Source organism: Geodermatophilus pulveris (assembly GCF_900188375.1).
Lineage (GTDB): Bacteria > Actinomycetota > Actinomycetes > Mycobacteriales > Geodermatophilaceae > Geodermatophilus > Geodermatophilus pulveris.
The window spans coordinates 113,812-163,307 of sequence record NZ_FZOO01000011.1 but is presented as its reverse complement, the minus strand read 5'-3'; the positions used below and the strand labels follow the sequence as shown (position 1 = coordinate 163,307).

Annotated in this window: 41 protein-coding genes and 1 pseudogene (1 of these 42 running past the window's edge); 16 read left to right on the top strand and 26 right to left on the bottom strand. The window is 74.8% G+C overall.

From position 1 onward, the window contains the following. Positions 1 to 101 precede the first annotated feature (101 nt). Together CHB98_RS19125 and CHB98_RS19120 are read left to right on the top strand one after the other, a co-directional pair. Positions 102 to 848 carry an IclR family transcriptional regulator gene (locus tag CHB98_RS19125; protein ID WP_089307173.1) on the top strand — a complete coding sequence of 249 codons (747 nt, stop codon included), beginning with the start codon at positions 102 to 104 and terminating at the stop codon, positions 846 to 848. Between the two features lie 56 nt (positions 849 to 904). Beyond that, the gene (locus CHB98_RS19120; RefSeq protein WP_089307172.1) at positions 905 to 1,474 is read left to right on the top strand and encodes a hypothetical protein; all 570 of its coding nucleotides are present in this window, start codon (positions 905 to 907) and stop codon (positions 1,472 to 1,474) included. A gap of 31 nt (positions 1,475 to 1,505) precedes the next feature. Here the strand turns inward: CHB98_RS19120 and CHB98_RS19115 are convergent, their stop codons facing one another. Further along, positions 1,506 to 2,942: a hypothetical protein gene (locus CHB98_RS19115; RefSeq protein ID WP_089307171.1), complete on the bottom strand. Its 1,437-nt coding sequence runs from the start codon at positions 2,940 to 2,942 to the stop codon at positions 1,506 to 1,508. A 427-nt stretch (positions 2,943 to 3,369) separates the two neighbouring features. Here CHB98_RS19115 and CHB98_RS19105 point away from each other — a divergent pair, with 427 nt between their 5' ends. From CHB98_RS19105 to CHB98_RS19095, 3 genes are all read left to right on the top strand, one after another. Then, entirely contained in the window at positions 3,370 to 4,143 is a 774-nt protein-coding gene (locus CHB98_RS19105) for a (Fe-S)-binding protein (protein ID WP_089307169.1), read from the top strand. Then, positions 4,140 to 5,663, top strand: a complete 1,524-nt coding sequence (locus tag CHB98_RS19100; RefSeq protein WP_218822430.1) for a LutB/LldF family L-lactate oxidation iron-sulfur protein — start codon at positions 4,140 to 4,142, stop codon at positions 5,661 to 5,663. Before CHB98_RS19105 ends, CHB98_RS19100 begins: the two co-directional genes overlap by 4 nt. Positions 5,664 to 5,754: 91 nt before the next feature. Further along, a complete protein-coding gene (locus tag CHB98_RS19095) occupies positions 5,755 to 6,378 on the top strand; it encodes a LutC/YkgG family protein (RefSeq protein WP_089307168.1) in 624 nt (207 codons plus the stop codon). An 87-nt stretch (positions 6,379 to 6,465) separates the two neighbouring features. Here CHB98_RS19095 and CHB98_RS19090 read toward each other — a convergent pair whose 3' ends face one another. From CHB98_RS19090 to CHB98_RS19080, 3 genes are all read right to left on the bottom strand, one after another. Then, positions 6,466 to 8,319, bottom strand: coding sequence for a serine/threonine protein kinase (locus tag CHB98_RS19090; protein ID WP_245821420.1), 1,854 nt, complete (start codon positions 8,317 to 8,319; stop codon positions 6,466 to 6,468). Positions 8,320 to 8,484: 165 nt separating this feature from the next. Continuing rightward, positions 8,485 to 11,859: a pyruvate carboxylase gene (locus tag CHB98_RS19085; protein WP_089307166.1), complete on the bottom strand. Its 3,375-nt coding sequence runs from the start codon at positions 11,857 to 11,859 to the stop codon at positions 8,485 to 8,487. 106 nt (positions 11,860 to 11,965) lie between these two features. After that, positions 11,966 to 13,030, bottom strand: coding sequence for a tartrate dehydrogenase (locus tag CHB98_RS19080; protein WP_089307165.1), 1,065 nt, complete (start codon positions 13,028 to 13,030; stop codon positions 11,966 to 11,968). 112 nt (positions 13,031 to 13,142) lie between these two features. Here CHB98_RS19080 and CHB98_RS19075 point away from each other — a divergent pair, with 112 nt between their 5' ends. Next, complete coding sequence (locus CHB98_RS19075) at positions 13,143 to 13,727, top strand: TetR/AcrR family transcriptional regulator (protein ID WP_089307164.1); 585 nt, start codon at positions 13,143 to 13,145, stop codon at positions 13,725 to 13,727. 3 nt (positions 13,728 to 13,730) lie between these two features. After that, positions 13,731 to 15,908 (top strand): MMPL family transporter, encoded by a 2,178-nt coding sequence (locus CHB98_RS19070; protein WP_089307163.1) that lies wholly within the window; start codon positions 13,731 to 13,733, stop codon positions 15,906 to 15,908. A 9-nt stretch (positions 15,909 to 15,917) separates the two neighbouring features. Here CHB98_RS19070 and CHB98_RS19065 read toward each other — a convergent pair whose 3' ends face one another. Continuing rightward, the gene (locus CHB98_RS19065) at positions 15,918 to 17,423 is read right to left on the bottom strand and encodes an APC family permease (RefSeq protein WP_089307162.1); all 1,506 of its coding nucleotides are present in this window, start codon (positions 17,421 to 17,423) and stop codon (positions 15,918 to 15,920) included. 155 nt (positions 17,424 to 17,578) lie between these two features. On the opposite strand from CHB98_RS19065, the gene CHB98_RS19060 reads away from it, so the two are divergent. After that, a complete protein-coding gene (locus tag CHB98_RS19060; RefSeq protein ID WP_089307161.1) occupies positions 17,579 to 18,301 on the top strand; it encodes an SDR family oxidoreductase in 723 nt (240 codons plus the stop codon). 53 nt (positions 18,302 to 18,354) lie between these two features. Here CHB98_RS19060 and CHB98_RS19055 read toward each other — a convergent pair whose 3' ends face one another. The 9 genes from CHB98_RS19055 to CHB98_RS19015 all read right to left on the bottom strand — a co-directional run bounded on the left by CHB98_RS19055 (position 18,355) and on the right by CHB98_RS19015 (position 27,774). Beyond that, positions 18,355 to 19,116, bottom strand: a complete 762-nt coding sequence (locus CHB98_RS19055) for an SDR family NAD(P)-dependent oxidoreductase (RefSeq protein WP_089307160.1) — start codon at positions 19,114 to 19,116, stop codon at positions 18,355 to 18,357. A 17-nt stretch (positions 19,117 to 19,133) separates the two neighbouring features. Beyond that, positions 19,134 to 20,204, bottom strand: a complete 1,071-nt coding sequence (locus CHB98_RS19050; protein ID WP_089307159.1) for a transketolase family protein — start codon at positions 20,202 to 20,204, stop codon at positions 19,134 to 19,136. Further along, on the bottom strand, positions 20,201 to 21,076 hold the full coding sequence (locus tag CHB98_RS19045) for a transketolase (RefSeq protein WP_089307158.1): 876 nt from the start codon (positions 21,074 to 21,076) through the stop codon (positions 20,201 to 20,203). The genes CHB98_RS19050 and CHB98_RS19045 overlap by 4 nt, the downstream gene beginning before the upstream one ends. Positions 21,077 to 21,102: 26 nt before the next feature. Continuing rightward, positions 21,103 to 22,569 (bottom strand): GntP family permease, encoded by a 1,467-nt coding sequence (locus CHB98_RS19040; protein WP_089307157.1) that lies wholly within the window; start codon positions 22,567 to 22,569, stop codon positions 21,103 to 21,105. A gap of 350 nt (positions 22,570 to 22,919) precedes the next feature. Continuing rightward, positions 22,920 to 23,579, bottom strand: a complete 660-nt coding sequence (locus CHB98_RS19035) for a GntR family transcriptional regulator (protein ID WP_179224686.1) — start codon at positions 23,577 to 23,579, stop codon at positions 22,920 to 22,922. Positions 23,580 to 23,664: 85 nt separating this feature from the next. Continuing rightward, positions 23,665 to 24,606, bottom strand: a complete 942-nt coding sequence (locus CHB98_RS19030) for an NAD(P)-dependent oxidoreductase (RefSeq protein WP_089307156.1) — start codon at positions 24,604 to 24,606, stop codon at positions 23,665 to 23,667. Between the two features lie 83 nt (positions 24,607 to 24,689). Beyond that, positions 24,690 to 25,607, bottom strand: a complete 918-nt coding sequence (locus CHB98_RS19025; RefSeq protein ID WP_089307201.1) for an ABC transporter permease — start codon at positions 25,605 to 25,607, stop codon at positions 24,690 to 24,692. Between the two features lie 2 nt (positions 25,608 to 25,609). Continuing rightward, the gene (locus CHB98_RS19020) at positions 25,610 to 26,803 is read right to left on the bottom strand and encodes a quaternary amine ABC transporter ATP-binding protein (protein ID WP_245821418.1); all 1,194 of its coding nucleotides are present in this window, start codon (positions 26,801 to 26,803) and stop codon (positions 25,610 to 25,612) included. Between the two features lie 11 nt (positions 26,804 to 26,814). Then, complete coding sequence (locus CHB98_RS19015) at positions 26,815 to 27,774, bottom strand: glycine betaine ABC transporter substrate-binding protein (RefSeq protein WP_089307155.1); 960 nt, start codon at positions 27,772 to 27,774, stop codon at positions 26,815 to 26,817. Between the two features lie 402 nt (positions 27,775 to 28,176). Between CHB98_RS19015 and CHB98_RS19010 the strand changes: the two genes are divergently transcribed. Next, positions 28,177 to 29,361 (top strand): acyl-CoA dehydrogenase family protein, encoded by a 1,185-nt coding sequence (locus CHB98_RS19010; protein ID WP_089307154.1) that lies wholly within the window; start codon positions 28,177 to 28,179, stop codon positions 29,359 to 29,361. Between the two features lie 15 nt (positions 29,362 to 29,376). Here the strand turns inward: CHB98_RS19010 and CHB98_RS19005 are convergent, their stop codons facing one another. The 4 genes from CHB98_RS19005 to CHB98_RS18990 form a co-directional block, all read right to left on the bottom strand. Beyond that, positions 29,377 to 29,763 (bottom strand): VOC family protein, encoded by a 387-nt coding sequence (locus tag CHB98_RS19005; RefSeq protein ID WP_089307153.1) that lies wholly within the window; start codon positions 29,761 to 29,763, stop codon positions 29,377 to 29,379. Positions 29,764 to 29,899: 136 nt separating this feature from the next. Then, complete coding sequence (locus CHB98_RS19000; protein ID WP_089307152.1) at positions 29,900 to 30,925, bottom strand: NAD(P)-dependent alcohol dehydrogenase; 1,026 nt, start codon at positions 30,923 to 30,925, stop codon at positions 29,900 to 29,902. Further along, complete coding sequence (locus CHB98_RS18995) at positions 30,922 to 31,707, bottom strand: metal-sulfur cluster assembly factor (RefSeq protein ID WP_089307151.1); 786 nt, start codon at positions 31,705 to 31,707, stop codon at positions 30,922 to 30,924. The genes CHB98_RS19000 and CHB98_RS18995 overlap by 4 nt, the downstream gene beginning before the upstream one ends. Positions 31,708 to 31,731: 24 nt before the next feature. Continuing rightward, the gene (locus CHB98_RS18990; protein ID WP_245821416.1) at positions 31,732 to 32,823 is read right to left on the bottom strand and encodes an amidohydrolase family protein; all 1,092 of its coding nucleotides are present in this window, start codon (positions 32,821 to 32,823) and stop codon (positions 31,732 to 31,734) included. Positions 32,824 to 32,963: 140 nt separating this feature from the next. On the opposite strand from CHB98_RS18990, the gene CHB98_RS18985 reads away from it, so the two are divergent. Both CHB98_RS18985 and CHB98_RS18980 read left to right on the top strand, forming a co-directional pair. Further along, the gene (locus CHB98_RS18985; protein WP_179224684.1) at positions 32,964 to 34,445 is read left to right on the top strand and encodes an AAA-type ATPase lid domain-containing protein; all 1,482 of its coding nucleotides are present in this window, start codon (positions 32,964 to 32,966) and stop codon (positions 34,443 to 34,445) included. A 115-nt stretch (positions 34,446 to 34,560) separates the two neighbouring features. Continuing rightward, a complete protein-coding gene (locus CHB98_RS18980) occupies positions 34,561 to 36,951 on the top strand; it encodes an ATP-binding cassette domain-containing protein (RefSeq protein WP_089307149.1) in 2,391 nt (796 codons plus the stop codon). Positions 36,952 to 37,016: 65 nt separating this feature from the next. On the opposite strand, the gene CHB98_RS21240 is transcribed toward CHB98_RS18980, so the two are convergent. After that, positions 37,017 to 37,229: a hypothetical protein gene (locus tag CHB98_RS21240; RefSeq protein WP_143425134.1), complete on the bottom strand. Its 213-nt coding sequence runs from the start codon at positions 37,227 to 37,229 to the stop codon at positions 37,017 to 37,019. Between the two features lie 234 nt (positions 37,230 to 37,463). Beyond that, positions 37,464 to 37,526 (bottom strand): annotated as a pseudogene (locus CHB98_RS23125) (hypothetical protein); the annotation flags it as partial. A 773-nt stretch (positions 37,527 to 38,299) separates the two neighbouring features. Between CHB98_RS23125 and CHB98_RS18970 the strand changes: the two are divergent. The 3 genes from CHB98_RS18970 (at position 38,300) to CHB98_RS18960 (ending at position 41,704) form a co-directional block, all read left to right on the top strand. Continuing rightward, complete coding sequence (locus CHB98_RS18970) at positions 38,300 to 40,300, top strand: ABC transporter ATP-binding protein (RefSeq protein WP_089307148.1); 2,001 nt, start codon at positions 38,300 to 38,302, stop codon at positions 40,298 to 40,300. Between the two features lie 71 nt (positions 40,301 to 40,371). Next, complete coding sequence (locus CHB98_RS18965; protein ID WP_089307147.1) at positions 40,372 to 41,004, top strand: NADPH-dependent F420 reductase; 633 nt, start codon at positions 40,372 to 40,374, stop codon at positions 41,002 to 41,004. 58 nt (positions 41,005 to 41,062) lie between these two features. Further along, complete coding sequence (locus CHB98_RS18960; RefSeq protein WP_089307146.1) at positions 41,063 to 41,704, top strand: dihydrofolate reductase family protein; 642 nt, start codon at positions 41,063 to 41,065, stop codon at positions 41,702 to 41,704. Positions 41,705 to 41,968: 264 nt separating this feature from the next. Here CHB98_RS18960 and CHB98_RS22830 read toward each other — a convergent pair whose 3' ends face one another. Beyond that, a complete protein-coding gene (locus CHB98_RS22830; RefSeq protein ID WP_089307145.1) occupies positions 41,969 to 42,424 on the bottom strand; it encodes an STAS domain-containing protein in 456 nt (151 codons plus the stop codon). A gap of 395 nt (positions 42,425 to 42,819) precedes the next feature. Here CHB98_RS22830 and CHB98_RS18950 point away from each other — a divergent pair, with 395 nt between their 5' ends. Both CHB98_RS18950 and CHB98_RS21845 read left to right on the top strand, forming a co-directional pair. Beyond that, a complete protein-coding gene (locus CHB98_RS18950) occupies positions 42,820 to 44,310 on the top strand; it encodes a dihydrolipoyl dehydrogenase family protein (RefSeq protein ID WP_089307144.1) in 1,491 nt (496 codons plus the stop codon). Between the two features lie 104 nt (positions 44,311 to 44,414). After that, entirely contained in the window at positions 44,415 to 44,999 is a 585-nt protein-coding gene (locus tag CHB98_RS21845; protein WP_089307143.1) for a hypothetical protein, read from the top strand. Between the two features lie 263 nt (positions 45,000 to 45,262). On the opposite strand, the gene CHB98_RS18940 is transcribed toward CHB98_RS21845, so the two are convergent. The 5 genes from CHB98_RS18940 to CHB98_RS18920 all read right to left on the bottom strand — a co-directional run. Next, a complete protein-coding gene (locus CHB98_RS18940; RefSeq protein WP_089307142.1) occupies positions 45,263 to 46,090 on the bottom strand; it encodes an MOSC domain-containing protein in 828 nt (275 codons plus the stop codon). Positions 46,091 to 46,156: 66 nt separating this feature from the next. Beyond that, the gene (locus tag CHB98_RS18935) at positions 46,157 to 46,429 is read right to left on the bottom strand and encodes an FmdB family zinc ribbon protein (RefSeq protein ID WP_089307141.1); all 273 of its coding nucleotides are present in this window, start codon (positions 46,427 to 46,429) and stop codon (positions 46,157 to 46,159) included. A gap of 76 nt (positions 46,430 to 46,505) precedes the next feature. Beyond that, the gene (fmdA, locus tag CHB98_RS18930; protein WP_089307140.1) at positions 46,506 to 47,768 is read right to left on the bottom strand and encodes a formamidase; all 1,263 of its coding nucleotides are present in this window, start codon (positions 47,766 to 47,768) and stop codon (positions 46,506 to 46,508) included. A 46-nt stretch (positions 47,769 to 47,814) separates the two neighbouring features. Continuing rightward, positions 47,815 to 49,068, bottom strand: coding sequence for a formamidase (gene fmdA / locus CHB98_RS18925; RefSeq protein ID WP_089307139.1), 1,254 nt, complete (start codon positions 49,066 to 49,068; stop codon positions 47,815 to 47,817). Positions 49,069 to 49,124: 56 nt separating this feature from the next. After that, positions 49,125 to 49,496 carry the 3' portion of an AmiS/UreI family transporter gene (locus CHB98_RS18920; protein WP_089307198.1) on the bottom strand. The gene runs 312 nt beyond the window's last position, so only the last 372 of its 684 coding nucleotides appear in the window; its start codon lies off the right edge, out of view; it ends in the stop codon at positions 49,125 to 49,127.

Below are 49,496 nucleotides of genomic sequence, written 5' to 3'. Positions count from 1 at the left end.
GTCATGGTCGACACCTTCCGCCCCCTCGACCTCGGCGAGGCCGGCCTCGCCGCCGACGACGGCAGGTACGCCTGGACCTGGTCCGGCCGGGGACCCTCCGCGTGACCCGGGCCGGGAGCGGCGCGCCACGGGGAGGGACGGCGACGGCCGGGGACGACGACGGGGGCCAGGGCGGGGGCACCCCCCAGTCCCAGACGCTGGACCGCGGCCTGCGGGTCCTCGAGCACCTGGCCGCCGTGGGCCGGCCGCAGCCGATCGCGGAGATCGGCCAGGCGCTGGGGCTGCACCGGTCGATCACCTACCGGCTGCTGCGGACCCTCGAGGACCACCGGCTCGTCGAGCGCGACCCCGCCGGGCACTACTGGCTGGGCCTCGGGATCGCCGGCCTGGCGCGGGGCGTGCGGGCCGACCTGCAGAGCGCCGCGCTCCCCTGGCTCACCGCCCTCGTCGCCGACCTGGGGATGACCGCGTTCCTCGTCGTCCGGGCCGGCGACGACGCGGTCACCGTGACCAGCGTCGAGCCGCAGGACTCCGCCGCGCACGTCGTCTACCGGCCGGGCACCCGGCACCCGGTCGGCCGGGGCGCCCCGGGCCTGGCGCTGCTCGTCCCCGAGCCGCCCGCCCCCGGTGACCGCCCGGAGCTGGTGCGCGCCCGGGAGGTCGGCTGGGCCGCCTCGCACGGCGAGGTGGTCCCCGGCCTGCGGTCCATCGCCGCGCCGGTCCTGGGCCCCGACGGCGGGGCCCGCGCCGCGGTCGCCGTCGTCTTCGTGGACGAGGCGGCGGACACCGGCCGGATCGGCCGCGCGGTGGCCGACGCCGCCCGGGGGGTCGGCGCCGGGCTGCGGTGACGTGCCGGCTCCCGGCGCGTGCGTGGAGCGGTCACACCGCGGGTACCCCGCCGCCCATGAGCGGGAAGTCGGCGGAGGACTACGCGGCGGACTACACGGACCCGGAGCTGCGGGAGCGGCTCAAGGAGGAGATCAAGGCCGGCGACCGCGGCGGCCGGCCGGGCCAGTGGAGCGCGCGCAAGAGCCAGCTGCTCACCCGGGAGTACGAGGCGCAGGGCGGCGGCTATCGGCACGAGGGCGAGCGCACCGAGTCCCAGCGCCACCTCCAGGAGTGGGGCGACCAGGACTGGCACACCGCGGACGGCGGCGACCGGGCGCGCGGCTCCGGCGGCACGAGCCGCTACCTGCCCGACGCCGCGTGGGAGCTCCTGTCGGACGACGAGAAGCGGGCCACCGACGCGAAGAAGAAGGGCTCCGACCAGCAGCACGTGGCCAACACCGACGCGGCCAAGGAGGCCCGCAAGGCCGCCGAGCTGGTCGACGTCGGCGCGCCCGAGGCGCGCGAGCGGGTCGGCTCGATGTCCGGGGACGCCCAGCTCGACCGCGCCGAGCGGGCCGAGCGCGAGCTGGGCAAGGGCCGCAAGACGGTGCTGGAGGCGATCGAGCGGCAGCGCGACCGGGACTGACCCGGGGGGCCGGCCTGGCCGCGGCCTGGCGTCAGGCCTGCTGCTGCGGGTCCCCGACCTGCTGCGCGGCGGCCTGCGTCTCCGGCTGTGGGCCGCCCGTGCCCGGGTGGTGGTCGCCCATCTCCGGCTGCGGGTCCTCGACCTGCGGGTGCGGGTCCCCGCCCCGGTCGCGGGCCCGCACCGCACCGGGGACACCGGACGCCACCCGGTGCAGGTCGTCGATCAGCTCGAGCATCGCGTGCAGGTCCGTCGGCACCCGGCCCAGGTCTGCGGTGCTCGGCAGGTGCCCGGAGTCCAGTCCGCGGAGCAGTCGCGGCACCTGGTCGGCGAGCGCCGCGAGGGCCGCGGTCCGCTCCTCGGTCAGCAGCGCAGGCACGCGGTCGAGCAGCCTGCCCAGGGCGCGGGACGTGTCGTCGGTGAGCTCGCGGTCGAGCCGGGCGAGCAGGTCCAGGGCAGCAGCCGCCTGCCCGCGGCCGAGCAGCTCCTCGGTGCTGTCGAGGTGATCGTCGGACAACAGCCGGTCGAGCCGTCCGCCGATCCGGGCGAGGCGCTCGTCGTGCAGCACCTCGTCGGCGCGGCCGACCACGCGGGGGACGCGGTCGCCGGCGAGCAGCCCGTCCAGCCGGCCGAGCAGCCGGACCGCCCGCTCGTCGGCCGCCAGGTCGAGCAGCGCACGGACCCGCTGGTCGGCGGCCAGGTCGAGCGCCTGCCGCACCCGCTCGTCGGTGAGGATGCGCAGGGTGGTGTCGACCCGGTCGTCGGTCACGACGTCGAGCGCCTGCCCGATCCGCTCGTCCGTGACCAGGTCGAGCGCCCGCCGGACCCGGTCGTCCGCGACGAGGTCGAGCAGCCGGTGGACCCGCTCGTCGGCGGCCAGGTGGAGGGCCACCCCGACCCGGTCGTCGGCGGCCAGGTCGAGCGCCCGCTGCGCGCGCCCGTCGGCCAGGAGGTCCAGCGCCCGGTCCAGGCGCTCGTCGGCCACCAGGTCCAGCGCCCGGTCCAGCCGTGCCACGCGGTCATCGGCCAGCAGCCGGTCCAGACCTCCGGCGAGCCGGTCGAGCCGGCCCGAGGACAGCAGGCCGTCGACGGCGTCCAGGGCCCGCGGCACGACGTCGGCCCGCGAGCGCAGCGAGTCCGCGGTGCGGCTCAGCGCCTCGACGCGGTCGGCCGACAGGGCGGCACCGAGCCGGTCGGCGACCGCACCGAGGGTCGCGAGCCGCTCGGGCGTCGCGATCGCGGCGACCCGCTGGACCACCCCCGCCGCCACCTCGACCGCCTCGGGACCGACTGCCGCCGCCCGGGCCACGGCGGGACCGGCGCCGTCGAGCAGGGCGCGGGTGCGGCGGAGGACGTCGTCGGCCAGCGGCAGCAGGGTCTGCACGCGCGGCAGCGCGGCGCTGAGGCTGCGGACGGAGTCGGCGAGCGTCCAGGGGAGGTCGAGGAGGTCCGAGGGACCGGGCAGGCGCACCGGCGTCGTCTACCCGTGTGCCGGCACCTGACCCACTCCCGGCCGCGATCGCAGTGCAGGGCGCAACCCCGCAGCCGTCTTCGCCTCCGCACCGCCTCCGGCTCGTGGCGCACCGGTCGGCGCGGGATGCGGTCGACGACCGCCGGGCCGGCCCCTGGACGCAGCCGGTGGCCGCAGGACGGGAGGCCGGGCTGCGCATCGTCGGGGTGCCCAGCGGTGCGGCCGACGGCGGCCGTGTGCGCCGGACGGCGGCGGTGCCGCTGACCTCGGTGTGCGAGCCACGGCCGGAACTCGCCAGGCGCGGGGCGCGGCCGTTGCTGGCAGAGTCACACGCGGGCGATCAGCACCAGCAGCTCGCCTCCGAGCCCACACTGGGGGTCTGGGAGTCGAGCTCGGTCCGCCGGTCGGCCGGCCGGGAGGGAGCCGCATGAGAGTCGCACTCTTCGCCACCTGTCTGGTCGACACGGTGGTGCCGCAGGTCGCGATGGCGACGGCCAGGCTGCTGGAGCGGCTGGGCCACGAGGTCGTCGTCCCGCCGGGCCAGGCGTGCTGCGGGCAGATGCACGTCAACACCGGCTACCGGCGCGAGGCGGTGCCGATCGTGGCCAACCACGTGCGCGCCTTCGCCGGCGCGGAGGCCGTCGTGTCGCCGTCCGGGTCCTGCGTGGCCTCGATCCACCACCAGCAGGCGCTGGTGCTGCGCCGCGCCGGCGAGGACGGGCTGGCCGCCGAGGCCGAGGCGCTGGCGGGGCGCACCTACGAGCTGTCCCAGTTCCTGGTCGACGTGCTCGGCGTGACCGATGTCGGCGCCTACTACCCGCACCGGGTCACCTACCACCCGACCTGCCACTCGCTGCGGCTGCTGCGGGTGGGCGACCGGCCGCTGCAGCTGCTGCGCGCCGTCCGCGGCCTCACGCTGGTCGAGCTGCCGGCCGCCGAGCAGTGCTGCGGCTTCGGCGGCACCTTCTCGGTGAAGAACGCCGACACCTCGACGGCGATGCTGACCGACAAGATGGCCAACGTGCTGTCCACGCACGCGGAGGTGTGCACCGCCGGTGACGCCTCCTGCCTCATGCACATCGGCGGTGGGCTGTCCCGGCTGCGGTCGGGGACGCGCACCGTGCACCTGGCCGAGATCCTGGCCTCGACGGAGGACGCCGTGACCCCCCGACAGACGACCGAACCGGCGGTGCCCGCGTGACCACCACCCCCGTCCGCCCCGGCGAGACCCCGCTGGCCCCCGGCGCGCCGCGCTCCGGCACGACGTTCCTCGGGCTGCCCACCGCACCCCGCGGCGTCGGCCACCTGCGCGGCGACCGGCCCTTCCCCGAGGCCGCCCGCGACGCGCTCCGGGACGGCCAGCTGCGCGCCAACCTCGGCCACGCCACCTCCACCATCCGCGCCAAGCGGGCGAAGGTGGTGGGCGAGGTGCCCGACTGGGAGCAGCTGCGCCAGGCCGGCAAGGCGCTCAAGGCCTCGACCATGGCCCGCCTCGACGAGCACCTCGTCGAGCTGGAACGGCAGGTGGCCGCCCGCGGCGGCACGGTGCACTGGGCCCGTGACGCCGACGAGGCCAACGCGATCGTCACCCGGCTGGTGCAGGCCACCGGCGCCGACGAGGTGGTCAAGGTGAAGTCGATGGCCACCCAGGAGATCGGCCTCAACGAGGCCCTGGAGTCCGCCGGCATCACCGCGCACGAGACCGACCTGGCCGAGCTGATCGTGCAGCTCGGCGACGACGCGCCCAGCCACATCCTGGTGCCGGCGATCCACAAGAACCGCGCGGAGATCCGGGAGATCTTCCTGCGCACCATGCCGGGGGTCGACCCCGAGCTCACCGACGAGCCGCGCCGGCTGGCGATGGCCGCGCGCAAGCACCTGCGCGAGCGGTTCCTGCGCGCCCGGGTGGCCATCAGCGGCGCCAACTTCGCCGTCGCCGAGACCGGCACGCTGGCCGTCGTCGAGAGCGAGGGCAACGGCCGGATGTGCCTGACCCTGCCGCAGACGCTGATCACCGTCATGGGCATCGAGAAGCTGGTGCCCACCTGGCGCGACCTCGAGGTGTTCCTGCAGCTGCTGCCCCGCTCCTCCACCGGGGAGCGGATGAACCCGTACACCTCGATGTGGAGCGGGGTCACCCCGGGCGACGGCCCGCAGGAGTTCCACCTGGTCCTGCTGGACAACGGGCGGACGGCGGTCCTCGCCGACGAGGTGGGCCGCGAGGCGCTGCACTGCATCCGGTGCTCGGCCTGCCTCAACGTCTGCCCGGTCTACGAGCGCACCGGCGGGCACTCCTACGGCTCGGTGTACCCCGGCCCGATCGGCGCGGTGCTCTCCCCGCAGCTGACCGGGGTGGAGGACAACGCCTCGCTGCCCTACGCCAGCTCGCTGTGCGGCGCCTGCTACGACGCCTGCCCGGTCGCCATCGACATCCCGTCGATCCTGGTGCACCTGCGCGCGGAGCACGTCGAGGCGCAGCAGAGGACCACCCCCGAGGCGGCGGCGTTCCGGCTGCTGTCCCGGGCGATGTCGAACCCGCGGCTGTGGCACCTCACGCAGCGGGCGGCGTCGCTGGGCCGGTTCCTCGCCAGGGGGAAGCCGACGATGCCGGCCGCGCTGCCCCCGCCGGCCTCGGCCTGGACCCGCAGCCGCGACCTGCCGGCCCCGCCGCGCGAGACGTTCGTGCAGCAGTGGACCCGCGAGCGCGGGGGGCGGTCGTGATGCCACTCCTGCGGTCCTCCTCGCGCTCCTGCGGTACTGCACGACCGCAAGAGCACGGGCGGCACCGCAAGACCCGCGCGGAGGTGGCCCGGTGAGCGCCCGCGAGGACGTGCTCGGCCGAATCCGCACCGCGCTGGGCGAGCGGCGTCCCGACGTGGTGGTGCCACGCGACTACCGGGCCACCGACGACCGCCCGGCCGCGCAGCGGCTCGACGTCCTCGTCGACCGGCTGGAGGACTACAAGGCCTCCGTGCTGCGCTGCGGCCCGGACGAGGTCGCCGCCACCGTCGCCGCCGCCCTCGACACCGGCCTGGGCGCCGGCTGGCAGCCCGCGTCGGTCGTCGTCGCCCCCGGGGTGCCGGCCGGCTGGCGGCCGGAGGGCACGAGCGAGGACGACGGCCGGCCCGCCGTCGACCTGGCCGCGTTCGCCGCCACGCTGACCGGTGTCGCGGTGGCGATCGCCGAGACCGGCACGCTGGTGCTCGACGGCGGCCCGCTGTCCGGCCGGCGGGCGGTCTCGCTGCTGCCGGACTGCCTGGTCTGCGTGGTCGAGACCGGGCAGGTCGTCGGCAGCGTGCCCGAGGCGCTGCCGCGGCTGGACCCGAACGCCCCGCTCACCATGGTCAGCGGCCCCTCGGCGACCAGCGACATCGAGCTGCAGCGGGTGGAGGGCGTGCACGGCCCCCGCACGCTGGTGGTGGTCCTGGTCGGCTGACGCCGTCGGGAGCATCGCAGCGAGCGCCAGCGAGCGAGGAGCGGACCGGCGGCGGAAGACGACCCGGACACCTGGTCGGCCGACCGGTCAGCCGGTGGGCTCGGCCGTCCCCGGCGCCGTGGGGTCGGCGCTCCCGGTCTCCGACGGGGTGCTGCCGGCCGTCGCGGACTCCTCAGCGGCCGACTCCCCCGCCGACGACCCCACCGACGACCCCACCGACGACCCCGCCGACGAGTCTGCCGAGGACTCCGCCGACGAGGACTCGGCCTCGCCCGCCGAGGTGGTGGGCGCGGACGACCCGGACGGCTCGGTGGTCGGCTCGGTCGTCGCCTCGGTGGTCGCCTCGGCGGACGGGGACGTGGGCGCCGACGGCGGCTCCCCGGCCGAGCCCTCCGTCGGGGTGGCGTCCTCGGTGGCCGCCGACTCCTCGGCGGGGGCGGAGGTCCCGGCGGCGGACTCCTCGGCGGGCGCCGGCTCCGCGGTCGGGGCGGCGTCCTCGGCGGGAGCCGGCTCCCGCGCCGGCGCCGGGTCGGCCGGGCGCGAGTCGGCCGAACCGGGGTCGGCAGGGTCCGCCGGGCCGGGGTCGGCCGCGGGGGCCTCCTCGGGGGCGGGCTCCCCGGTGGCGGCCGGCGCCGTCGCGACGGAGACCTCCACGCGGTCGCCCGGCCGCACCTCGGTGCCCGCCGGGTCGAGCGCGGTGACGGTGCCGGGCGCCGCGTCCGGCGCGACCTCCGGCTGCCGGCCCACGGTCAGCCCGAGGCCGGTGAGCTCGGCGGCGACCTCCTCGACCGGGCGGCCCACGTAGTCGTCGGCGCTGAGCACCAGCCCCGGCTCGGGCGCGGCCTCCGCCGACGGCGGGGCGGCGGCCGTGCTGCCGCCGTCGTCCCCCTGCCCGCCGAGGAGCACGACGGCGCCGGCGCCGAGCAGCACGACCGCGAGCACGGCCAGCGCCACGAGCAGCGACCGGCGGCGGCCGCCCTCCCCGGCGGCCTGCTGCCGCGTCGGCGCGGCGGGCGGCGCCTCCTGGGCGGCGGAGGGCACCGCCGCGGCGACGGCGGCGGCGGGGGCGATCGGCCGGGTGTGCGGACCGGTGCCCGGGGTGCGGTGGACGGTCTCCTCGATCGCGTGCAGGAACGCGTCGCCGTCGGGCAGGCGCTCCTGGGGGTCCTTGGTGAGCGCGGCATCGATGAGGTGGCGGACGTCGGGCGGGACGTCGGCGGGCAGCGGGTCGGGGTCCTCCTGCACCCGCTTGAGCGCGACGGTCACCGGGTTGGTGCCGGCGAAGGCGGGGTGGCCGGTCAGGGTCTCGTAGCCGACCAGGCCCAGGGCGTAGACGTCGCTGGCCGGGCTGACCCGCTCGCCGGCGGCCTGCTCGGGCGACATGTACTGCGCGGTGCCGATGACCTGGCCGGTGCCGGTCAGGGGCACGCTCTCGGCGGAGCAGGCGATGCCGAAGTCGGTGAGCTTCACGCTGCCGTCGGTGCGCACCAGGATGTTGCCGGGCTTGACGTCGCGGTGCACCACGCCGGCGCGGTGCGCCTCGGCCAGCCCGGCGGCGGCCTGCGACAGCACGGACAGCGCCGCGTCGGGCGCCAGCGGCCCCTCCTCGGCCAGCAGCGCGGACAGCGGTGCGCCGTCCACGAGTTCCATCACCAGGTAGGCGAGGTTCTCGCCGGTGTCCTGCGCCGTGCCCTCGCCGTAGTCGAGGACGGTGGCGATGTTCGGGTGGCTCAGGCCCGCGGCGTGCCGCGCCTCGGCGCGGAAGCGGGCCAGGAAGGTCGGGTCGTCGGCGAACTCGCTGCGCAGCACCTTCACGGCGACCGGCCGGTCCAGCATGGTGTCCCGGCCGCGCCAGACCTGCCCCATGCCGCCGGTGGCGATCAGCTCCTCGAGGTCGTAGCGGTCACCCAGGGTCTGCCGACCCCTCTCGACCGTGGTCACACCGCGCTCCGTCCCGTGTCGCCTGCCGGGCGCCGTCCGTCCCGCGCTGCCCCGTGCGACCGCTGTGCCCGCTCCGGCCCCGGCTGATACGGCCGGGTGCGGGCCGATGCCGACACCCCGGGCCATCGGTCACGCAACGTCCCCGGACCGACACGGCGGCGTCCCTCAGCGGAGGACGACGAGCAGGTCACCGCCCTCCACCTGCTGCACGGAGTCGATCGCCAGCCGCTCGACCGTGCCCGCGACCGGGGCGGTGATCGAGGCCTCCATCTTCATCGCCTCGATGGTGGCGATCGCCTGCCCGGCGGTCACGCTGTCGCCCTCGCCCACCTGCAGGCTCACCACGCCGGCGAAGGGGGCCGCGACCTGGCGCTGGTCGCTGCGGTCGGCCTTCTCGGCGGCCTTCACCTGGGCCTCCACCGAGCGGTCGCGCACCGACACCGGCCGCAGCTGCCCGTTGAGCGTGCACATGACGGTGCGCATGCCGCGCTCGTCGGGGTCGGAGACCGCCTCGATGCCCATGAGCAGGGTGACCCCGGGCTCGATGTCCACGGCGTGCTCGTCCCCGGGGCGCAGGCCGTAGAGGAACTCCTTGGTGGGCAGCACGGAGACGTCGCCGTACTGCTCGACGTGGGTGTCGAACTCGCGGGTCGGCCCGGGGAACAGCAGCCGGTTGAGCGTCGCGCGCGGCGTCTCGGCCAGCCCGCGCTCGTCGTCGGCGGACAGCTCCGCCGGCGGCTCGGCGGGGCGGCGGCCCTCCAGCGCCCGGGTGCGGAACGGCTCGGGCCACCCGCCGGGGGGGTCGCCGAGCTCGCCGCGCAGGAAGCCGATGACGGAGTCGGGCAGGTCGTACTTCCCGGGCTCGGCGGCGAAGTCCTCGACGCTGACGCCGGAGCCGACCAGCTGCAGCGCCAGGTCACCGACCACCTTGGAGCTCGGGGTCACCTTGACCAGCCGGCCGAGCAGCCGGTCGGCGGCCGCGTAGGCGTCCTCGACCTCCTCGAAGCGCTGCCCGAGGCCCAGGGCGATCGCCTGCTGGCGCAGGTTGGACAGCTGCCCGCCGGGGATCTCGTGGGTGTAGACCCGCCCGGTCGGCGACGGCAGCCCGGACTCGAAGGGCGCGTAGACCCGGCGGACCGCCTCCCAGTAGGGCTCCAGGTCGTTGACCGCACGTAGGTCCAGGCCGGTGGCCCGGTCGGTCTGGTCGGTGGCGGCGACGATCGCCGACAGCGGCGGCTGGCTGGTCGTGCCGGCCATGGAGGCCACCGCGCCGTCGACGGCGTCCACCCCCGCCTGCCACGCGGCCAGCAGGGTGGCCAGCTGGCCGCCGGCGGTGTCGTGGGTGTGCAGGTGCACCGGCAGGTCGAACCGCTCCCGCAGCGCGGTCACCAGGGTCGCCGCCGCCGGGGGCCGCAGCAGGCCGGCCATGTCCTTGATCGCCAGCACGTGCGCGCCGGCCTGGACGATCTGCTCGGCCAGCCGCAGGTAGTAGTCCAGCGTGTACAGCCGCTCGCCCGGGTCGGACAGGTCGGCGGTGTAGCACAGCGCGACCTCCGCGACCGCCGCCCCCGTCTCGCGGACGGCGTCGATCGCCGGGCGCATCTGCGCGACGTCGTTGAGCGCGTCGAAGACCCTGAAGACGTCCAGGCCGCAGGACGCCGCCTCGCGGACGAACGCGTCGGTCACGGCCTCCGGGTACGGGGTGTAGCCGACGGTGTTGCGGCCGCGGAGCAGCATCTGCAGGCAGACGTTGGGGACCGCCTCGCGCAGCGCCGCCAGCCGCTCCCACGGGTCCTCGTGCAGGAAGCGCAGCGCCACGTCGTAGGTCGCCCCGCCCCAGCACTCCAGGCTGAGCAGCTGCGGGGCGGTGCGGGCGACGTGCCCGGCGACGGCGAGCAGGTCCCTGGTGCGCACCCGCGTGGCCAGCAGCGACTGGTGCGCGTCGCGGAAGGTGGTGTCGGTGACCGCGAGCGCGGTCTGCGCCCGCAGCTCCGCGGCGAAGCGCTCCGGTCCGAGGGCCAGCAGCCGCTGGCGGGAGCCGTCGGGCGGCGGCGCCCCCAGGTCGACGGCGGGCAGCTTGTCCGCCGGGTCCACCAGGCGGGGGCGCTCCCCGTGCGGCCGGTTGACCGTGACGTCGGCCAGGTAGGTGAGCAGCTTGGTGCCCCGGTCGGCGGAGCTGCGGGCGGTGAGCAGGTGGGGGCGCTGCTCGATGAACGACGTCGTGACCCGCCCGGCGGCGAAGTCGGGGTCGTCGAGCAGCGCCTGCAGGAACGGGATGTTGGTCGCCACGCCGCGGATGCGGAACTCGGCCACCGCGCGGCGGGCCCGGGCCACCGCGATGCCGAACTCCCGCCCGCGGCAGGTCAGCTTCACCAGCATCGAGTCGAAGTGCGCGCCGACCTCCGCGCCCAGCGACGAGCCGCCGTCCAGCCGCACCCCGGCGCCGCCCGGTGAGCGGTAGGCGGTGATCCGGCCGGTGTCCGGGCGGAAGCCGTTGGCGGGGTCCTCGGTGGTGATCCGGCACTGCAGCGCCGCGCCGCGCAGCACGATCGAGTCCTGCGCCAGGCCCAGGTCGGCCAGCGTCTCCCCGGAGGCGATCCGCAGCTGGGACTGCACCAGGTCGACGTCGGTGACCTCCTCGGTGACCGTGTGCTCGACCTGGATGCGCGGGTTCATCTCGATGAACACGTGCCGGCCCTCGCGGTCGAGCAGGAACTCCACGGTGCCGGCGTTGACGTAGCCGATGGCCCGGGCGAAGGCCACCGCGTCGGCGCAGATCCGCTCCCGCAGCGCGGGGTCCAGGTTCGGCGCGGGCGCCAGCTCGACGACCTTCTGGTGCCGGCGCTGCACCGAGCAGTCCCGCTCGAACAGGTGCACCACGTCGCCGGCGGCGTCGGCCAGGACCTGCACCTCGATGTGCCGGGGCTCGACGACGGCCTGCTCGAGGAACACCGTCGCGTCACCGAAGGCCGACTCCGCCTCCCGCATCGCCGCCTGCACCGCACCGGCCAGCTCGCCGGCGTCCTCGACGCGGCGCATGCCGCGCCCGCCGCCGCCGGCGACCGCCTTGACGAACACCGGGAACGGCAGCTGGTCGGCAGCGGCCAGCAGGGTGTCCAGGTCGTCGCTGGGCTCGGTGGAGGCCAGCACCGGCAGGCCGGCGTCCCGGGCCGCGGCGATCGCCCGCGCCTTGTTGCCGGTGAGCTCCAGCACCGCGGCGGGCGGGCCGACGAAGGAGATCCCCTCCCGCTCGCAGGCCGCGGCGAGCTCCGGGTTCTCCGACAGGAACCCGTAGCCGGGGTAGACGGCGTCCGCCCCGGCCCGGCGGGCGGCGCCGACGACCTCCTCGACCGACAGGTAGGCGCGGACCGGGTGGCCCTCCTCGCCGATCTGGTAGCTCTCGTCGGCCTTGAGCCGGTGCACCGAGTTGCGGTCCTCCCACGGGAAGACGGCGACGGTCTCGGCTCCGAGCTCGTAGGCCGCGCGGAAGGCCCGCACCGCGATCTCGCCGCGGTTGGCGACCAGCACCTTGGTGAACACGCTGCTCCTCGGGGTCGGGCTGCTCGGCGGTCGGGACGGTGCCCCGAGCCTGTCAGAACCGCCCCGCCGCGGTGCAGCCGAGCCGCCTCTCGCGCACGGGAGGCGGTCAGCGGGGCGGGCCGATGCGGTCGAGCACCGCGCGGGTGTAGCCGGCGGTGTCCGCGGTGCCGCCCAGGTCGGCGGTGCTGACCCCGTCGGCCAGCGCGCCGGTGGCCGCGGCGAGCAGCTCGGCGCCGGCCTCGGGGTGCCCGAGGTGGTCGAGCATCAGGACGGCCGACCAGATCGCGCCCAGCGGGTTGGCCCGCCCCTGCCCGGCGATGTCCGGGGCCGAGCCGTGCACCGGCTCGAACATGGACGGGAACTCCCGCTCGGGGTTGAGGTTGCCCGCCGGCGCGACGCCGATGCTGCCGGCCACCGCGGCGGCCAGGTCGCTGAGGATGTCGCCGAACAGGTTGGAGCCGACGATCACGTCGAAGCGCCCCGGGGCGAGCACCAGCTTGGCGGCCAGGGCGTCGATGTGCTCCTTGTCGCTGCGCACCCCCGGGTGCCGGGCGGCGACCTCGGCGACCACCTCGTCCCAGAACGGCATGGTGTGCACGATCCCGTTGCTCTTGGTCGCCGAGGTGACGTGCCGGCCGCGGTCCTCGGCCAGCGCGTAGGCGTACTCCGCGACCCGGGTGATGCCCCGGCGGGTGAACACCGACTCCTGCACGGCGAGCTCCTCGGCGGTGCCGCGGCCCATCCGGCCGCCGATCTCGGAGTACTCGCCCTCGACGTTCTCCCGGACGACGACGAGGTCGACGTCCCCGGCGCCCGCGCCGCGCAGCGGGCTGGGCACCCCCTCCAGGACGCGGACCGGGCGCAGGTTGACGTACTGCTGGAACTCGCGGCGGATGGGGATGAGCAGCCCCCACAGCGACACGTGGTCGGGCACGCCGGGCCAGCCGACCGCACCGAGCAGGACGGCGTCGTGGCCGCGGATCCGGTCCAGCCCGTCGGCCGGCATCATCGCGCCCTCGGCCAGGTACCGCTGGCAGGACCAGTCGAAGGCGTCGAAGGCGAACTCGATGCCGTGCCGGCGCCCCACGGCCTCCAGCGCCGCCTCCGCGGGTGGGAGCACCTCGGTGCCGATGCCGTCGCCGGGGACGAGCGCGATGCGGTAGCGGGTCATGGGCCCAGTCCACCGCCCGGCGCGTCCCCCGGCCACCGCGGGCCCGGCGACACCGACCGCAACGGTCCGTTATCCGACCGATCCGGTCGGGAGGCGGGTACCGTCCCCCGACGTGGCCCGTCCGTTCCGCCAGCAGGCCGACGAGGGCATCCTCGAGTCCGCCGCCGCCCTGTTCGCCCGGCGCGGGTTCGCGAAGACCTCCGTGCAGGACGTCGCCGACGCCGTGGGCCTGTCCAAGGCCGGCCTGCTGCACCACTTCCCGAGCAAGGGCGCGCTGCACGCGGCGGTGCTCGCGCAGGCCGCCTCCCTGGCCCGGCGGGTGCTCGACCAGGTCGGCGACGCCGACCCCGGCCCGGCCCGCGACCTGCGCGCGCTGGAGGTCCTCGTCGACGTCGCCCTGGCCCACCCCGGGCTCGTCGCGCTGATGCTCGCGCCGGTCACCGACCTGGGCGCCGAGCCCGAGCGCGCGGTCACCGACGTGGTGCTGCGGGTCTTCGGCGTCGACCCCGACACCACCGAGCCGCCCCGCTCGGTGCGGGTCGTCGGCGCGCTGGCCGCGCTCGCCGTCCTGACCCTGGCCGCGCACGCCGGGGACCGGACCACCGACTGGCGGCCGCACATCGTCGCCACCTGCTTCGACGCGCTCGGCCACGGCCGGGCCGGCGCCCCCTCCCGTCCCGACCCGCTGGAGACCTGACCCATGGCTGTCCTGCTGTCCCGGCTGGGTGCGTCCTCGCACCGGCACCGCGTGGCCGTCGTCCTCGTCTGGCTGGCCGTCCTCGCCGGCGGCGGCGCGGCGGCGGTGACCCTCGCCGGCGAGACGTCGGACAGCTTCGCCATCCCCGGCCAGGAGTCGACCACCGCCCTGGAGCGCATCGGCGCGCAGTTCGGGGCCGCCGGCGGCGCCACGGCGCAGGTGGCGCTGGCCGCGCCGGAGGGCGGGACCCTGGCCGAGCCGGCGACCGCCGCGGCCGTCGGCGAGCTGGTGGCCACCCTCGGCGGCCTGCCCGGCGTGGTGTCGGCGAGCAACCCGCTGGACCCGGCCGCGCCGACGGTGAACCGGGAGCTGACCACCGGCTACAGCACGGTCACCTTCGCCGCACCGGTCGGCGAGGTGCCGGCGGAGCAACGGGAGGCGCTGCTCGCCGCGGTCGCGGACGCCGGGGACGGGCCGCTCACCGTCGAGGTCACCGGCCAGGCGGTGCAGGCGCCGCCGCACGTGGGCGGCCCCGCCGAGGTGGTCGGCGTCGTCGTCGCGCTGGTGGTCCTCGCCGTCACCTACGGCTCGCTGGCCGTCGCCGGGATGAACCTGCTGACCGCGCTCGTCGGGGTGGGCATCGGCGTCCTCGGCATCACGATCGCCACCGGCTCCACCGACCTGTCCTCGACCACGCCGGTGCTGGCCGCGATGCTCGGCCTGGCCGTCGGCATCGACTACGCCCTGTTCATCGTCAGCCGGTTCCGCCAGGAGCTGCGGTCCGGCGCCGACGTCGGGACCGCGGTCGCCACGGCCGTGGGCACCGCCGGGTCCGCGGTGGTCACCGCCGGGCTGACCGTCGTCATCGCGCTGACCGGCCTGTCCGTCGCCGGCATCCCGTTCCTGACCCAGATGGGCCTGGCCGCGGCCGCGACCATCGTGGTCGCCGTCCTGGTCGCGCTCACCCTGGTCCCGGCGGTGCTGGGCTCCCTCGGGTTGCGCGCGCTGCCGAAGCGGCAGCGGGGCGCGGCGCCGACCTCCCCCGCGGCCGGCCGCGGCTTCCTCGCCGGCTGGGTCACCACCGTCACCCGCCACCGCGTGCCCGCGCTGCTGCTGAGCGTCGTGGCGCTCGGCGTGGTCGCCGTCCCGCTCGCGTCGATGCAGACCACGCTGGTGCAGGTCCCGCCGGAGGACAGCACCCAGGCCCGCGCCGAGCGGCTGCTCGCCGAGGGCTTCGGCGAGGGCGTCAACGGCCCGCTCACCGTGCTGTTCGAGGGCGAGGGGGCGGTGCCGGCCGCGACGGCGGCCGCCGGCGAGGTGACCGCCCTGGACGGCGTCGCCCTCGTGTCGCCGCCGGTGCCGAACGCCGACGGCTCGGCCGCGCTGCTGCCGGTCGTCCCGGCCTCCGGGCCGACCGACCCGGCGACCGAGCAGCTGGTGGTCGACCTGCGCGACCTGCTGGCCGGCGTGGACGGCGCGCAGGCCTCGGTCACCGGCGCCACCGCGGTCAGCGTCGACGTGGCCGCCAGCCTGGACGCCGCGCTGCCGGTGTACCTGGCGCTGGTCGTGGGCCTGGCGCTGGTACTGCTCGTGCTGGTCTTCCGCTCGCTGCTGGTGCCGCTGGTCGGCGTCCTCGGCTTCGTGCTCACCGTGGGCGCCGCCCTGGGCGCCACCGTCGCGGTGTTCCAGTGGGGCTGGCTGGGCGGCCTGGTCAACCTGCAGGGCACCGGACCGCTGATCAGCCTCACGCCGATCCTGGTCATCGGCATCCTGTTCGGCCTGGCGATGGACTACCAGGTCTTCCTGGTGTCCCGGATGCACGAGGCGCACGCCCACGGCACGGCCCCGCTGGAGGCGGTCCGCGCCGGCTTCCGGCAGGCCGCCCCGGTCGTCGTCGCGGCCGCGCTGATCATGTTCTCGGTGTTCGCCGGGTTCGTGCCCGCCGGCGACGCGACCATCAAGTCGATCGCCTTCGCGCTGGCCGCGGGCATCGCGGTCGACGCCTTCGTCGTCCGCATGGTGCTGGTGCCCGCGGCGCTGGCCCTGCTCGGCGGCCGGGCGTGGTGGCTGCCCCACTGGCTGCGGTGGCTGCCGGTCCTCGACGTGGAGGGCGTCGCGCTGCAGCGGCCCGCGGCGCCGGCGGCCCGCGAGCCGCAGACGGTGGGCGCCGGGGAGCGCTGAGCCCCGGCGTCAGCGCAGGTCGCCGGCGACCTGGACGGGGTCGCCGGCCGTCCCGGGCCGCTCCTGCCAGAAGCGGGCGTCCCGCGCCCGCCACACGACCATGAGCACCAGGCCGACGGCGAAGACGCCGACCCCGATGACCAGCGGCGGGCCCACCCCCAGCCAGGCCTGCCCGGTGTAGGAGTTGGCCGGGTCGGCGAGGTCGCGGACGGAGAGCACCAGCAGCCAGACCAGCAGCCCCGCGCCGGTCAGCGGGCCGACCCCGATGAGCAGGAACGCCGACACGCTGCGGGTCAGCAGCCGGCGGTGGTAGACCGCGCAGGCGACGCCGGTCAGCGCGTAGTAGAACGCGATGAGCAGCGACAACGCGCTGATCGAGTCGAACAGCGCGTCCTCGCTGACCAGGCTCACCGCGACGAACCAGACGCTGGCGATGCCGCCGACCCACCAGGTGGAGACGTCGGGGGTGCGGTACCGGGGCGAGACGTGGCCGAAGCGGCGGGGCAGGGCGTGCCGCCGGGCCATGGACAGGCCGGTCCGCGACGCCGGGAGGATCGTCGTCTGGGTCGAGGCGACGGCGGCCGTGGCCACCGCCAGGAGCACCACCCAGTCCCAGCCGCCGAGCACCTCGGTGGACAGCAGCGCGAACACCGCCTCCTCCTCGCCGGCGTTGGTGGCCAGGTAGTCGGTGCCGGCGAAGGCCAGCACGGCGACCGCGACGCCGACGTAGGTCACCAGCAGCACCACGGTGGAGGCGACCGCCGCCCGGCCGGACGCCGACGTGGAGTCGCGGGTCTCCTCGGTCAGGTTCACCGCCGACTCCCAGCCCCAGTAGGCGAACACCCCGAGCAGCAGGCCGCCGGTCAGCGCCGCACTGCCGGCGCCGAACGGGTCCAGCCAGCTCCAGGCGGGGGCCAGCCCGCCCAGCGGGCTGTTCCCCGTCACCCCGCGGGCCACGGCGACGACGGCGAAGACCAGCAGGGCCGCGGTCTGGGCGAGGATGAGCACGTTCTGCACCCGGGCGGACAGCTCGGTGCCGAGCACGCACAGCCCGGTCATCAGCAGCACCAGCCCGACGGTGAGCACCAGCACGGCCACGGTGCTGTCGGCCAGGGCGTCCAGGCCGAGGGTGCGCAGGGTGAAGACCACCCCGACGTTGGCCAGCGACCCGGTGATGAGGACGCCGGTCATCGCGATCGCCCAGCCGCCGATCCACCCCGCCCACGGCCCCATCGCCCGGGTCACCCAGGAGAACGTCGTGCCGCAGTCGGGGTCGACCCGGTTGAGCGCGGCGAACGCGGCGGCGATGAGCAGCATCGGCACGAAGGAGGCCAGCAGCACGCCGGGGGCGTGCACGCCGGTGAGCGCGACCAGGGCGCCGATGATCGCGGCCAGCGAGTACGCCGGCGAGGTCGAGGCCAGGCCGATGACGAGCGCGTCGAGGAACCCGATGGCGTCCGGGCGGAGGGTGGTCCCCTCCGGTCGGGCGGCGGAGTCCACGGGGTCCGGGTGCATGCGACGGTTCTCGCAGCCGCCGGGGCATCCGACAACTCGGCGGGCCGCTCGGCGCGGCGGGTCAGTCGGTGAAGACCGCGGCCAGTGCGCCGCCGCGGTCTGCAGGGCGGAGGTGACGTTGGTCAGCCCCTGCGCGGGCACGGGTGCCATGACGTGTGGTCCGGGTCACACGGACGCGTGACCGGAGGCGAGGAGGTCACCATGGGCACGCTCGAGGGCAGGGTCGCGCTGATCACCGGGCGCTGGACCGGCGGGCGCTCGCCGTCACGGCCGACGTCCGGTCCCAGGAGCAGCTCGACGAGGCGGTCCGCCGCGGGCCGGCGGAGTTCGGCCAGATCGACATCCTGACCGCCAACGCCGGCATCTGGACCATGGGCGCGTTCTGGGAGCTGTCCGAGCAGAGCTGGGACGAGATGATCGGCGTCGACCTGACCGGCGTCTGGGAGTCGGCCAAGGAGACGGGGTCGATCGTCATCACCTCGTCGATCAACGGCCTGCAGCCGGGGAAGGACTACGCGCACTACGTGGCCGCGAAGCACGCCGTCGTCGGGCTGATGCGCACCATCGCCCTGGAGCTGGCGCCGCACGGCATCCGCGGCAACTCCGTCCACCCGGACGCGATCCGGACGCCGATGACCGACCACCAGGGCGCCTACGACCTGTTCGCCGGGCACGAGGGCGGCACCGAGGCCGACCTCGTCGAGGGTGGCTACTCCTTCCACGCCCTCGAGGGCACCTCGTCCATGTCGCCGCAGGTCGTCGCCGACACCGTGCTGTACCTGAACTCGGACCCGGCAGCCGAGGTCACCGGGGTCACCATCCCGGTCGACGCCGGCCACATGATCCTGCCCGGGATGAACACCGCGCCGGTGCGGTGAGCACGCGGCGCGGCCCGCCTCCCCCGTGGCGAGGCGGGCCGCGCCGTTGCCGCTCAGTGGATGTGCGAGCCGCCGTTCACGTCGTAGGTGACCCCGGTGACGTAGCCGGTCTCCTCCCGGCACAGGTAGGCGATGAGGTCGGCGACGTCGGCGACCCGGCCGGTGCGGCCGACCGGGATGCCGGCGACCAGCTGCTGCTTGCGCTCGCCCTCCAGGGCGCCGCCGGTGATGTCGGTGTCGATGAGCCCCGGCGCCACGGCGTTGACCGTCACGCCGTGCGGGCCGAGCTCGCGGGCCAGGGCCCGGGTGAAGCCGAGCTCGGCGGCCTTGGCCGCGGAGTAGGCGACCCCGCCGAAGACGCCGCCGCCGCGCTCGGCCGAGACCGAGGAGAGGAAGACGACGCGGCCGAAGCCCCGCTCGGCCATGCCGGGCGCGACGCGGCGGGTCACGTTGAACGCGCCGCGCACGTTGACGGCGAAGATGCGGTCCCACTCCTCGCCGGTGACCTCGAGGAAGGGCGTCGGTGAGGTGATGCCGGCGTTGTTGACCAGCGCGCCGACCGGGGGCAGGGCGCCGTCGAGGACGGCCAGGGCGGCGTCGACGGAGGCCTCGTCGGTGATGTCGCACCCCACGCCGACGGCGTGGACACCGGCGCGCTCGGCGACCTCGTGGGCGGCCTCCTTCGCGCTGGCCTCGTCGAGGTCGAGGATCGCGACGTTCCAGCCGGCGGCGGCGAGGGTGTGGGCGGTGGCGCGGCCGATGCCGCGCCTGGAGCCGGCGCCGGTGACGACGGCGGTCTTGGCGGTGACGGACACGGTGTTCCTCCAGGGGGTCAGGCGGTGGCGGGGGCGGGGTCGGCGGGCATCACGGCGGGCGGGGCCGCGGGCCTGCGGCGGCCGGCGTCCCCGTCGCCGAGCTCGGCCTTGACGCGGGCGACGACGGCGTCGGTCGACAGCCCGTAGCGGTCGTGCAGGGTGGGCAGCGCGCCGGCGGCGAGGAACTCGTCGGGCAGCGCGATCGGCACCACGCGGGTGCCCACGCCGTTGAAGGCCAGCGTGGCGGCGACCGACTCGGCGAGGCCCCCGATGACGGTGTGGTTCTCACACGTGACCAGCAGCCGGTCGGTGCGCGCGGCGGCCAGGATCGCCTCGGTGTCCAGCGGCTTGATGGTCGGCACGTGCAGGACGGCGACGTCGACGTGGTCGGCTTCCAGCCGGGCCGCGGCCTGCAGTGCCCGCATGGTCATCAGCCCGGTGGAGACGAGGACGACGTCCCGGCCGGTGCGCAGCTCGGCGGCCTTCCCGAGCTCGAACCGGTAGTCGTACTCGTCGAGCACGGTCGGCACCGCGCCCCGCAGGAGGCGGAGGTAGGTGGGGCCGGGTGCGTCGGCGAGCGCCGGCACGGCCTGCTCGATGTCGACGGAGTCGCAGGGGTCGACGATCGTGAGGTTGGGGCAGCCGCGGAGGATGGCGAGGTCCTCGGTGGCCTGGTGGCTGGGCCCGTACCCGGTGGTGAGACCCGGCAGCGCGCCCACCACGTTGACGTTCAGGTTCGGCTCGGCGATGTCCAGGCAGAGGAAGTCGTAGGCCCGCCGGGTGGCGAACACCGAGTAGGTGGAGGCGAAGGGCACCAGCCCGACCTCCGCCAGCCCGGCCGCCGTCCCGAGCAGCGACTGCTCGGCCATGCCCATCTGGAAGAACCGGTCCGGGTGGGCGTCGCGGAACACGTGCATGTCGGTGTACTTGGCCAGGTCCGCCGACAGCCCGACGATCTCGGGCCGCTGCTCGGCCAGCCGGTTGAGCGCGTGCCCGAACGGCGCGCTGGTGGTGCGCTGACCGGGGTCGGCGAACGAGGCGATCATCGCCGAGGTGGTCAGCTTCTTGCGTGGCGTGGTGCTGGTCATCGGGCCAGTCCTTCCTCGAGCTGGGTGCGGGCGGTCTGCCACTCGTGGGCCTCGACCCGCATGAAGTGGGCCTTCTCCCGGCCCTCGAGCAGCGGCACGCCGCAGCCGATGCGGGTGTCGCAGATCAGCACCGACGGCGAGCCGCGGTGCGCGCGGAGCTCGTCGAAGGCGTCGACGAGCGCGGCGACGTCGTTGCCGTCGACGCGCAGCGCGTGCCAGCCGAAGGCCCGCCACTTGTCGGTCACCGGCTCGGTGCGCAGCACGCCGGCCGTGGGGCCGTCGGCCTGCAGCGCGTTGACGTCGACGATCGCGGTGACGTTGTCCAGACCGTGGTGGGCGCAGGCCAGGGCGGCCTCCCAGGTCGAGCCCTCGTCGAGCTCCCCGTCGGAGAGCAGGTTGAACACCCGCGCCCCGTTGCCCTGGTGGCGCAGCCCGAGGGCCATCCCGGTGGCCACGGGCAGCCCGTGGCCCAGCGACCCGCCGGAGATCTCCACGCCCGGGGTGTAGGAGGCCATCGCCGACATGGGGAGCCTGGAGTCGTCGGAGCCGTAGGTCTCCAGCTCCTCCAGCGGGATCGTCCCGGCCTCGGCCAGCGCCGCGTAGAGGGCGATGGCGTAGTGGCCGATGGAGAGCAGGAACCGGTCCCGGTCGGGCCAGTGCGGGTCCTCCGGGCGGTACCGGAGCTGGTCGGTGTAGACGGTGGCCAGGACGTCGGCCACGCCCAGCGCCTGCCCGATGTAGCCCTGCCCCTGCACCTCCCCCATGTCCAGGGCGTTGCGGCGGACCCGGTAGGCGGCCTGGCGGATCCGCTCGATCCGCTCCGCCCGGTCGCCGGCGGCGGGTGCCGCCTGTGGTGTGGTCAGCGAGGTCATGACGTGTTCCTCCTTGTTCGATTCCGTCAGGCGAAGATGCCGAGCACGAGGACCGCGCCCAGGCCGACGAACGACAGCACCGCCTGGGCGACCGTGTAGACCTGGAAGGCGCCGCGCACGGACAGGCCCAGCAGCGTCTTGAAGATCCAGAACGTGTTGTCGGTGACGTGTCCGCCGAAGGCGGCCCCGGACGCGGCGGCCAGCCAGATGAGCACCGGGTTGAGCCCCAGGCTCCCGACGACCGGCGCCAGCAGGAGCGCCGCGGTGATGGCAGCCACGGACCCGGAGCCCTGCGCGAGGCGCAGCAGCGCCGCGACCAGCCAGGCCAGCACGAGCGGGTAGGCCGCGTTGGCGCTGAAGAGGCCGGCCACGAGGTTCCCGACGTCGGTCTCCGCGATGACCTGCCCGAGCGATCCCGCGACGCCGGTGAAGAGCAGGATGACGCCGCTGGTTCCGGCGGCCCGCACCACCACCTCTTCGACGCCCTCCCGGCCCAGGGCCGGCACGCCGAGAGCGGTGCCCACGAGCAATCCGATGAGGAGGGCCACCACGGGGTTGCCGAGGAACCCGAGCAGGCCCACCTCCGCGCCGAACGCGCTCGTGGTGGTGTCCAGCACGATGAGCACCAGCGGCACCAGCAGCGGCAGCAGGGCCACGGGCAGCGGCAGTTGCCTGCCCGGCGTCCCGGTGCCGACGGGCTGCGGGTCGTGTGCGACGGCCGTCGCGCTGCCGCCACGGCCCGGCTCCCCGGCCGGCTGGCCACCCGGGGCGGTCGGCTGTCCGCCGGTGGGCTCGGCGGCGGACGGGCCGCCGTAGCCGGCGATCTCCCCGGTGTGCTCCGGGTCGGTCAGCGGGTCGTCGTCCTTCTCGTCGTTCCAGGTGAAGCGCATGAGCAGGCTGTGCAGCAGGATGGAGACGACGATGACCACGACGCCGAAGGGGATCCCCCAGAGCAGCATGGTGCCGAGCGGGATGTCGAGGGCGGCGGCGATGGCGAGCGCGGCGGCACCGGGCGGGACCATCAGGAGCGCCACCTCGAGGCCGATGGCCAGCGCGCCGGCCAGCGGGGCGATGCTGAGCCCGGTCCGCAGGGCGATCGACCGGGCCATGGGCCCCAGGATCACGAGCGCGACGTCGAAGTAGATCGCGGGGAAGATGATCCCCGAGGTCAGGCCGATGACGTACGGGGAGCGCTCGGCCCCGATGAGGCGCAGCATCCCGTCCACGACGCGGTGGAGCGTCCCCATGGCCGACAACAGGGTCCCGAGCATCACGCCGAACCCGATGATCAGCCCCACCTCGGCCATCAGGTTGCCGAAGCCCGTGACGACGGCGGTCGTCGTCCCCTCGTAGCCCAGCCCCGCGGCGATGCCGAGATAGAGGGCCCCGATCACCAGCGAGATGACCGGGTTGATCTTCGCGAAGACGATGAGCCCGACGACGATGGCGACCGTGATCGCAATGTTCAGCAGGAGCAACGTGGTGTCGGCCACGTCAGTCCACCTCCGGGCGGACGGCGCCGGGCGCCGCGGCGTGCGGGCCGCCGCGGTGGAGGCGCGCGGCCGGCGGGCGTGCGCCGGGGTGGTGCCGGTGGTGGGCGTCGGGCCGGGGATCCCGCAGTCCAGGGTGCCGCTCGGTCATGGTGGTCTCCGTACGCGGTGGGGACGGGCGTCGAGGTTGACTGTTGACAGTCAACTGCCAACTAGGGTGAGTGGTGCGCGTCACGGTGTCAAGGGTCACGTCCAGGGTGGTGCATCCGCCCAGCTCAGGGACGTGGGGTCACCGCGACGCCCGTCCGGCGGTCACGCCTGCAGCGACCCCGCAGCGGTGCGGGGCAGGGCCCTCAGGAGGCCGCGGTGGCCTCGGCGAAGTGCTCGGCGGCCGCGGTCATGTGCTCGTCGACGACCCGCACCGCCGCGTCGGCGTCCCCGCGCTCGATGGCGTCGACGATGGGGGCGTGCCGGTCGCGGGCCATCATCGGCGCCTGCGCGGCCGACCCGTCGAGGATGGCGACGCGCATCCGCCCCTCGAGTCGCTGCCACGCCTCGACCAGCATCGAGTTGCCCGACAGCCGGCACAGCAGCAGGTGGAAGCCGAGGTCGGCCTCGATCCGCGCGGCCGGCTCGTCCTCGTCGGAGAGCCGCTCGAGCGCCGCGCGCAGGGTGGCCGCGGTGGCCGCACGCCGCGGCGAGGCGACGATCTCGCGGACGGCGAGCCCCTCCAGGGCGGCGCGGACGCGGAAGAGCTCGCGCACCTCGATGGCGGTGAGGCTGTTGACCCGCAGCATCCCGCGGGTGCCGGCGGTGACCAGGCCCTCCTGCTGCAGGTGCCGCAGGGCCTCCCGCACGGTGCCCCGGCTGACCCCGAGCGAGCCGGCCAGCTCGACCTCGCCGAGGTGGTCGCCGGGCCGGTACCTCCCGGAGAGGATGGCCGACCGGAGGGCCTCCAGGGACCGCTCCCGCAACGTGCTGCGGTCCAGCGCCGACAGCGACTCGATGCTCACCGACCAGCCTCCTCGTCGGCCGCCATCGTAGCGGCGCGACTGCGGGGCGACGTGGCGACTGTCGACAGTGCCCCTCGTCCGGGGGTCAGCGCGGCACCACGTTGCGCAGCTCGCGGCCGGCCAGCAGGGCGGCCAGGTTGGCGCCCACCAGCTCGTCGGCGCCGACCGGGCGGCCCCCCGCGGCGTGCGGGGTGAGCAGCAGGCCCGGGGCGTCCCACAGCGGGGAGTCCGCCGGCAGCGGCTCCACCGCGGTGACGTCGAGGGCGGCGCCACCGAGGCGGCCCTCGGTCAGCGCCGCGACCAGCGCGGGCTCGTCGACGGTGGAGCCGCGGCCCACGTTGACCACGAGCGCGTGCCGCGGCAGGGCGGCCAGCCGGCCGGCGTCCAGGGCGCGCTCGGTGTCCGGCGTGGCGGGCAGCACCATGACCAGGACGTCGGTGCGCGCCAGCTCCTCGTCCAGCCGGTCCTCGGCGACGACCGGGAACCCGGCCCGCTCCCCGGCGCTGCGCGCGGCGCCCCGCACGTGCGCGCCGAGGCCGCGCAGCAGCGGGGCGAGGGTCTGCCCGATGCTGCCGAAGCCCCAGACCAGCACCCGGGCGCCGAGCAGGGTGGTCACCGCCCCCTCGGGGTGCAGCGGCTGCAGCCCACCGATCTCGCGGGCCCAGCGGTGCTCGGCCTGCGCGGCGACCGCGGCCGGCAGCCGGCGCAGCAGCGCCAGGACCAGGGCGAGGGCGTGCTCGGTGACCGGCCCGTCGTGCAGGCCCTGGCCGGAGGTGACCAGGACGTCGTCCGGGAAGCCGGCGCCCAGGACGGCGTCCGGGCCGGCCGCGAGGGCCTGCACCCAGCGCAGCCGAGGCATCCGGCCGGCCACGGCCCGCAGGTCGGCCGGCCGGTTGCCCCAGACGACGAGCGCCTCGGCGTCCAGGTGCTCGTCGGGCACCGGGCCCGTGACGGCGTAGCGGACCGCCTCGACCCCCTCGGGCAGGTCGGGGTCCAGCGGCAGCGAGTCCGGCAGCAGCAGCTTCACGCCGCCCAGACTGCGGTGCGGGCGGGTCCCTGTCACCCCGGCCACCGGCCCCGGCACACAACTCCTGACATCCGGCTCCGACGTCAGGCGCCCACCGGCTCCTTCGACCGGGGGGCCGGCGCCTCCGTCCCGACGGGGCGTGCACTCCGGCGCGTGCGTGCACGCAGTAGCCGGGACAGGGCCGTGGGTTGGCCGAAGCCCGCAGTCAGCCGGTCGAGGAAGATCGCGAGCAGGACGACCGCGAGACCGCCCTCGAACCCGGAGGCGACGTCGAGCTGCGTCACCGCCCGCACCACCACCGCGCCCAGTCCGGCGGCGCCGAGGAGTCCGGCCGTGACCACCATCGACAACGCCAGCATGATCACCTGATTGACGCCGGCCATGATCGAGGGCAGCGCGAGCGGTAGCTGGACCTCGCGCAGGATCTGTCCGGGCCGGGCGCCGAAGGCGTGTGCCGCCTCCACGACCTCCCGGTCGACCTGCCGGATGCCGAGTTCGGTCAGCCGCACGCCGGGCGGGATGGCGAACAGGATCGTCGCCACGACCCCGGGCACGACGCCCACGCCGAAGAAGAACACGGCCGGGATGAGGTACACGAACACCGGCGTCGTCTGCATGGAGTCCAGCACCGGCCGAGCGACGACGCTGACCGCGTGGTTCCGGGCCGCCAGGATGCCGATGGGCACTCCGATGGCCGTGGCGATCACCGCCGCCACCAGGACCAGCGCGAGGGTCTGCATCGTCTCGACCCACAGCTCCAGTGAGACCACGAGCAGGAACGCCAGCACCGTGTAGAGGGCCAGCCCCGGCCCGCGGACCACGAGGGCGACCAGCGTGAAGACGGCGATCCACACCACCGGCGGCGCCGTCGCCAGCACCTCGGTCAGGCCGTCGACGAGGACCTGCATGACCGCCGAGACGGCGTCGAACAGCCACGGCACCGTGGCCAGCAGCCAGTCGATGAGGTCCGCGACCCACCGCCCGAGCGGGATGTCCGGCATCGTCACGCCCCCCGTCGCGCGGGGACGGCGGCCAGCGCGTCGAGCACCGCCGCACGGGGCACCACGCCCATCAGCCGGCCATGGTCGTCCACGACCCCCAACGGCACCGGGTGGTGCCCGACCAGGTGGACGAACTCGACCAGCGGACGGTCGGGTGCGGTCGTGGCGTAGTCGCCGACGAGCTCGCGCGGGCCGACGGCCGTCCGGCCCTCCTGCAGCGCGCGGGCGAGCAGGTCGTCGCGCGCCACCCCCGCGATGCGCTGGTCCGCGTCGAGCACGTACACGCCGTTGGCCTCCGCGGCACCGAGGGCCCGCAGCACGTCGCCGGTGGACTGTCCGAGCCGCGCGGTCATCCGCGGCTCGCGCAGCAGGTCACCAGCGGTGAGCACTCGGGTGCGGTCCACGTCGGAGGTGAAGTCGGCGACGTAGTCGTCGGCCGGCGCGGAGATGATCTCCGGTCCGGTGCCCAGCTGGACCGTCCGCCCGTCCTTGAGCATCAGGATGCGGTCGCCCAGCCGCATGGCCTCGTTGAGGTCGTGCGTGATGAAGACGATCGTCTTGTGCAACTCGGTCTGCAGCCGCACCAGCAGGTCCTGCATGTCGCGCCGGATGAGCGGGTCCAGGGCAGAGAACGGCTCGTCCATGAGCAGCACCTCGGAGTCCGCGGCCAGCGCGCGGGCCAGGCCCACCCGCTGCTGCATCCCGCCGGAGAGCTGGTCGGGCCGCGCGTCGGCCCGCTCCAGCAGCCCCACCGTGCGCAGCGCCCAGTCGGCGCGCTCGCGTTGCTCCGCCGCGCCGATCCCCCGGATCTTGAGCGCGTAGGCCGCGTTCTCCCGCACGGTGCGGTGCGGGAGCAGCGCGAAGTGCTGGAACACCATGCTGACCTTCTCGTTGCGCAGCGTCCGCAGGTCCGCGTCGCTGAGCGCCCGCAGGTCCTCGCCGTCGACCTCGACCGTGCCGGCGCTGGGCTCGATGAGCCGGTTGAGCAGCCGGACCAGCGTCGACTTCCCCGACCCCGACAACCCCATGATGACGAACAGCTCCCCGCGCTCGACGGTGAAGCCCACGTCGTGGACGGCGAGCGTGCCCCCCGTGCGCCGATGGATCTCCTCGCGCCCCACACCGTCGGAGGCCAGCCGCAGCGCCTCCTGCTCCCGCGTCCCGAAGACCTTGGTCAGCCCGGTCGCGCGCAGCACCGGCGTCACGGTCAGCCCACCCACTCGTCGATCCGGTCGGCGTTCTCGTCGACCCACTGCCGCGCGACGGCCGCGACCTCCTCGCCGTCGACGTCGACCTGCTTCTGCATCTGCTCCATCTCGTCGACGGAGATGCGCAGGTCGACCAGCAGGTCGGCGAACGCGGGCACCTGCTCCTGCAGTTCGGTGCTGGCGGCGATGTTCGCGCTGTACGAGGGCATGGCGCAGGCGCCGTCCCCGGTGGTCAGGCACCCCTCGGTGTAGGGCGTGGGCTCCTCGAGCTGGACCATCTCGTACTGCGCGAAGACCGCGTGCGGGTGGTACAGGTACAGCACGATCGGCTCCTCGCGGCTGTAGCTGTTCTCCAGCTGGGCCAGTTCGGCCGCCTCGCTGGAGACGACGTGCTCCAGCGTGATCCCGTAGCCCGCGAGCCGTTTGGCGTTCTGCTCGGTGGTGATGTAGCCGGGGTCGGCGTCGTAGAACTTGTTGCCCAGCTCGTCGGCGTAGTCGTTGAGCTGGGTGACGCTGGTCAGACCTTCGAGGGGGCCGCCGGGCGCGACGGCGTAGGCGGGCACGAACCAGCCCTGCGCGGCGTCCCCATAGGTCTGCGACACGATCTCGACCCGCTCGCTGGCGCTGTCGGCGAGCTCCTGCTGGTTGGGGAGGGCGACCTCGGTCAGCAGGTCGATGTCCCCGCGCTGCGCACCGGCCCACGCCGCGGCCGGGTCCAACTGCGTCGTCTGCAGCATCGCCACGCCCAGCTCGGGACGGTCGGCGGCGATCTCGCCGAGGATGGAGTTGGTCAGGCCGGCGGCCGTCCAGCTGAACTGGGCGGCCTGGACGGTGATGCCCTCCCCACCGCCGGCCGCACTGTCGGCGCCCTCCTCGGCGCTGCACCCGGTGGCGGTCGCGGCGAGGAGGGCGGCCAGCGCCACAGCGGACGCGCGGAGACGGATCGAGGTGCGCAGCATGGGGGCCTTCTCTCGTGGCGGCGCCGGCTGGTCACGCCGACGCGGAACGGTGCGACGGGGCACGGTCCCCCGGGAGTCCACGCCTCGCCGTGCGGTCGGTTCTCGGAGCTCAGCGTCGTGCACGTGCCCGTTCCGGCGCCAGTTGAGCCGACCGGCTGGTCCCCCTGGGAGGGTGCTGCGGTGCACCCCCCCACCGCTGGTCACCGTAGCCGCGGTCGGCGTCGCGCCCCGCCGGCGCTCGTCATGGACGTCGACGTCCCCCGTCGACCAGCGGAGCCGGACGACGCGCCCCCGCTCGGTGAGGTGGGGGTGGCAGAGGTCGGCGGGTACCGGCTCGCCGCGCCGCAGGGGTTCACGATGGGCGACAGGTGCAACCACACCCACACTGCAGGAGGACCTCTGATGCTCGACCCCGCACCCGTGCACGGCGCGCCGGCGTCCGACCTGGACGCGCTCCGGGCGCGCACCCGTGCGCTGTGCGCGCGGTTCCCCGACGCCTACTGGCGCGAGACCGACCGCGACCGCCGCTACCCGCAGGAGTTCGTCGACACCCTCACCGCGGTCGGGCTGCTGGCCGTCCTCATCCCCGCGGAGTACGGCGGCGGGGGGCTGGGCGTGACCGCGGGGTCGGTGGTCATGGAGGAGATCAACCGCTCCGGCGGGCACTCGGCCGCCTGCCACGCGCAGATGTACACGATGGGCGCGCTGCTCCGGCACGGCAGCGACCGGCTCAAGGACGCCTACCTCCCGCGGATCGCCGCGGGCGAGCTGCGGCTGCAGGCCTTCTCGATCACCGAGACCACGGCCGGCTCGGACACCACGGCGATCGACACGACCGCCACCCGCGACGGCGACGGGTACGTGCTCACCGGGCACAAGAACTGGACCAGCCGGATCGCGGAGTCCGACCTGGCCCTGGTGCTCGCCCGCACCAGCGAGAAGGGGGCCGACCGGACGCGCGGGCTGACCCTCTTCCTGCTCGACCTGCGCCGGGTCCGCGCCGACCAGCCGGAGGCCCTCGAGGTCGTGCCGGTGCGCACGATGTTCAACTACGCGACCAACCAGGTCTTCTACCGGGGCGTGCGGGTGCCGGCCGACCACGTGGTCGGCGAGGTGGACGCCGGCTTCCGCTACGTCATCGACGGGTGGAACGCCGAGCGCATCCTGCTCGCCGCCGAGGCCATCGGCGACGGCTACTGGTTCGTCGACCGCGCCGTCGCCTACGCCAACCAGCGGGAGGTGTTCGGCCGCCCGATCGGCGCCAACCAGGGCGTGCAGTTCCCCCTGGCCGACGCCTACATGCGGGTGCGCGCCGCCGACCTGATGCGCTGGGAGGCCGCCCGGCTGTTCGACGCGGGGGCTCCGTGCGGGGCCGAGGCGAACATGGCCAAGCACCTGGCCTCGGAGGCCAGCTGGGCCGCGGCCAACGCCGCCCTGGACACCCACGGCGGCAACGGGTTCGTCGACGAGTACGACGTCGAGCGCAAGTTCCGCGAGACGCGGATGTACCAGGTCGCCCCGGTCAGCAACAACATGGTCAAGTCGTTCGTGGCCACCAAGGTGCTGGGCCTGCCGCGGTCCTACTGAGCTCCCGGCCCGGCGTCAGCCGGTCCCGTAGGTGCTGATCTCCACCAGGTTGCCGTCGGGGTCGCGCACGTAGACGCTCCGGATCGGCCCGGCCGCCCCCGTGCGGTCCACCGGCCCGACCTCGACGGGCACCCCGCGCGCGCCCAGCTCGGCCACGACGTCGTCGAGCGGGTCCTCGGTGACCAGGCAGAAGTCCGCGGTACCGGGCCCCGGCCGGGCCGCCTTGGGCTCGAACTCCCGCCCGGCCCGGTGCAGGTTGATCTTGGCGCGGCCGAAGGACAGCGCGGTGCGGCCGCCGGCGAAGACGACCGGCTGCATGCCGAGGACGTCGCGGTAGAAGGCGACCGTCGCGTCGATGTCCGCGACGGTGAGCACCAGGTGGTCGAACCGGTCGATCTGCACGTGCCGCCTCCGTCGCCCCGACGTCCGTCCGTCCCCCGCGCCCCGGCCGCCGGCCGACGACAGAGTGCGCGGATGCGCAGTTCCGCCGGGTCGATCGGCGCATCCGCGCACCCTGTCGGGCGCGGGTGGTGCCGGGCTACGGGACGAGGATCGCCCGGCCCCGGACCTTCCCGGCGTCGAGGTCGCGCAGCGCGTCCACGGCCCGGTCGAGCGGGTACTGCTGGGTGTGCAGGGTGACCTTGCCGGCCTGGGCGAGCACCATCAGCTCGGCCAGGTCGGTGTAGGTGCCGACGATGTTGCCGACGATGTTCTTCTCGCCGGCCACGAAGTCCAGCGTCGGGATCCGCAGCTCCCCGCCGTACCCGATGACGTAGTACGAGCCGGCCGGGCCGGTCATGTGCCAGCCGTCCATCTCCGCGCCCTGCTCGGCGACGAAGTCGAAGACCACGGTCGCGCCCCCGCCGGTGAGGTCCTGGACGGCCTGCACCTGGGTGCCGTCGGCGACCACGGTCTCGTCCGCGCCGATCCGCCGGGCGAGCTCCAGGGCGTCGGGGTTGCGGTCGACGACGATGACCCGCGCGCCCGACAGCGCGGCCAGGCACTGGACGCCGATGTGGCCCAGACCGCCGGCGCCCTGCACGACCGCCGTCGTGCCGGGGTGCAGCAGCGGCAGGGCCTTGCGCACCGCGTGGTAGGCGGTGATGCCAGCATCGGCGAGCGCGGCGACGTCGGCCGGGTTGGTCGACGGGTCGAGCTTCACGCAGGCGCGGGCGGTGGTGCGCAGGTACTCGGCCATGCCGCCGTCGTCGTCGGACAGCCCGGGGAAGAACGCGTTCTCGCACTGCATGTCCCGGCCGGCGCGGCAGGGCATGCACAGCCCGCAGCTGGGGTGCGGGTGCAGGATCACGGTGTCGCCGACGGCGACGTTGGTGACCCCCTCCCCCACCGCGTGCACCCACCCGGCGTTCTCGTGCCCGATCACGTAGGGCAGGTCCGGGTTCTGCAGCTCGGCCCACTGGCCCTCGAGGATGTGCAGGTCGGTGCGGCAGACCCCGGCGCCGCCGATCTTGACGATGACGTCGAGCGGGCCCTGCAGCTGCGGCTCGGGGATGTCGTCGATCCTGGGGTCGGCGTGGTACTCGTGCACGCGGACGGCCTTCACGGGTGCGTTCCCTTCGTGACGGTGAGCGGGAGGAGGACCCGGTCCTCGGGGCGGGGCGCCTGGTCGGCCTCCGAGCCCGGGTAGCGGGTGGTGAGCAGGCCCCGGCAGAAGTGCGCGTTGCCGTCGACGGAGATGCGCACCGAGCGCGCCCGGCGCAGCACCGTCTCCGCCTGGTCCCGCTCGGGACGGCTGCCGTCGTCGCGCACCAGCACCGGCGCCCGGGCGTCGACCGGCAGGCCGAGGGTGGCCCGCCGGCGCAGCAGCGCGTCGGTGGTGTGCTCGCCGGCCGGCAGGTCGCCGAGGGTGAGCGCCCAGACGTCCACCGCCGGGTCGGTGCGCAGCAGCGCGGTGACCGCCCGCTCCATCGCCGCGGTGTGCGCCTTCCGCTGGAAGGTCGCCCGCAGCTCGTCGAGGGAGTCCTCCGCCTCGTGCCCGAAGGTGCCCCGGTACCCCAGGCCGGCGGCCATCCCGCGGTTGATCAGGTCCGAGTCGTGGTGGTCGTCCAGCTCGACGACCACCCGGCCCACCCCGGGGACGGCGGACACCGCGTCGTGCGCGTCGGACACCATCAGGAAGGCGAAGTTCGGCGCGCAGAACGACGTCGGCAGCCGCAGGTGGACCTCCACGGTGACGGTGCCGTCCGGGGCGCGGTCCACGGCCACCGAGCGGACGAAGCCGACGTCGGTGATCGGCTCGTCCAGCTCGGGGTCGACGACGGTGCCCAGGGCGTCGCGGACCGCACGCTCGGAGACGGCGGCCCGGTCGGTGAGCAGCGCGGTCATCGGCGTCCTCCTCCGGCCCTCGGGTCAGACCGACGCGAGGTCGGCCGCGGCCGGCTCGCGCGGGCCGGTCTGCGTCTCGTCGGCGTCGGGCAGCTGCAGCTCGGCGGGCACCGGCAGGTCGTAGAGCTTGGCGGCGTTGAGGCCGAGCACCTTCTTCTTCTGCGCGGTGGTGATCGGGGCGTACTCGGTCAGGTCCTCGGGGATCTGGAAGTCGACGAACTCCTCGACCAGCCACTTGGGCGTCCACAGCGCGTAGTCGCTGGAGAAGAGGATGCGGTCCTCGCCCACCCAGTAGAGGAGCTCGCCCATGATCTGGGCGAAGTACCGCGGCCGGGTGTGGATGAACGGGATCGCCACGGCCAGGCCCGCGTAGACGTTGGGCTCCTGGGTGGCGATCCAGCAGAAGTCCTCCAGGCGCGGCAGCCCGCAGTGCTCCACGACGAAGTTCAGGTCGGTGAAGTCGGTGGCGGCGTGGTCGACGTCGGCCACGTCGAAGGCGTCGCGGTCCAGCGGGCGGATGGTCGGGCCCTTGTGCACGTGGATGTTCCTGATGCCCAGCTCGCGGCAGACCTCGAGGTACTTGTAGGTCCACGGGTCGCTGAGCTTGTAGCCGCGCGAGTCGCCCTGCCACTCGGCGGTGTAGAGCTTCACGCCCTTGAGGCCGAACCGCTCGGCGTCGGCGCGCAGCTGGTCCAGGCCGGCCTCGCCGAAGCGCGGGTCGAAGCAGTGGTTGTAGGTGAGCTTGTCCGGGTGGGCCTGGGTCAACGCCCACGCCTCCTCGGTCTGCCCGAAGCCGCGGTGGTAGAACTCGCCGAGCAGCGCCGGCTGGAAGACCGCGTGGTCGACGATCCCGTCGACGAACACGTCGCGCATCAGCCGCTCGCCGCCCTGGTAGAGGTACTCCTCGTAGCTCCACACCTCGGACTCGGGGCTGAGGTTGCGGTGGTAGTCGTAGAAGCAGTCGATGAACTGCTTGCCGTGGATGTTGCGCTGGTTCTCCGGGCGTCCGTCCCACAGCGCGATGTGGGCGTCCACCACGTAGTAGCTCTCGCCGTCCTTGCGGTACACGTCTGCCTCCGGGTGTCGCGGGGTGAGGACCGTCACGTCCTGGCGCATGACGCTAGGGGCGGCCGGGCGGCCGGCGAACCCGCCGGGTGTCTCACTTTGGGACGCAGGTCACCCGCGCGCGTACATTCCTGTGGCACGGACCACAACGCTCGGCCCCGCCCCGGAGCAGACGGAGGTGACCCGTGGCCGTGCCCCACCCTGCGTCGGCGCCCGTCCCCCTGGCCGACCCCGCCCTGGCCGCCCGGGCGGCCGCGCCCCGGCTGCGGGCCTCGTGGCGGCGCAGCCAGGACTACGGCCTCACCCCCGACGAGGTCATCCCGGTCTTCACCGGCACCGTCGACACCGGCTCACTGCTCTACGAGTGCGCGCACCGGGTGCTCACCGACCTGCAGGCGACGATCGCCGACGAGCCGGTCAGCCTGATGGTGGCCGACCCCGGCGGGCTGGTCCTCGCCCGGCTCGGCGACGACCCCGGCATGCGCCGCTCGCTGGACCGCGTGCACCTGGCGCCCGGCTTCTCCTACAACGAGCGCAACGCCGGCACCAACGGGCTGGGCCTGTCCCTCGCCGACCGCGCGCCGTCGCTGGTCCGCGCGCAGGACCACTACTGCGCCGAGCTGCGCGGCTACACCTGCGCGGCCGCCCCGGTCGTCGAGCCGGTGACCGGCGAGCTGGCCGGCAGCATCAACCTGACCACCTGGTCGGCCACCGGCTCGGAGCTGCTGCTCGGGCTGGCGCAGGCCGCGGCCAGCGCGACGAGCGCGCTCATGCTGGTCCGCTCCGGGGGCCGCGTGCTGCCGCCCGCGCCGCGCGGCGAGGTGTTCCACGTCGTCGGCGGCCCGTGGGCCGGTGGGGACGGCGACGCGTGCGTGTCGGCCGGCTGGCGGGCCGCCGTCGAGGAGGCGGCCACCGCGCTGACCGCCGGCCGGGTGGTCGCCGTCGTCGGCGAGGCCGGGGCCGGCAAGGCCACGCTGGCCGCCACGGCGCGCCGCCGGCTGCCCGGCCGCCCGCGGCTGCTGCACGCCCGGGCGCCCGAGCGCGGCGACGTGGCCGCCTGGCTGGAGCTGTGGACGCCGGAGCTGCACGACGCCGGCACCTGCGTCATCGTCTCCGGGCTGGCCGGCCTGCCCGCCTGGGCCGCCGACGAGCTCGGCCAGACGCTCGGCTCGGTGCGCCGGGCGGCCGGCCCGCAGCCGTTCGTCCTCAGCGCCCCGGGGTACGCCGCGCTGCCCGCCCCGCTGGCCGCGCTCGTCGACACGGTCGTGCAGACCCCGCCGCTGCGGCACCGGACCGACGACGTCCTGACGCTGGTGCAGGCCTTCGCCCGCGCCGAGCGGCACCGCGCGGTCACCGTCACCGCGCGGGCGGCCCGGGCGCTGACCGCCTACTCCTGGCCGGGCAACGTGCGCCAGCTGCGCCGCGTCGTCCGGGAGGCGGTGTCCCGCGCCGACGTCGTCGACGTCCAGCACCTGGCCGCCGAGGTGCTCGACAGCGGCAGCCGCGCGCTGAGCCGGCTCGAGCGGCTCGAGCGCGACGAGATCGTCCGCTGCCTGACCGCGCCGGGCACCACGGTGACCCGGGCGGCCGAGGAGCTCGGCATCGGCCGCGCCACCCTCTACCGGAAGATCGCCCAGTACAAGATCACCGTGCCGCCGCGCTCGGCGGGCTGACCGGGGTCCCCTCCCCCGCCGGGGTCGAGCGGACGGGTGTCGCGCCCCCCTGTCCGTCACCCCGGTCCGGTAGACAGCGGTGCGTCGGCGGCCCCGCCGACGGAGGGAGACCCCGATGAGCACGGCCACCGCCCCGGACACCCGGACGCCCGCGTCGCACCCCGCCGACCGCCACGACCTGATCCGCGTGCTCGGCGCGCGGGTGAACAACCTCAGGGACGTCAGCCTCGAGATCCCCAAGCGGCGGCTGACCGTCTTCACCGGCGTCTCCGGGTCGGGCAAGAGCTCGCTGGTGTTCGACACCGTCGCCGCGGAGTCCCGGCGGCTGATCAACGAGACCTACAGCGCCTTCCTGCAGGGCTTCATGCCCACGCTGGCGCGTCCCGACGTCGACCTGCTCGACGGGCTGACCACCGCCATCCTCGTCGACCAGGAGCGGATGGGCGCCAACCCGCGGTCCACGGTCGGCACCGCCACCGACGCCAACGCGATGCTGCGCATCCTGTTCAGCCGGCTCGGCACGCCGCACATCGGCCCGCCCACGGCGTTCTCGTTCAACGTCCCGACGCGGAAGGCCAGCGGGGTGATGAGCACGGAGAAGGGCGGCCGGGTGGAGAAGGCGGTCGTCCGCGACGCGGTCTACCTCGGCGGCATGTGCCCGCGCTGCGAGGGCATGGGCTCGATCTCCGACATCGACCGCAGCGCGCTCTACGACGACGCGAGGTCGTTGAACGAGGGCGCCCTGACGGTGCCCGGCTACAGCATGGACGGCTGGTACGGCCGGCTCTTCTCCGGCGTCGGGCTGGACATGGACAAGCCGATCCGCGACTACTCGGCCGACGAGCTGCACACCCTCCTGCACGGCGAGCCGACCAAGATCAAGGTCGAGGGCGTCAACCTCACCTACGAGGGCCTGGTCCCGCGGATCCAGAAGTCGATGCTGTCCAAGGACGTCGACGCCCTGCAGCCGCACGTGCGCCGCTTCGTCCAGCGGGCGGTCACCTTCACGCCCTGCCCCGACTGCGGCGGGACCCGGCTGACCCGGGAGGCCCTGGGGTCCCGGATCCGGGGGGCGAACATCGCCGACCTGTGCGCGATGCAGATCAGCGACCTCGCCGGCTGGGCCCGGGAGCTCGACGAGCCCTCGGTGGCACCGCTGCTCGCCGGGCTGCAGCACCTGCTCGACTCCTTCACCGGGATCGGGCTGGGCTACCTCTCCCTCGACCGGCCCGCGGGCACCCTGTCCGGCGGCGAGGCGCAGCGGACGAAGATGATCCGCCACCTCGGCTCCTCGCTCACCGACGTCACCTACGTCTTCGACGAGCCGTCCATCGGGCTGCACCCGCACGACATCGAGCGGATGAACGGCCTGCTGCTCCAGCTGCGGGACAAGGGCAACACCGTGCTCGTCGTGGAGCACAAGCCCGAGATGATCGCGATCGCCGACCACGTCGTCGACCTCGGCCCGGGCGCCGGCAGCGGCGGCGGCGAGGTGGTCTTCGAGGGCACCGTCGCCGGGCTGCGGGCCAGCGGCACGCTGACCGGCCGCCACCTGGACGACCGCACCGCACTCAGGCCGTCGGTGCGCACCCCCACCGGCGTGCTGGAGGTGCGCGGCGCGCGCACGCACAACCTGCGCGACGTCGACGTCGACATCCCGCTCGGCGTGCTGGTCGTGGTCACCGGGGTCGCCGGCTCGGGCAAGAGCTCCCTCGTCCACGGCTCGGTCGCCCCCCGCGACGGCGTGGTGGTGGTCGACCAGGGGGCCATCCGCGGGTCGCGGCGCAGCAACCCGGCGACCTACACCGGGCTGCTCGAGCCGGTCCGCAAGGCGTTCGCCAAGGCCAACGGCGTCAAGCCGGCGCTGTTCAGCGCCAACTCCGAGGGCGCCTGCCCCACCTGCAACGGCGCCGGGGTGGTCTTCACCGACCTGGGCGTCATGGCGACCGTGGAGTCCCCGTGCGAGGAGTGCGAGGGCCGGCGGTTCCAGGCCGCGGTGCTGGAGTACACCCTCGGCGGCAAGGACATCGCCGAGGTGCTCGCCATGCCGGTGACCGAGGCCCGGGCGTTCTTCGCCGCCGGGGAGGCGCGCACGCCGGCCGCCCACGCGATCCTGGACCGGCTGGCCGACGTCGGCCTGGGTTACCTCACCCTCGGCCAGCCGCTGACCACGCTGTCCGGCGGGGAGCGGCAGCGCCTCAAGCTGGCCACCCAGATGGCCGAGGGCGGCGACGTCTACGTCCTCGACGAGCCGACCACCGGCCTGCACCTGGCCGACGTCGAGCAGCTGCTCGGCCTGCTCGACCGGCTCGTCGACGCCGGCCGCTCGGTGGTCGTCATCGAGCACCACCAGGCGGTCATGGCGCACGCCGACTGGCTGATCGACCTCGGTCCCGGGGCCGGCCACGACGGCGGCCGGGTGGTCTTCGAGGGCACGCCCGCCGACCTCGTCGCCGCCCGCGCCGGCCTCACCGGCGAGCACCTCGCGGCCTACGTCCGGGCCTGACGGGGCGCCACCGGGAACCGCAGGCTGCCGAGCCGGCCACCGCGGGGCGGACCGGCCAGCGCGGGTCAGCGGGTGCGGGACAGCCAGCGGCGGGCGTGCCGGCGGAGGATGTCGGCGGCCGGGCTGTCGCTGGTGTTGCGGCCCTCGAAGAGGGCGGCGAGGTCGTCCCGGTCGGCCGAGCTGACGCGCTCGACGAGCCGGACGTCCCGCCTGCTGCGGGCCCGTCGGGTGGCCGCGCCCGGGGTGGAGTGGGTGTCGAGGTCGATGGTGCGGGGCATGGTTCCTCCGAACTGGGTGGTGGTGGCGCCTGCACCCATCGTCCTCCCGCACCGTTGGCAGATGTCGCCGTCGTGCTGTGAACGCCCCCACTGCGGGTGGGCAGATGTGGCCGGGCACACAGCGGTCCGGCGTGGGGGCGGACCCGGATCATGCCAAGGGCGCGACCAGGCCGCCCAGGCGTCGCGCAGCAGGGACTGCACGCCGTCACGGGTGACCAGGCGCGGATCGGCGTAGGCCGAGCCCCCGGCGACGGCGAGGTCGGCGATCCGCGGGAGGTCGGCCTCCTGCACGCCCAGCTCCGCGAGCGACCAGGGGGCGCGGAGCCGGCCGGCGAGCTCCCACAGTGCCGGGCCGGGTCGGGCGCGTCTGGTCCATCGAGCGCAGGAGCAGTTCCAGCAGGCGGTCGCTCGTGCCCGGTTCCTCAGCCGGCTACACGCGCCGGTCGCCGTCCCCGGCGTCTTGCAGCGCGTCGCCGCGCAGGTGGAGGTGCACCGTGTGCAGGGGGCCGCCGAGCTCGACGGTCAGGTCGCGCCCCGCAGGGTGGACGAACAGGCCCCCGGCCGGCACCTCACGGGTGCGGCTGGCCGCACCTCGCCCGCGCCGGACGACGACGGGCCCGTCGAGGCGCAGGACACCAGGTGCGTGCCGGCGGCGGCGAACGAGTCCCGGTAGGGCCGCTCCTGCTGCACCGACGGGTGCTGCTCGTCCACCCCAGCCCGCCGCTCGTCCGATCGGGCGTGATCCAGGGCTGACGCAGGATGCCGTTGGTCCGCGAGAGCCCCAGTTCACCCGACACGGACCGTCCTCTGCTCGACGGAGATGCGCCCACCGTGGTCTGCGCCACAGGGTGGTCGTCGCGCGGTCGGCTCACGGCGGCGATGACCGACGGGTACCACGGCCGTCCCCGGACCCGCCCGGTGGTGCACGGCTGTCATGAGACGCGGCGAGGACCACCGGGTCCTCCGGCCCACGGGGCCGCCGGCGCCCGGTGGTCGACGTCGAGGAGGCGGCCGGGGTCCGTCCCGGTGGCCCGCTGGACTCCCGGCGTGCCCCGGGGCACCCTCCCCCCATGACCGCGGGCCCGCCAACTCCCGCCGGGCCGGCGGAGGTCGCTGCGGCGCCGGACCGCACCGGGCGGCGCGTCGTCGCGCTGTTCGGGCCCTACCGGCGGCGGGTCGCCGTGGTGGCGGTGACCATCCTGCTGTCCTCGCTGCTGGGCATCGCGCTGCCGTTCCTGACCCAGGCCATCTTCGACCGGGCCCTGTTCCCCCGGACGGCCGAGGGCTCCGTCGGCCAGCCGCGGATCGGGCTCCTGCTGGTCCTGGTGGCCGCGAGCATCGGCGTCACGCTGCTGACCGCGCTGCTGGGGGTGGCCCAGACCTGGCTGGCCACCCGGCTGGGCAACGCGGTCATGCGCGACCTGCGCGACCGGCTGTTCGCGCACCTGCAGCGGATGGAGCTGGCCTTCTTCACCAGCACCCGGACCGGCGAGATCCAGAGCCGGCTGGGCAACGACGTCGCCGGGGTGCAGTCGGTGGTCACCGACACCGCCAGCTCCATCCTGGGCAACACGGTGACCGTGGTCAGCGCGCTGGTGGCGATGCTGGTGCTGTCCTGGCGGCTGACGCTGGTCGCGGTGGTGCTGCTGCCGGCCTTCGTGCTGCTGCAGATCCGGGTCGGCCGGGTGCGGCGCCGGGTCGCCGGCGCCACCCAGCGCTCGGTCGCCGACATGACCGCCATCACGCAGGAGACGCTGTCGGTGAGCGGGGTGCTGCTCGCGAAGGTCTTCGACCGGCAGCAGACCGAGGTGGAGCGGTACTCCGCCGAGAACGCGCGGCAGGCCGAGCTGCAGGTGCGGCAGACCATGACCGGGCAGTCCTTCTTCGCCACCGTGCAGGCGTTCTTCGGGCTCACCCCGGCCCTGGTGTACCTGGTGGCCGGGCTGTCGATCGGCGGGGTCTTCCTCGCCGGCGGGGCCGACACGCTCACGGCGGGGACGATCGTGGCGTTCACGACGCTGCAGACCCGGCTGCTGTTCCCGGTCGTGCAGCTGCTCCGCGTCGGGGTGGACGTGCAGACCTCGCTGGCGCTGTTCGAGCGCATCTTCGAGTACCTGGACCTGCAGCCGGCCATCGTCGAGCGGCCCGGCGCGCTGGACCTCGCCGAGCGGGACGTGGCCGGGCACGTGCGGTTCGAGGACGTGCGCTTCCGCTACGACAGCGGCGACCGCGCCGGCGCCGACGGCACCCAGCCGTGGACCCTCGACGGCGTCAGCCTCGACGTCCCGGCCGGGTCGCTGGTGGCCTTCGTGGGCCCCAGCGGTGCCGGGAAGACCACCGCGGCCTACCTGGTGCCCCGGCTGTACGACGTCGACGCCGGCCGGGTCACCCTCGACGGCCACGACGTCCGCGACCTCACCCGGGCGTCGCTGGCGCGGGCGATCGGCGTCGTGACCCAGGAGTCCTACCTCTTCCACGCCTCGGTGCGGGACAACCTGCGGTACGGCCGTCCCGACGCCACCGACGCGCAGATCGAGGCGGCGGCGCGCGCCGCCAACATCCACGACCGGATCGAGCGGCTGGCCGACGGCTACGGCACGACGGTGGGCGAGCGCGGGTACCGGCTGTCGGGCGGGGAGAAGCAGCGGCTGGCCATCGCGCGGGTGCTGCTGGCCGACCCCCGGGTGCTGATCCTCGACGAGGCCACCTCGGCCCTCGACACCGCCAGCGAGCGGCTGGTGCAGCAGGCGCTGGAGCAGGCGATGCGCGGCCGGACGACGATCGCCATCGCCCACCGGCTGTCCACCGTGCTCGCCGCCGACGCGATCTTCGTGTTCGACCGCGGCCGGGTGGTGGAGCGCGGCGCGCACGCCGAGCTCATGGCGCAGGGCGGCCTGTACGCCCGGCTCTACGCCGAGCAGTTCGGCGGGGGCACCGTCGAGGCGCGCTGCGAGGACGGCGTGGTCTTCGCCGACGGCGACGTCGTCCGGCACGCCCCGACGCGCGAGGACGCCCCTCCCCGCGACCGGGGCGGCCCGCACCGGCCGCTGCGGCCGGTGATCCCCGCCTAGCGACACCCGGACGGGCCGCGCGGGGGCCGGCGTCGTCGGAACACCGGCCCGGCCGAGGCGGTTGCGGGGGCATGCGGATCGGGTTCATCGGAGCGGGCAACATCGGCAGCACGCTGGCCCGGCTGTCCGTCGGCGCCGGACACCACGTCGTGCTGAGCAACTCACGCGGACCGGACACCCTGGCCGACCTCGTCGCCCGGCTGGGGCCCGCGGCGTCGGCGGCCACCCCGGCCGAGGCCGCCGCGGGCAGCGACCTGGTCGTGGTGACCATCCCCCTGGGCGCCTACCGGGACGTGCCCGCCGCCGAGCTCGCCGGCGCGGTCGTCGCCGACACGACCAACCACTACCCGGACCGCGACGGCCGGATCGCCGGGCTGGACGACGGCACGACGACCTCCAGCGAGCTGCTCGCCCGGCACCTGCCGGGGGCCCGCCTGGTCAAGGCCTTCAACACCATCTGGTCCGAGCACCTGGCCACCCACGGGCAGCCGGCCGGCAGCCCCGGTCGCCGGGCCCTGCCCGTCGCCGGGGACGACGCGGCCGCCAAGGCCGTGGTCGCCGGCCTGATCGACGAGGTCGGCTTCGACGTCGTGGACGCCGGCCCGCTGACCGAGGGACGCCGCTTCGAGCCGGGGACGCCCGCGTACGACGTGCGCCTGGACGCCGGCCAGCTGCGCCGGGCACTGGCCGACGCGGACCGATGAGATCGTCCGCGGCCACCGGTCACAGCTGCTGGACCGGGCCGTGGGATCGGGAGGACGCATGCGGGCGATCGTCGTGCACATGATGCTGTCGCTGGACGGCTACTTCGAGGGGCCGGACCACGACCTGAGCTGGCACCTCGTCGACGAGGAGCTGCACGCGCACTTCAACGAGCAGCTCGCGGCCAACAGCGCCTTCCTGGAGGGCCGGGTCACCTACGAGCTCATGGAGGCGTTCTGGCCGACCGCCGACCAGGACCCCGACGCCCCGCCGACCATGCGCGAGTTCGCCGGCATCTGGCGGGCGGTGCCCAAGGTCGTGTTCTCCCGCACGCTGCGGGCGGTCGGCCCCAACGCCTCGCTGCGTGCGGAGGTGGACCCCGACGAGGTCCGCGCGTGGCAGCAGCAGCCCGGCGGGGACATGACGCTCGGCGGGGCCGACCTGGCCGGGACGTTCCGCCGGCTGGACCTGGTCGACGAGTACCGGCTCTACGTCAACCCGGTCGTCGTCGGCCGCGGTCGGCGGCTGTTCGAGACCGCCGACCAGCCGACCCACCTGGAGCTGGTGGAGAACCGGCGGTTCGGCAACGGTGTGGTCCTGCTGCGCTACGCCGTCCGACGGCCCCGGCCGCCTTCCTCTCCGGTCCGCGTCACCACTGGTGACGTCCACGGAGGGGCGCCCGGCAGCCGGAGGGCGCCGTGACCGCGGCGGACACCGGGTCCGCCGGCCGCCGCCGGCCCGGGGACGGACGCGCCATGGCTCCGTGACACCCGGTCCTGACCGTCACCCTGGTCGACGGGCTCGCCCGTGGCCGGGGGGACGGACGTGACGATCGGCGGTGACACCGACCGATGCGCACGCCCGGTCCCGGTCTGGTGCACCGGTTCCGGGGGATCGCGAGCGTCGACGTCCTCGTGCCGGTCACGGGCTACCGGGTGCGGCCGGCAGTGGCCGGGCGGGAGCGACTCAGTCCACCGGGGGCGGCGCGTCCAGCAGCGCCACCCGTCCCCCTTCGGCCGCGATCCACGTCTCGAGGGAACGGACGGCGCGCAGGCCGGCGGCGTCGGCGGCCTGCACCCCGCCCAGGTCGAGGACGATCCATCCGCTCCCGCTGCGACGCAGGGCCTCGACGGTGCTGCTGAGCACGTCGGCGGCCCGGCGGTCGAGGTGGCCGCTGGCGCGGATGGCGCCGGTCCGCCGGTCGATGGCCTCGGTGAACGCCGCCCGTCCGGGCGTCGGCTCCCGACCGCTCGGCGCCTCGGTGGGTCGCTCCTCGATGGGTCGTCGGCCCTCCCGGCCGGGGTGTCCGCCATGTCGAGCCCTCCGTCGCCAGCTCAGGTCCGGCCGCGTCTCGGCCAGGTGCCCCGCTCCCGCCGTGGCCCCGATCCTCCCCGGTTCCGAGGAGCCGACGGTCCTCGTCACCGGACCGTCACAGGGCTCCGGCACCGCGCAACGGACACGCTCGGCCCGTCCCGGAGTTCGAGGGCTCGGCGCTGCGCGACTGCCCGACAAGGGTGACCGGCGGTCGACATCGCCGGGCGTGCGTCCGGGACAGCCGGTGCGACCGGCGAGCAGGTGGGGGTCAGGCCGACAGCAGCGTGGTCAACGTCGCAGCGCTCCGTCGGCGGCAACCGCTGCGACCGCGTTCGGGACCCCGCCGAGGTCCGCGGTGCCCTGCCACGTGCGGGCGGCGTCGGTGTCATGGACGTCACCGGGTCCGTCACTCCGGTCACCGCCGCCGCCGGAGCGGCGCCTGGCCGCAGCCTGGTCAGCCACCTGCCGTGGCATGCCCGCGCGGGGGTCGGCAGGCTGCAGGCATGACGCCCGGAACCGACCTGACCGATCCGCAGACCGCCGCCGCGGGAAGCGAGGTGGACGGCAGCGAGTACGACGTGGTCGTGGTGGGGGCCGGCCCCGCCGGGGTGGCGGCTGCCCTGCGCGCCGCCGAGCTGGGCGCCTCGGTCGCCGTCGTGGAGGCCGAGCGCGTCGGCGGCACCTGCGTCAACACCGGGTGCGTGCCTGTCCGCGTGCTGGCCCGCACCGCCCGACTGCTGCGCGACATCCGCTCAGCGGGTGACTACGGGGTGCAGGTGGGCGACCCGGAGCTGGTGTGGGCGCGCACCGTGGCGCGGGTGCGCGGGGTGGTCGAGGACGTGCACGCGGCCAAGGACCTCACCGGGCAGCTGGCCGCCGCCGGGGTGGTGCTGCACGTGGAGGGCCGCGCCTCGTTCACCGGCCGGCACGAGATCCGCCTGGCCGGCAGCGGGCGGAGGGTGCGGGGACGCTCGTTCGTGCTCGCGGTGGGCGGGCACTCCCGCGTCCTCGGGGTGCCCGGCACCGAGCTGACCACGGTGCCCGAGCACGTCGTCGACCTGCCGGACCTGCCGGCCTCGGTCGCCATCGTGGGCAGCGGCTACACCGGCGCCCAGCTGGTGACGGTCTTCTCCGCGTTCGGGTCGCGGGTCACCGTGCTCGAGGTCGCGCCGCGCGTGCTGCCCTCGGCCGACGAGGACGTCTCCGCGGCCGTTGCCGCCGCGTTCACCCACGACGGGGTCGACGTGCGGGTGGGCATCGGCGGGCTGCAGTCGGTCGAGGAGCTCGTCGGCGGGCGCCGGCGGGTCGTGTTCACCGGCGCCGATGGCGGCGCTGAGCACGTCGACGTCGACGCAGTCGTCGTCTGCGCCGGGTGGCCCGCGGCACTGGAGGGCCTGGGGCTCGAGACGGTGGGTGTCAGCGCCACCCGGGCCGCGATCGGGACCGACCAGCACCAGCGCACCGACCTCGAGCACGTCTGGGTGGCCGGGGACGCCGACGGCCGGGCGGGGCTGGTGCAGGCCGGCGTCGTCGACGGGGTGGTGGCCGGGACCAACGCCGTCCTCGGGCCGACGACGACCGCTCGGCACGAGGTGCTGCCCTCCGGCGGCTTCACCGACCCCGACTACGGCCAGGTCGGGCTCACCGAGCGCGCCGCGCGTGAGCGCCACCCCGACTGCCTCGTGGCGACGGTGCCCTACGCGCAGTTGGAGCGCGCCGTCATAGACCGGCGCACGACCGGCTTCCTCAAGCTGGTCACCACCGCGGACGCCGGTCGGCTGCTCGGCGCGCACGCCGTGGGCGAGGAGGCACTGGAGGTGGTGCAGGTGGTGGCCGCGGCGATGCGCGCCGATGCCGGCGCTGAGGTGCTCGCGACGACCGAGTTCGCCTACCCCACCTACACCGCGGTGGTCGGCCTGGCGGCCCAGGCACTGCTGGCCGCCGTCGGCCGCGCCGCACCGGACGGCGCCCCGGCCATCGGGACGGCGTCCTGAGCGGTCGGCCGTCCAGCGCCGACCGGGTCTGGCCGGCCGAGCTGTCCGCGTCGGATCGCTCCGTCCACACCCGCCAGGTCCACACGTCCACCTGCGATCTGCACGTGATCGGCACGCAGACCCGCCCGTCTCCACTGGCGGATCTGACCGTCCGTGAGATGACCGTCGGCGGTGTCGAACGGTCCCTGACCGCCGTTGCTCGGAGCAGCGGAAAGGGTGCGGCGATGACCCGGATCGTCGTGCGTGGGGTGCTGGACCTGGCGACCGAGCATGACGCCATCCCGGCCGACCCGGTGCGCTCGGCTGGGCCGATCAGCGTCCGCACCACGAGGAGCGGCACCCGCGACACCGAACGTGCCTTCACGCCCAGGCAGCGGGACGCCGTGGTGGCCTTCGCCGACGCGGACATGAAGGCTCGGCGACGCGACCTGCCCGACCTCGTGGCCACGCTGGCGGGGACGGGGTCTCGGATCGCGGGGGCCTGCGCGCTGCGCGGGTCCTCGGTGCACCTGGCCGGCCCGTCGGCTCGGGAGATCGCCAACTACCCGGGGCACGCCCGAGCGAGCACGACCCAGGACGTCTCCATGTGCCGTCACACCGTGTCCGAGCGGGCCGCCGAGATGCTGACCCTGGGGCGGCAACAGGAAGGAGACCGGGGGTCACCGGGGGATGGAGTCCCTGGTCACTGAACGGCGAAGGCCCTTGACCGGCGAACACGCTGATCGAGGACCTCGTCTCGCTCCCCCGATCGGACTCGAACCAACAACCCTGCGATTGACCGGTTCCGCCCGACCGCTGATGACCCCTGGCAGCCGCTACAGGCTCCTCAGCAGGCACGTCGGTGCCGGATGGGGGACGGCGAACCCATCCACGACCACAGTCCTGATCAGGTCGTGAGTCATCTGGTGGAGCCGTGATCGGTCGGCCGTGGCATGGGGGTCTCGGGGACGGGTCAGGCAGGCTGGTCGGCGGTCTGGTCGAGGAGCTCGACCCGATCGCCGAGGGAGACCTCGCCCGGCTGCTCGACAGTGGCGTACATGCCGAGGATGACCGCGCCGTTGTCGGGGAGGTGCGCGACCGGGGTGGTCAGGTCGGCGGCCAGCTCGCCGCGGTACCGCACGATCGCCTTCAGCGTGTTGAAGTCCACCTCCCCGGTGTCGGGGCTCTCGTTGGTGACCACGCAGCGCGGCACCGGACCGACCACCCGCACGACGGCCCCGCCGATCCGCACCTGCCGGCCGGCCCAGGTGTCCTCCTCGTGCACGGCGCAGCCGTCCACCTCGACCAGCATCCGGAACCGGCGGTGGTCCAGCCGCCCGCCGTCCGGGGTGACGCTGCGCAGGTGGTCGAGGGTGGCGGTGGAGATCAGCGTGACCGGGTGCACGTCGACGGCGTCACCGGGGCGGTCCACCGCGACCAGCCGGACCTCCTCCCCGAGGTATCCGGTGAGCGCGGCCGACCACGGCCCCTCCACCACGTGGCCGTCGACGTCGCGCCCGTAGAAGTCGGTGCGCACCGCCTCCCCGAGGTCGGTGGCCCGGCCCTCGACGGGTGGGCGGTCCGGGAACCGCAGCCGCAGGTGCGCGCCGTCCGGGTCGAACTCGGCGGTGAGCCGCACGAGCGGGCCGAGCTGCTTGCCGTTGCGCAGCCGGCCCTGCGCGTCGACGAGGTGGAACCGCCGGTTGTCCAGCACTCCGTTGTCGGTGACCGTCACGGTCGGCGGATGGTGCAGGGCGGTGCCCTTGACCGGGGTGGTGGACAGGCGGGAGACGAGCGGCATGGCACTCCGTCCGGCAGGCACTGGGTGTCTGGACCGTAGCCGGGGTCCGGCGCCCGTGCCTGCCGCTCAGTGCCGGTGGGCGCCGGCGCCGGGCAGTCGCCGTCCCGACGGCGGACCGGTGACCACCGGCTCACCGGTGCGCGCCCGGTCCACCCGCGCCCGGTCCGCTCGGTTCGCGTCGCGCAGCACCCCCTTCGGCCGGGAGCCGACCCCCACGCCGTAGTGGCGCTGGGCAGCCTGGTCACAGGTCGGGCACGGCGCCGTCGACGGGGCGTCGCGCATGTCGCGGCGCAGGTCGAAGGGGCCGCACCCGGGGCAGCGGAACTCGTACAGCGGCAACGCGGTGCTCCTCTCGGGGGTGGGGCAGCAGGGACGGTGGTGCGGGGCGGGCCGGGCCCACCCCGCACCACCGTCCTCAGTCGGCCGTCAGGTCCCGGCCGCCGCCGGCGCCGCCGGGCAGGATGTTCCGGTCGAAGATCGACAGCGGGATGCTGATCGAGACCGCGCTGTTGGGGATGTCCACCACGCCGCCGATCCGGCCGTCGACCGGCGCCGCCCCCAGGAACAGGTAGGCCTGCTCGAAGGTCCAGCCCATCGCCGGCATCAGGAAGTTGATGGCGTTGAGGCAGGCCTGGCGGTAGGCGACGGTCGCGTTCATGTAGTAGTTGCGGCCGTCCTCCACGCTGATCCCCTCGAAGGTGAGGAACTCCGAGTAGTTCGGGCCGACCCGGCCGGGCTTGAAGAACGGCATCGACTGCTTGTAGCGGTCCATGCCGCCCTTGATCAGGTCGAAGTGCAGGTCGATGAACCCGGGCATCTCGATGGCCCCGCAGAAGGTGATCTCGCCGTCGCCCTGGGCGAAGTGCAGGTCGCCGATCGAGAACAGGCCACCGGTCACGAAGACCGGCATGTAGACCCGGCTGCCGACTCCGAGGTCCTTGATGTCGACGTTGCCGCCGTGCTCCCGCGGCGGGATGGTGCGGCAGGCCTCGGCCGCCGCCCGCTCGAGGTCGGCGCCGCTCAAGGTCCCGAGCAGCGCGTCCTTCGGCAGCGGGGGCAGGGCCAGCGCCGGGACCTGCGGGGCGCCGGGTGTCTCGCCGCCGTGCGCGGGGATGTCACCGGTGACCCGGTCCGGGTTCTGGTCGATCAGCGCCTGTTCCCGGCGGTTCCACTCGGCGAGCAGGTCCGGCGACGGCGCACAGCCGAACAGGCCCGGGTGGGAGTTGCCGATGAACCGCACGCCGGGGACGTGCCGGCTGCTGGTCCAGATGCCGTCGAGGTCCCAGATCGCCTTGGACGCCTGCGGGGAGTGGTCGGTGAGGAAGCCGCCGCCGTTCTCCTTGGCGAAGATCCCGGTGTAGCCCCACTCCTGTTCCTGGAAGGGGCCGATGTCGACGATGTCGACCACCAGCAGGTCACCCGGTTCCGCGCCCTCGATCGCGAACGGCCCGCTCAGCACGTGGCAGGGGTCGATGTTCATGTCGCGGATGTCGTCGGCGTCGTCGGTGTTGCGGACCTGGTCGTCGGTCCAGTCCTTGCACTCGATCCGGTAGGTCGAGCCGGGGGCGACGGTGTTGGCCGGCGGGATGTCGGGGTGCCAGCGGTTGTGGCCGGGCACCGTCTGGTCGCGCATCGGCACGCTCAGGTCACGGTTGATCTCGAAGATGACGTCGGGCACGGGAACTCCTCAGGTCGGTGCGAACGGGATGGACGGACGGTCCTGCTCAGAAGCTCGACGTGGGAACGCCCATGCCGGGGTCGACCCGGGCCGGCCCGGACGCCGAGGGGGTGACGTCGACGTCGAAGATCCCGGTCGGGATGTAGACGGTGGAGCAGGAGTTCGGGATGTCGACCACCCCGGACAGCCGGCCCTCGATCGGCGCGGCGCCGAGGATCATGTACGCCTGCTCGGGGGACCAGCCGAACTTCGTCAGGTAGTCGATCGCGTGCAGGCAGGCCCGCTGGTAGGACAGGTGCGAGTCCAGGTAGCGCTGCTCGTCGTCCAGCGTCACCGAGGTGCCGGAGAAGGCCAGCCACCGCTCGTAGCGGGGGTCCACGTTGCCGGGCATGAAGATGGCGTTCTCGCTCACGCCGTAGGTCTCCATGCCGCCCTTGATCAGGTCGACGTGCAGGTCGATGAAGCCGCCCATCTCGATGGCCCCGCAGAAGGTGATCTCCCCGTCGCCCTGGGAGAAGTGCAGGTCGCCCATCGACAGCTTCGCGCCGGGCACGAACACCGGGTAGAAGACCCGGCTGCCCTTGGTCAGGTTCTTGATGTCCTGGTTGCCGCCGTTCTCCCGCGGGGGAGCGGTGCGCGCTGCCTCGCCGGCGACGCGGTCGTACTCGGCGCCCTCCAGCCCGCCCAGGATGGCGTCCTGCGGCAGCGGCGGCAGGGCCAGCGGTGGCACCCGGTCGGGGTCGGTGGCGATCAGGGCGCCCTCGCGGCGGTTCCAGCGGGCCAGCAGCTCCGCGGAGGGCGCGGTGCCCATCAGGCCCGGGTGCACGATGCCGGTGAAGGAGACGCCCGGGACGTGCCGGGACGTCGCCGTCTGCCCGGCGAAGTCCCAGATCACCTTGTACGCGTCCGGGAACTGCTCGGTGAGGAAACCACCACCGTTCTGCGTGGCGAAGATCCCCGTGTACCCCCAGCCCTGCCCGGCGAGCGGGCCGGAGTCCTCCTGGGGGATCGGCCCCACGTCGAGGATGTCGACGATCAGCAGGTCGCCGGGCTCGGCGCCCTCCACGGCGAAGGGCCCGCTGAGCACGTGCACCGTGGACAGCGGCGCGTCCCGGACGTCGTCGGCGGAGTCGTCGTTGTGGATGGCCCCGTCGAACCACTCGCGGCAGTGCACCCGGAAGCTGTCCCCGGGACGGACGGTGACCTGGGCCGGGATGTCGGGGTGCCACCGGTTGTGGCCGAGGTACTGCTGCTCGGTGAACTTCTTGCTGGAGTCGAGGGGGAACACGAGTTCGGGCACGGGCTGGCCTCCTGGTCCTGGGAGCGGAACGGTGGGACGGCTGCTCGGTCGGCGGGTCACCTCCTCCGGTCGGCCGGCTGGGACGGGCCAGCGGCGTGCGCGGCGGTCCCGCCCTCGCGTAGTTCGGGCGCCGGGGCGTCGGGTGCCGGGGCTCGCCGGTCGCGGAACCTCGGGAAGAGGGCCAGGGACAGCAGCAGGACGACGGCGAGCACGATCGCCGACGTCATCACGTTGTCCTGCCACACGCCGGTCAGCAGCAGGAACGCGGGGACGGCGCAGGTCACCACCCCGGCCACGACGGCCACTAGACCGGTGAACCGGGTGAGCTCCTCCCGCTTGAGCCCGAGCACGAGGAAGAACAGCGCCCACAGCACCGCCCAGTACAGCCAGATGACACCGAAGGCCGGGTCGTCGAGCCGGCCGAAGTT

Excerpts from the sequence above, each read along its gene's own strand:
- CHB98_RS18940 (WP_089307142.1), bottom strand. The coding sequence starts at position 46,090 with ATGCCGCTCGTCTCCCGCCTGTCCACCACCCCGGTCAAGGGCACCGCC.
- CHB98_RS18950 (WP_089307144.1), top strand. The coding sequence starts at position 42,820 with ATGACGCCCGGAACCGACCTGACCGATCCGCAGACCGCCGCCGCGGGA.
- CHB98_RS18980 (WP_089307149.1), top strand. The coding sequence starts at position 34,561 with ATGAGCACGGCCACCGCCCCGGACACCCGGACGCCCGCGTCGCACCCC.
- CHB98_RS18970 (WP_089307148.1), top strand. The coding sequence starts at position 38,300 with ATGACCGCGGGCCCGCCAACTCCCGCCGGGCCGGCGGAGGTCGCTGCG.
- CHB98_RS19065 (WP_089307162.1), bottom strand. The coding sequence starts at position 17,423 with ATGCACCCGGACCCCGTGGACTCCGCCGCCCGACCGGAGGGGACCACC.
- CHB98_RS19105 (WP_089307169.1), top strand. The coding sequence starts at position 3,370 with ATGAGAGTCGCACTCTTCGCCACCTGTCTGGTCGACACGGTGGTGCCG.
- CHB98_RS18965 (WP_089307147.1), top strand. The coding sequence starts at position 40,372 with ATGCGGATCGGGTTCATCGGAGCGGGCAACATCGGCAGCACGCTGGCC.
- CHB98_RS19025 (WP_089307201.1), bottom strand. The coding sequence starts at position 25,607 with ATGCCGGACATCCCGCTCGGGCGGTGGGTCGCGGACCTCATCGACTGG.
- CHB98_RS19070 (WP_089307163.1), top strand. The coding sequence starts at position 13,731 with ATGGCTGTCCTGCTGTCCCGGCTGGGTGCGTCCTCGCACCGGCACCGC.
- CHB98_RS18995 (WP_089307151.1), bottom strand. The coding sequence starts at position 31,707 with ATGACCGCGCTGCTCACCGACCGGGCCGCCGTCTCCGAGCGTGCGGTC.
- CHB98_RS19015 (WP_089307155.1), bottom strand. The coding sequence starts at position 27,774 with ATGCTGCGCACCTCGATCCGTCTCCGCGCGTCCGCTGTGGCGCTGGCC.
- CHB98_RS19045 (WP_089307158.1), bottom strand. The coding sequence starts at position 21,076 with ATGACCTCGCTGACCACACCACAGGCGGCACCCGCCGCCGGCGACCGG.
- CHB98_RS19080 (WP_089307165.1), bottom strand. The coding sequence starts at position 13,030 with ATGACCCGCTACCGCATCGCGCTCGTCCCCGGCGACGGCATCGGCACC.
- CHB98_RS19010 (WP_089307154.1), top strand. The coding sequence starts at position 28,177 with ATGCTCGACCCCGCACCCGTGCACGGCGCGCCGGCGTCCGACCTGGAC.
- CHB98_RS19120 (WP_089307172.1), top strand. The coding sequence starts at position 905 with ATGAGCGGGAAGTCGGCGGAGGACTACGCGGCGGACTACACGGACCCG.
- CHB98_RS18990 (WP_245821416.1), bottom strand. The coding sequence starts at position 32,823 with ATGCGCCAGGACGTGACGGTCCTCACCCCGCGACACCCGGAGGCAGAC.
- CHB98_RS19050 (WP_089307159.1), bottom strand. The coding sequence starts at position 20,204 with ATGACCAGCACCACGCCACGCAAGAAGCTGACCACCTCGGCGATGATC.
- CHB98_RS18960 (WP_089307146.1), top strand. The coding sequence starts at position 41,063 with ATGCGGGCGATCGTCGTGCACATGATGCTGTCGCTGGACGGCTACTTC.
- CHB98_RS21240 (WP_143425134.1), bottom strand. The coding sequence starts at position 37,229 with ATGCCCCGCACCATCGACCTCGACACCCACTCCACCCCGGGCGCGGCC.